This window comes from Enterococcus sp. DIV1224 (assembly GCF_050555455.1).
Lineage (GTDB): Bacteria > Bacillota > Bacilli > Lactobacillales > Enterococcaceae > Enterococcus_B > Enterococcus_B lactis.
This window is the reverse complement of record NZ_CP187860.1, coordinates 57,672-115,342: the sequence shown is the minus strand read 5'-3', so window position 1 is coordinate 115,342 and position 57,671 is coordinate 57,672. Positions and strand designations below refer to the sequence as shown.

The following is a 57,671-nucleotide window of genomic DNA, read 5'->3' as shown; positions in this document are numbered from 1 at the left end:
ATTTCATTATATCACCAAACCCCATCAGCGTGCAGGCTGATGGGGTTTTTTTTACGTTTCTATATTATAGAATTAACGGGTAGGCTTACTGTCTTTTTTGGCAATTTTGCAATCAAGCCATTTGCAGATGTAGTGTGCAGTTACCTCTGCCAAGATTGCAAAAACAAAATCAAAAAGGTATTTCATTATATCTCCTCCTCCCCTTGCCAGATTAGGCCGGGGTAGCAGACAGCAAAACTATTATAACATAACTGAAATACCTAAATGACATATACAGATATGATAATTTATGTATTGATTTTTCTAACAAAAGCACATATTTTAATATATACTACCTAAAATAGGTAGTATATATTTTTAGATACAATATCGATCAGTTTTGAGGAAATGAAATTCTAGATATTTTTTGCTACATAGAGTTACTTTCAATATTTTTTAACGTAATTAGGCAGAAGTCACTCATCCTCTATAGGTTTGTGATGAAATTGCTATTGATCCATTTAAGTAAGAGCAAAAAACTGGAGGTTTATCAGGTAATTGGTCTAATGGATTTAAGTATGCGGTCACCGTGTATAGAGTTGCTTATGAGATTCAAGAAAATAAAGTTATTCCAGTATTGCTATATGGAACACATAACAATTTTTATGAATTAGCCGAGAACACTCGCAACTTTATTCGTGTAGATTGTTAACGGAAGTGTATGGTGAGTAGTTCACTCGTATTTTGATATCGTTTGTATATGTTTTCAGCTTTCTAAGTGGCTTATTTTGTCCAATAATAATATGGAGTGGAATCCCTTAAGAAACACCGTTGGCAATTGTCGTTATAACATGTTATAATTTATTCATCAAAAACTAAAAGGAGTGTGATAACATGGGAAAAGAACTAAAGGTTAGAAAGATCGGTAATAGCGTGGGAGTGATCCTTCCAAGCTCTCTTGGATTAAAAAGCGGAGACACTATCCAAGCCAAACAAGAAGGCAACTTATTCATATTAGATACCACTCAAATAGCAAAAGAACACGATCGCAAATTGATTGAAGAAAGTTTCCAAGACTTTGAGAAAGGTTTAACAGTTTCAGAAATTGAAATGGTAAAAGCTTTCGGAAAATACGGCTGGAGTGAATAGATGAAAGAGTACACGCTAGTTTATTCTAAAAGTTTCCAGACCAGCCTTGAAACGATAATAGAAGAATGGGAAAATGAGCTTGCTCTTTCTCCAGCCAGCATAAAAAGATTTGTAGGTGCGATCCAGAAGGCTTTAGAACTAACCAAAAATTTTCCAACGATGCATGAGGAAGTTTCCGAAATCTATGGAATGGATATCCCAACATATCGGATCGTGATCGGCAAAAGCTATGCCTTATTTTATCGGATCGACCATGAAAAAAAAGAGATACTTGTAGGACGTATTTTCCAATCTAAACAAATGAAACTAGGCTTTTAACAATAATTAGGCAAAAGTCGCTCATCCTCTACAGGTGGGTGATTAATGCCGCTCGATATGGTTGTTAACCGTCGGTTACTCGAAGATTGATATATAAGACTTAGTACCTTTTTATTTTGCTCCATGTTATGGCCGAAGGTCTAAAGATACAATCATTAGTCTAGAGAAAAATTAAGAACCGTAGGAACTACGGGGATCGCTTGGTGAATAAGAGACACTGCTATTAGTGAAAAAATAAGATATCAAGTACGCTCTATTCCCAAAAATTTCGTGACTTTACTCATGAGAGGTTCAAGTAGTATATTTTTAATCAAAATTGACGTAACTTTTAATAAATACTACCTAAATAAGGTAGTATTTATTTTTGTGTTTTAAAAGAGGAAGTCCAATATATCTATGGGGGTTCTGTTGCAAAGTTTTAAATCTACTATCAAATAAGGTAGAATAATAGAAAAAGATAGCAGGAGGAATGACGATGAATCATTTTAAAGGAAAGCAATTTCAGCAGGATGTGATTATTGTAGCCGTGGGCTACTATCTTCGTTATAACCTTAGCTATCGTGAAGTTCAAGAAATCTTATATGATCGTGGCATTAACGTTTCTCATACGACGATTTATCGTTGGGTGCAAGAATATGGCAAACTACTCTATCAAATTTGGAAAAAGAAAAATAAAAAATCCTTTTATTCATGGAAAATGGATGAAACGTACATCAAAATTAAAGGAAAATGGCATTATTTGTATCGAGCCATCGATGCAGATGGTTTAACCTTGGATATTTGGTTACGTAAAAAACGGGACACACAAGCAGCCTATGCTTTTCTTAAGCGGTTAGTGAAGCAGTTTGATGAACCGAAGGTTGTAGTCACAGATAAAGCCCCCTCTATTACAAGTGCCTTTAAGAAACTAAAAGAATACGGCGGCTTTTATCAAGGGACAGAACATCGTACCATTAAATACCTGAATAATTTGATTGAACAAGACCATCGTCCAGTAAAGAGACGCAATAAATTCTATCGAAGTTTACGCACTGGCTCTACCACGATTAAAGGCATGGAAGCCATTCGAGGATTATATAAGAAAACCCGAAAAGAAGGCACTCTCTTCGGGTTTTCGGTCTGTACTGAAATCAAGGTATTATTGGGAATCCCAGCTTAAATCATAGATACCGTAAGGGATTTTATTCTTTATTTAAAACTTTGCAACAGAACCGTTGAAGCCTTTCGAGACAAAGACCTGACTTATTTTTCTCCTTATTGGCAGAACTTCCCGAAACGTTAGATGACAGCTTTCGGGAAAAGCTTCAAAACCTTCTGACCTATGAAGAAGGCATCACCAACGCAATGATCTATCCTTATTCCAATGGAAAAATAGAAGCGAAGAATACCCACATAAAGACAATGAAACGAGTATCCTACGGATTTAAATCATTTGAGAACATGAGAATTAGAATCTTTTTGATCAATCAATTAATCAATGTAAGATAACAAAAAATCTGAGCCAGAATGTGGTTCATTCTGACTCAGATTTGATTTTGCACAACTCATCAGTCCTTATTGACAAAGAGCCTACTAAGATCTTTAACTTTTACGCCATCCTAATCATTTTTTCGCCCATGAATAATTTTTTCTGTTATTAAGTTAAAACCCTTTTTTAAGATATTGTAAATTAATAAGCATGATTTTAGACTACTGGATTTTTAGAATTGCAACCTAATTTCAATCCGTAACTAGTCTATCTTTTATCAATAATACAAGATAACAAGTGTAGATTAAACGGAGCAGGGACTATAAGTTAAGCTAGATGACGTCTCCCATTAGTTTAAAACTTTATAAGGTGTGAATTGCAATAATCAAGAGGGAAAAAGTTGAGCAAATCTTAAAAAAAGATAATTGAGATTATGATGAGTTTAAAGAGAAGGCTACTAGAAAAAATTTATGACTATTTTACAGCAGAAAATTGCTGTTTTAGATAACGATGATGAAGTGGAAGAATAGGTCTACTCTCTTTTTGTTTTACAGGAAAGAATGATGAATGTGCTGACAAAACTATACTGTTGGATTTTTCTGACATACTAACAACAAGCATCATCCTTAGTAGTTAAATGCAATCAATATAAGCAGTTTAATTTTCACTTGTAACCTGTAAAAATAGGGAAGCTTATGTATATTGGGATATAAAGTATAGCTAGAAATATTGAGCGAATTTTTTATTAGTACACTAAAGATGTTAAGTTGAATCTAAATAAATCAAAGAATTACTTTAGAATTTTCAGTTTAACTTCCGGATCGCTATTCTTCAAATTTGATTTTTAGAGTATAATAGGCAAAAATTCATTTTGAAGGAATGATCAGTATGCCTAAAGTGGCTGTAATGGCGGGAACACCTATTGATACTAGGATGGGAGCTGATCTATTGAACGAAATTTCCTGTGAATTGTTAGAAGTACCTATTTCAGGAAATCCAGCTCAACAGACCTATTTCCAAACACTTCCAGTCTTCGAAAAGATGCACCAAATTGAAGTGAAAATAAAAGATCTACAGAGTAAAAAAATTGATTTACTGTTGGTTTATTGTAATTCACTGAGTGCATCGATTGATTTTGATTTTCTGGCTAAGAAATATTCAATGAAGATTATCACACCATTTCAAGTATATGCGGATTTGGCTCAAAAACACGAGCGTATTGGTGTGTTGACCGCTAATGGTCAAGGAGCGGCTGGAATAGAAAGTGTTTTAGTGCAGCACCATTCAACAATACGAGTTTATAATGTCACGAATCTGGATTGGGTACATGCGGTGGAAGCAAAGATCCACCCTAGTATTATTGTAGAACAATTTGGACTGACGGATTCAATGAGTTTTTTTATGAAAAATCAAGTCGAAGCGATTTTGATCGGTTGTACTCATTTTCCTTATTTTCTTACAGAATATCAGTCCAGAACGAGAATTCCTTGTATCAATCCAGATGATGCATTAATAGAAAAAGTCAAATCAATACTTTAATAAGCATTGGTTTGACACAGACAATAACTTAGGATTTTTTTGTTTTATTTTTTAGCCAAATAAGCATCAATGTGTGTTTTTATTTTTTCAAAGTCTCTCTCCAAAAATAAAATAGTCGGAATCTGAATGACCGGCAAATTACGCTCATTATTAAACGGTCCAAAGGGCTCTGGTAGCACCAATAGATCAATCATATCCTTATCTTTGGTATAATTTGCTGATACGTCATAATACTGAGAGAAAAAAGCTAAAAGATCATCAATGTTACGTCTAGCGCGGGTCGCAAATATTGTGGTAGAACCAACGCCACTATTAGAAGTAAGCATAAAATAGATTTTAGTCATTACGAATTCTCCTTTTTAAATAAAATATAGCGGTAGCTTTATGTTTGACTAACTATGCTTGCAAATAAAGTTAAAATTATAAGAAAAGGGGAATAAGAGCATGTTAAACAAAAGAATAGCAAATAAAAATGATTATAAATTAGTTTTAGAAATTTGGGAGAAGTCAGTAAAGCAAACCCATGATTTTCTAGCTGAAGCAGATTTTAATTTTTATAAAGCAATCATTCCTGAGAACTTAGATGAGGTTAAACTTTATTTATGGGAAGATAACGGAGAAATTGTCGGTTTTAGTGGTGTAAGTGCAGAAGAATTAGTTATGCTATTTCTTGATCCAGATTTTATTGGTAAGCGATATGGTAGTCAAATATTAATTGAGCTGATTGAAACTGAAGATATAAAAAGAATTGATGTTAATAGTCAAAATAAATATGCAAAACATTTTTATTTAAGCCATGGATTTGAAATTGAATCTGAAGAAGACTTAGATGGTTTTGGTAAACCATACCCTATAACGCATTTAGTAAAAAAATAATTCATGAATGGTTTATTAACTGATTGAACATGAATAAAAGTAATATTTTTATTTTGATGGCCTATTTCTAGGTTATGAATTATCCAGATCAAATTTGTGTATTACATTCAGTAATAAGGTGCTTATCTTAGGATCAACTTATGATACTAGCTGACCAAGGATGTACCAGTTATAGAAAATCAGTTAAAGTAAAAATGATAAAAATCTTATGTCAACACTGATTTAGGCTGACCTGTGGGTTAGGAGAAAGACAGGTCGGTAGCTTTTAATACAAAAAATGGCTTGTATGTATCTAGATAGTTAACTGAAATTAGAAATGTTCTTATTTTTAACGGAGTAAGAAAAATAGGCTGCTTTAGGTCTGAATACTTTTTCAATATAATGAAGATATCAAAGGCGACAGGAGTGTTTTTATGAATAAGAATCCTCATAATCTAAAGTTGGTAGCAGTAGATATGGATGGAACATTTGCTCGTACTGATTACACATACGATATCCCAAGGTTCAAGGCTGTTTTATCGTGAATGAAAGCTGTTGATTGTCAATTTGTTGTTGCAAGTGGAAATCAATACTACCAATTGAGATCGTTATTTCCAAATTATTATGATGAATTAAGTTTTGTTGCTGAAAATGGTGCTTTTGTTAAAGATAAAACAGAGGTACTATTTTCAGCCGATATGCCTAGAAAAGCGATCGAGGTGGTCCTTGATTTATGTAAAGACTATCCTGAAGTAAAAAATGTGATGTGTGGTCTGAATAGTGCCTACTGTGAAAGAGGAAAGGTGAGTCAAGCATTTTTTGATCTAACCAATATCTATTACCATAGATTAGAATGGGTAGCTGATTTTGCAGAAGTTCAAGATAAAATTTTAAAATTTGCTCCGACTATGCCTGTTGAAAAAACCGAATTTTACGTTGAATTGTTCCGTGAAAAATTAGCCGGGCTATTAGTACCTACCAGTAGTGGTCATGGTTCTGTAGACTTGATTCTTTCTGAGTGCCATAAAACTTTCGGCTTGAAAATGTTAGTTGAGCGCTTGGGGATTAATCCTGACCAGTGCGTTGCTTTTGGAGATGGGGGCAATGACATTGAGATGTTGGAGTATTGTGGTCTGAGTTATGCAATGGATAATGCAACGGAAGCTGTTAAGCAAGTTGCTAAGCATCAATGTCCTTCAAATGACGAAGACGGTGTTTTAGTGACGCTCGATCGATTGTTCCCTAACACGTAAACACTAGGTAATTCATCAAAAAACCTCGATATAAGAAATATTCGAGGTTTTAAAACTATATTTAGAACAGATTTACGAAGCGTCTGATGAGTCAAAATAGACTTGGACATTGCTATCTAAAATACCACTTTCATTCTTTAAACGAATTGTTTGATTTGATGGAGTTACCTCTAATACTAAATGCCCATTAATAAAGGTAGTATCGTATTCAGATGTTTTAACTGTTGCTTCTTCGCAAGGTATTGTTAAATCATATGCTGGAATATAATGTTGTGTGGAAACTAATAAAAAATGATCACCAATCATACAGCATCCCTCTGCTGAAGAAAATTGATTAGAGCCATCATTTAAAGTTAACAAGAATCCATCCTTTAAACGAGGTACTTGCTTAAATACTTCTGGTTGTACTTCTAAAAATAAATTATCGCTCATTTTCACGACCACCATCGACTTCCACAGTTGAAATTGACATTTTATTTAACACACCTATTCCCCCTTAACTATAACTCAATTCTATATAAAAAATATTCTATTCTCAAATAATTGAACTTTTCAAATCGCCAATTTACTTCGGCTTTATCAGAGCTCATTCATATCAAGAGCGATTAACGCTGTAAAAATTAAACCGAAGATCTGATAAATTTTCTCTATTTTCTACAATATTTAAAACGCTTCCTTAGTCTATTATATATCTATTTCTCTTAGGAGTATGTTTAGATGTTTGAATAATAGTTGCCCAACTTTAAAGGTTATTCTTATAATATTTTACTTCATTTTCCAATAGAAAATTCAAAGGATTACTGGTTTTTCTAAAATAGTTTAGTTTAAATACATAGGTATCCTCCGACACTGTATTAGTTCATAATCATCTAAATACAAAATTTTCAAATAAAAATATTTCAAGCTCTATCGTTGACGAATGTAAACGATACTTATAAAGTAATAGAAATTGATTACATTTGTAAACTTAAAATGGTTAATTTATCTCACATAAAACTAAGAATAAAATAATGATTAAAAGTGGTTAGTTTTTATACGATTTAGCCTATCGGTAAAAATGAATTAACTTGGTAGATAAAGGAGAAGAAAGATGAAGACGATAGCAGTAGTTGGCGGTCATGGACAGGTTGGAAAAGGTAATGTTAGAGAGTTAACAAATCATGGGTATTTCGTTGTTTTAATGGGAAGAAATTTAAAAAAAATGGAAGTATTTGCCCAAGAATTTTTACCCATTCTAGAACAGAGTGAAGTAGACTTGAATAAATTTGTTATTCCTGAAAAACTTGCTGATCTTGATATGGTAATTGTTTGTTTGGACCAAACGGATACCCAGTTTGTCGAACAATGTCAAAAATTAGGAATTGATTATTTGGATATCAGTGCCAATAGTGATTTTTTGAAAAAAGTTAATTTGCTACCCATTCCTGAAAAAAGCAAGAGAGTCATTGGTTTAGGGTTAGCACCTGGTGTTACCAACTTAGCCGCGGCCGCGTACACTAAGAAAGAGCCATCTGCTCAAATGATAGTAATTGATGTCCTTTTAGGAATAGGTGATCGTCACGGTGAAGCAGCAGTAAGATGGACCTTTGAGCAATTAAATCGTACGTATATACATCCTAAATGGGCACAACCAATTGAAAATTTTGTCTATAGTCGAAAAACGGATTTTGGACCACCATTTGGGAAGCGTCGCAGTGCTAACTTTGGCTTTGCCGATCAGCATTTACTTTTTTCTGCAGATCCTTCACGCAATTATGTAACATTTCTCGGTTTGGATCAAAATTGGTTGACTGCATTGTTAAGAACAATAAAAAAAGTTGGACTAGCAAGACTTTTTAAAAATCCAAGAGTAATAAAGAGCCCCGTATGGTTCATGAAACGAGGATTAGTCGGAGATCGTTCTTTTGTTGTAAAAGTATCAAATGGACAAGTTAAAGATCCTGAAAAAATTGTTCTCTTTGGAGAAGAAGAAGCAAAAATGACTGCAGAAATCGCGGTATTTGTTGCGAACAAAATTTTAATAGAGACATTACCAAATGGGCATTACCATTTAACAGAACTAACTACCATGTCGGAGATACTAAGTCAGCTTCCACGTTTATCAGCCACAGAATAAATTGAAAAACTTTTTACACTATGAAAAATGGAAACAAGCTTCTCTAATTTGTTAAAATTATTCTTTTATTCTATCATTTCAACAAATATGTTGTAGTATGCAATAGCTTTTTTAGATTAAATTATAGTATTTAATTTTTTCTATAGTAATAAAATTCTATATCAACCAGATTACAATAATAGTTCTTGCTGTGACAGATATCGACCTTATATTGCGAGACACTTATACTTAAAACGAATTGGATGTGAAGTTACTTGATTGAAAGAGAAGAAGCTGAGGAAATAATGAAAAAATATAATCGCAGCTATGGAGAATTTGAAGAAAAGGCTACTCGAAAAGAGTTTATGACTGTTTTACAGTGGGTAGCTGAAGAATCTAATCGGAAACAGCGAAAGATTGCGGGATTGGATAAAGAGGAAGAGCAGTAGGCAAAAGCCCACTGTTCTTCTTAGTAAAAATGCCTAAAAAGGAAGTAAATGAATTTTAAATTGTAATCCTAAAATCTGTTTTACAAGAAGCTACTGATAGTGAGTATCTAGTACAAATAATATTTAAAAAAGACCGACTACATCATAAATTGAAGTAGTCGGCTTTTGTGTGCAATACTAAGGCTATTTAAGTGTTCTTCAAATTATATAACTTTATTTTGTATCATAATGAGAATAAATCTCCCATAGAACGTCATAGGTAATTAAAAATATGAAAATGCCATATGTTAAGAATAGCTTTTTCTTTGAAGACTATCTTTTTTTATTAGATAAATAAAATTGTTGCAACAAACAGTATAGTTTTTACCGTTTGAATAATTCTCTTATCGAAAGAAAGAGTAAAAGGATAAACAAGAAGATCCCTAAACTGTTTAATAATAATTTTGGGATTGAAAGGTTTGTGCTGAAATTATGGATACCTAATAGAATAAAGCATGAAAAAATAATAGTTGATACTATAAGTCCTTTGGATTTGTTTTTAGTAGACATATCATTAGACCCTAGCAGCTTCAAAATCAATACTAGCTAGTCCTTCGCTGATAGCTCCTGCAACACAGTTAACAGCTTCGTTTCTTTCAACTTGTTTCATTTCTACTAATAGTATTTTTTTTATATTTTGCATGTTGATCACACTCCCTTTTTGATAATACTATTATATTAAACTCGATACTGATTGTGGTAAAAAAATCGTAAATCGCTATTTTTTTGTCTTATAGCAGTTTTTTTAGACTTGCTTATAGGAAAATATTTGTATTGGTGAAATAATTTTAGTGAAGTGTGATTAGTATATAAATTTCTTTTGGAATAGTTTCGGATAAACTCAATCTTGTTATAAGTAATTATTATGATCGGTAGTGGTCAGGTAATGATATTAGGCTCTATCTCGTATTTTATCAAAATAGTCTGAAAACGATTTGATTTTATGATTGTAAATATATTTTGAGCTAAGACTTTTGATGAATTATTCAAAAAATAAAAGATCTAGAAATTTTTTACTAGCTAAAGATAAATTTTTTTCTTCTTTGTATGCAATCCCTATTTTTCTATATAATGGAACATCTAAATCTAAAATTGTTAGATCATATTGTACACGTTGTAAAATTAATTCCGGAAGTATACTAACACCTAATCCTTTTTCAACCATGGCCATAATTGCATAATCATCCCAAGTAGTGAAATTAATATCAGGTGAAAAGTCCATCGTTTCAAATAATGTAGTGATATTGGAGTTTCCATTTTTATCTAAGAGAATAAAAGGTAACCCAGAGAGATCATTGAGTGAAACAGAATCTTTCTTTTCTAAAAAGTGGTTCTTCGGTACTATAACTTTGAAATCATCTTGATGTATAAATTGCGTACTTAATTTTGGCAGTGTGGGCAATCTTAGAAATCCAAAATCTACCCTACCAGTAAGAATCCAATGTTCGATTTCATCATAATCTCCAAGTAATAATTCAAATTTTATATTTGGATATTTATTTTGGAAATTTAAGATAAGTTGAGGTAGCCAATGCGTAGCCACACTTGAAAAGGTCCCAATTCTAATTACGCCAAATTTAATGCCGTTCAGTTCTTCTAGCTTTCTCTGCATAGATTCATATTCGTCAAATAAATTTTTTACATATGGATAAATGTTAATTCCGTCAGAAGTTAGACGTAGACCTGTTCGGTTCCGTTCAAGTAATGTCACACCCCATTCATCCTCCAAATCATTTATCATCCTACTTATTCCTGATTGAGAATAATTTAAAGCTTCAGCTGCTTTAGTAAAACTTTTCAATTCAACTGTTTTTAGAAAAGCAATATACTTTTGAATATTCATATCCATGCTTACACCTCATTAATATCTGGTTTTATCATACTAAAGATCTGATATATTCTCTTTTGTGATGTAATTATACATGATAAAGTTTCTTTGTAGTAAATATTAAGTGAAAGAAGGATTCAGATTGATTAATGTTAGTGAAATAAAAACCAATAAACCTCAAAAATATGAGACACTTTTACAAGAAAAAGTTTACGCTGCTTTAGAAAGTTTAGACATATCGTATGAACGTGTAGAAACAGACGAAGTGATAACTATGGAAGATTGCGAACAGGTGAATTTGAAATTAGATATGCATATGGCAAAAACACTCTTTTTGTGTAATAGACAAAAAACAAATTACTATTTATTTATTACGAGTGGCGACAAACCATTTAAATCTAAAGATTTTAGTAAAGCTTTAGGAATCTCAAGAGTGTCTTTTGCTTCCAAAGAAGATATGACAAGTATGCTACAAACCAAAATTGGAGCAGCTACAGTTTTTAGCACACTAATTGATACAAAGAATAAAATTAAAATCATATTTGATAAAGATGTAACGGATGACAGGTGGTATGGTTGTAGTGATGGGACTACTACTGGATATTTGAAGATTTCAACAAATGAAATAATAGCAAAGTTATTACCCTATACAAAACATCAAATGGAAATTGTAAAAATATCCTGATGAACATTCATAGAGACAGGATTGTAATTAAAGTTGGAAATACAACTTTAACAAATACAATTGGTAAAAATAATATCTAATCTTTCGATAAAATGGATGATGTTTTAACCGATATTCAAAATCTTGGCTATGAGATAATACTGGTTTCATTCGGAGCCATTGTGATTGGTGCAAATAAGCTAAATTTCCATAAATATCCTGAAACATTAAAAATAAAGTGGTTGGCACAACTTTCTTTACACAACAAAAATACTTTTGAAATTATTTCTAAAAAATAAAAGCTAACCGCTCAAACAATTTTGAACGCCTCTAATAAAAAAGCCTGTTCTTCTTACTTTCAATAAAAGGGTTCTGTTGCAAAGTTTTCCAAAAAATCTATTTTAGTGTAAAATTGAGAAAAAAGACAGAGAGGACAGAGTAATGAATCATTTTAAAGGCAAACAATTCAAAAAAGACGTCATTATTGTCGCTGTTGGTTACTACCTGCGTTACAATCTAAGCTATCGTGAAGTTCAGGAATTGTTAATGATCGTGGAATAAATGTTTGTCATACTACGATTTATCGTTGGGTGCAAGAGTACAGCAAAGTCCTCTATTATCTTTGGAAGAAGAAAAATAGACAATCCTTCTATTCATGGAAAATGGACGAAACCTATATCAAAATTAAGGGACGTTGGCATTATCTTTATCGTGCAATTGATGCGGACGGCTTAACCTTAGATATCTGGTTACGAAAGAAACGGGATACGCAAGCAGCCTATGCTTTCTTAAAACGACTCCATAAACAGTTTGGTGAGCCGAAAGCAATTGTGACCGATAAAGCACCTTCTCTTGGCTCCGCCTTTAGAAAGTTACAGAGTGTGGGTTTATATACTAAGACAGAGCACCGAACTGTGAAGTATCTTAACAATTTAATAGAACAAGACCATCGACCTATTAAACGACGAAATAAATTTTATCAAAGTCTCCGTACAGCCTCTTCCACGATTAAGGGCATGGAGACCATTCGAGGAATATATAAAAAGAACCGAAGAAATGGAACGCTCTTCGGCTTTTCGGTGTCTACTGAAATCAAGGTATTAATGGGAATAACAGCCTAAGATATTTGGAGTTCAGAGAGGGCGCGTTTGATTTTCAAACTTCGCAACAGAACCGGATAACTTATAATGAATAACTATTCTGTGATGATTAAAAACTCGGCTAAAGCTGATTTAAAGAAAATCAAACAGTCTAATTTGAAACCTCAATTTGAGAAGGTTATTCAGACTTTAAAGGAAGATCCCTATCTCCCTACCCAATCATTTGAGAAGTTAAAACCTACACATGAAGGTAGGTATTCTAGAAGATTGAATAGACAACACCGGGTTGTTTATAAGGTAGATGAAGATGAACACGTGGTTGAAATTTATTCAGCAAGGACGCATTACGAGTCACAGTAATTACTTGTAAATACATTATCTCGTGGTATAATGTATTTACTAAGTAATTACATACTGTTAGAAATGAGGGATTTAAATGATTACAAAAACAAGAAAACAAGGCAATTCAATCATGTTGACAGTACCTAAAGATTTTAATGTTCCTAATGGAGTCGAAGTTGAAGCAAAGTTGGTAGAGAATGGTATTCTTTATGAATTTGTTGAACCACAAAAAGAATTTTATGATTTTAGCGAAGATATTTTGTCTGATATAATTGCAGAAGGCTACGATAAAGATGAGATTCTTGTAGAATTTAAGAATAGAAAAAACAAAATGCATTCTTCCTTTAGAGATATTGCTGAAGATACACTTACTAATTCTAAAGTAATGACTAAAGAGGAGTTGGCAACAGAAATTGGCTTATGAAATCGTTCCTTCAAAACATGTCATTAAGTATTTAAAAAAGCTAAAAGAGAAGACATTGAAAGAAAAATTTTTGAATTTAATTTATGATGAAATTGCGATTGATCCATATAAGGGTGAACAAAAAACTGGGGATTTATCAGGTATTTGGTCTAGTGGGTTCAAATATGCGGGCACAACATATAGAGTAGCTTACGAGATTATAGAAAACAAGGTTATTCCAGTATTGTTATGTGGAACGCATGAAAACTTTTATGAACAGTTGAAAAAATTAATCTAGTGATTTGTTGTCGTTCTTAAGAAGGACGGCTTCTTTTTTATCGAAGATCTGATTCATCCACATGACTAAAGTCGCGAGTATTCTCTGCTTCTCGATAAATTAAATAACGTCATTACTTTGAGGAAAGCTATAAATCAATATATTTCAGCTTTTCCTTATTTATGTACTACCTTTTACTTATTAATTATAAGGTAGTACATATATATCTTTTTTTTGGTAGTAACTAAAAATAAATATGTTATAATAGTATCAAATGAATATTGCTAAAAGAAAAGAGGTAGGAACGTGGTAGCGAAGAAATATGTAATCGGTAATTTTAAAGGTGGCGTAGGTAAAAGTACGTGCGCGCAAATGTTAGGGTTTGAATCAGCAGTTAATGAAGGAAAAAGAACCTTGATAATTGACTTGGATATGCAAGGAAATACTTCTGATGTGATGAACTTAACGCATATGAACTTCACTAACGAAGAAGGAGGCGGAGAAGGTGAACCGATTGTTTACGAAAATACTGTGACTGACGTGTTGATAAACAATCTTCCACCTAAAGAGGCTGTCTATAAAGTAATCAATAACCTCTATATACTTCCAGCAGACATGTCCTTTGAAATGTATGATGATTGGATCAAAGACCAATATAATGATTCATTATCCCAATTCAAATATATGAAAGAAAAGCTAGAACCATTATTTGATGAGTTTGACGTCATCTATTTAGATGTCCCACCTTCTATTTCTGTATATAGTAAATCCGCGATGTACATTGCGGACTGGGCAATCGTCGTCTTACAGACCCAAGTAAAATCGATGAGAAATGCGATGCAATATCTTGAGTATATGGACTTTTTTGTGAAAGAATTTGATACAAATTTATATGTTGCTGGTGTTATTCCTTTCATGTTGGAAAGCGGTGACGCAGTAGATCAGGAAATGTATAAACAAGCCCAAGAGATTTATGGGGAACATTTGATTAAAAATGTTGTACTCAAAAATGCGCGCTTAAAACGATACGACGGATCAGGTATTACGATGGAGAAGACAAAGAAAGGTCTCTTAAAACAATGGGATCGCAAAAGCCACGAATTATTTATCAGTATTTTGAAAGAATTGGAAGAACACGAGAATTGGTATGCGGAGGTGGAGTAATTGGCTGACATCAAAGGACTTGATATTTTTGGGAACAACAAAGGACTCGCCAAAATAAAAAAAGAAGCAGAAGCAAAGAAAAAGCAGCAAGCAATTACACCATCTGAAAATAAGCAATTAGAAGTGCACCAAGTTCAAGAAATAAAAACTTCCTCCAATGTTGAAAGACAGAGTAGAGGAAGAACAAAAAAAGTTGGCGCACCAATCAGAAAGTTTGATAAGGTTTATTCCACCAAGCATCCTTTAAAACTGTCGACTTTGTTAAATGCGACTTCCAGAGTTTTAGTAGAAAAGTATGAGACTAATATGACAAGAGATGAATTGCTTAGAAAAGCTTTAGATGAGTATATTAAACAGAATCTTACGCAAGAAGATAAGCAAGATTTGTTTAATGACGTGGTGAAAGAACTAGACTTGTTCAGAGAAAAATATCCAATTGTTCCAGAATTAGATGATCGTGGAGAAATAATAAGAACTACCAGTCAGATAAAACAAGATACCGAAGACTCACTGCGCAAAGGGTGGGGAATGAATAATAAAGTTAGATAATAATCAAAGAAGAACTAAGTAACTACCTTTAAACGGTAGTTACTTAGTTCTTCTTTGATTTGCGTGAAATAGAGGGGATTTATTTTTCTGGTTACGTGATTAAAAAATCCAAAAAATGAGCATAGGAACGGTTATGATTTTAGGGTGTGTTTTAATGAGATATTGTGATTTCATTAACAAGTGTATGATAATCTGTTGTTGAGTTAGTAAATAAGTAATAGAGCTAACTCTAAAATAAAACTATTAGGAGGAGATGTAGGTGAAAAAGTTTAAAAAGAAAATATATTTAGGATTGGTTGTTGGGGTGAGTATGTTTGGGTTCATGGCTCATACTAAACAAGTAACTGCAGATACTAACCAAAAAGAAAGGATTATGAGCCAATTAGATGACTCTCAAATAGAGTATGTACCCAATGAGCTAATTGTCAGTTTAAAGGCTACACAAAGAATTTCAACAGAGAAAAATAAACCGCAAAATTTATTGGGTGTAAAAGTTATGGTGGAAAAAGATTTGACTCTTAGGACAAATGAAAGCGATTATAATAAGCGAGATCAAGTATTATTAGTGAAATTGAACGAAGAAATTAGTGTGGAAGAGGCAGTAAGAACATTTAATGCTTCTGATATGGTCAATTATGCAGAGCCAAACTATGTGGTTGAACTAGAGCCGTTGAATGATGTTGAGGAGCCAAATACAACTGATTCTTTAGGAAATCGATCAATTATTCTTAACGATCCTAATTGGAGTAAACAAGCTAATTTAAGAGAGATTAGCATGCCATCAGCTTGGGAAGAAACCAAGGGTTCTAAGGATGTGAAGGTAGCGGTCATTGATTCAGGAATTGATTATCAACATGAAGATCTTTCTGGAAATGTAGATGAAAGTTTGAGATACGATTTTTTTGACGATGATACAGATCCTATGGATACTATGGGACATGGACACATATTGCCGGGATTATTGGTGCTCAAACAAACAACGAATTAGGTGTTGCTGGAATAAATTGGGATGTTACGATGGTACCTATACGTGTATTTGGTAGTAGTGGAGGTACCAGTTTGGCAATCTTAACTGAAGCTATTAATTATGCATCCCAAAAAGGGTTTCCAATTATCAATTTTAGTATAGGTAGTGTTGTTTATAGCAGTACAGAAGAAGCAATTAAAAACTATCCTGGATTATTCGTAGCAGCAGCTGGAAATAATGGGATAGATATGACTGATAAACCTTTTTACCCAGCTTCTTTGGATATACCTAATATTATTACTGTAGGAAATTCTAGTGGTTATGAACGAAGTTCTGATTCAAATTATAGTAAAACAGGTGTTGATTTATTCGCTAGAGGGTTTCGTGTTTTTAGTACATTTCTAGGAAGTAAATACACGTATATGTCAGGTACCTCGATGGCAACACCTCATGTCACTGGTAGTGCTGCATTAGCGTTGTCACTAGATCCTGATCTATCTACTGATGAATTAAAAAAAATCATTTTAAATAGTGTTGATTCATTTTATGAACTATCTGATTTATGTCTTACAGGGGGAAGACTAAATACGAATAATGTCGTACGACAAGTAACGGGTAAACTTACTGCATCTAATATCACATTAAGATTAAATAGTGAATGGTCAGATGAAATTGCTAAAGAGATGTGTCACGTTCACTGGATTGACCAGTCAGGAAATGATTTGACGGATCAAGTGGTTGTTCTAAAAAACGAAGTGGATACATCTAACTTTGGCGATTACGAAGTAGTATTTGCATCACCTGATTTAACAGATCAAATCTCAGTTACAGTGACCGTACCTCGATTACGTAAACTTACGCTAGGAAAAGAAACAGCAACCATTGATATTGGTTCCGCATGGGATAGTGTCATAGCCATTGATACTTTTCAAGTGAAAGCTATAGATGATTTTGGGAATGATGTTACAAATCAAGTACAGGTTACTATTAATGCTGATATAGATACAATTAATTCAATTCAAGCAGTGATTAAGTTTGAAGTTCCAGAATTAGGCTTAGCCCAAATTGGTAGACTGAATATTACTGCAAAAAATAGTACAATCAATGGATTGAATGAAGTTAGCATCGAGCACGTAAAAAAGATTATGTCGTTTTCGAAGAAGAATTTGGACATTTAGAGGGTGATACGATTGTCGGCATCCACCATAAAAGTGTCGTCATCACACTCGTTGAGCGACTTTCAAAAGCCATTATCGCCTTGAAACCAGAAGGCCGTAAGGCAGTTGATATTGAAAATTCGATTAATGAATGGCTTCAATCCGTACCCAAAAATCTTTTCAAATCAATTACCTTTGATTGTGGAAAAGAATTCTCTAATTGGAAAAGTATTAGTAATACGAATGATATTGATATTTATTTCGCAGACCCAGGAACGCCTTCCCAACGGGGATTAAATGAACATTCAAACGGACTCCTCCGAAAAGATGGACTACCAAAAGAAATGGACTTCAACCAAGTCAATCAAGGATTCATCTCATCCGTTGCGTCCAAAAGAAACCATATCCCTAGAAAATCACTAAATTACCAAACACCATTAGAAGTTTTTTTGAGTTACGTAAATGGAAAGTTTTGTCTCGCTTAATTTGACAAATAATAACCATTTGGTTTTCGTTTTCCTTGCATCGGTAAATGTAAAACATTGAATTCTCCCGTCTTAAACCGGCGATAGAGGGTACTTACTGAACAAGAGAAGGTTCGCTCTGCACGGCCAATAATGACGTCTGGGGTCCAACCTTCAGTTGATCTTTTTGCAATGTATTCTTTTTCCTCAGCAGGAAAAATGATTTCGGTTCTCCCACAACGTCGCTTATTTTCTTTGTATTGTTCAAGGTATTCAAGTGCTGTTCCACCACATTTGAGAAAGTTATAGACATTGTAAATTGTTTGGCGTCCACGTTTAAGCTGCTTCGCAACGATAGCAACCGGAGTTTCTTGATGAAAATATGCTTCTATCATTACAAGCTCGTTTGGTGTAAGATGGGTATAAGTCATTTATGTTCACTCTCCTTGTATGCTTTAGCGGGTATTACAATTTGAGTGTAACATAAATGGCTTTTTTATTTGTCTCGCTTAATTATACAAACGGCGAGAATATCGACAAGACTAGGATATTTTTTTATATATGCATATCCTTGTGGTGCAGTAACTCCTAAATTTTTTAAATTAGACAGACTTATTGGTAAAAGTATTTCTTCTAGGTGGATAATTTCGTAAGCATATTTTCCCTTTTAAACTAATTGTTCAAACTCATCGTCTCCTAAAAAGTAGTGTTGATTTTTCTTAAGTTTAGTAATTGGATTTTTTACAATCAATTTATACTTTAAAGCTTTGGTGGGGATTGTTTCGTAAATCCAAAAGATATTATAAGGATCTGAGGTAAGATAGAAATTTCTAAATTCAAAGTTTTTTTGTTTGTTTATAATTTTTTCCATGTATCGTGGATAGATACTAATAAGGATATTGTTAGTCATCGAGTGTCCATAATTATCGTGTGGATTTTTCATTAATATAAGCTAAATAACTATTTTCAGTTAACTTAGCTGCCAGTTCCTTACTAGCTTCAGTCATTTCTATTAATGCTTTCCAATTGGGGATAGGGCTATCCAAACCAGAAATTTTTGTCGACTTATTTAAACGATTCCATTTTCTAATTGTTGTTCCTACTCTTATAGCTGAACTCGAACTGCTTTCTGTATTGTATTTATTTTTCACTTGTAAAAGAATTGGTGAGGTTCCTAAATAACAGAAATCAACAGCTCGATATACAGAGCCGGCGCACCAAATCCAACCTTCAGGTTCTAACACTTCGGCTAAATATTCCTCTAAAATACTTCCGTTCATGTTCTCAGCGCTCATATATAAAAAATGTCCACGCAAGTAGTCATTCAATACTTTTTGATCATCAATATTAGCATTTGCTGCTACTCTAGTAGTTAAAGCAGCATCTTTTTCGCCAAATGTTTTAAGAGGTTTTTTTAATGCTGGGTTATTCCTATCCCTGATGTATTTATTACACCATTTTGTTAAGTAAATTTTTGCCATAATTAATGGATTATCACTATCAGGTACTGATATACCAGTGGTCCATTGTTGAGTGCAAAATAAAAAAGTTCTTTTAAATTTTTATGATACTTACTATCTTCAACGTCATCGATAACTTCATCAAAAATAATGGATGCCGGTTCTGTGGTTAAACCTTCATTTAAGATTGATTCAAAAGTTCTATTTTTGTTAGGCATATACGTCACGTAGCTTGTTATCAAGAATAAGATTCTTTCTTTTTTTTTTGCTTTTTCTAAAAGGGAGTATGCTAAAATAAGAGGGTATATAGCAACTTTAAATAAGAGATAGGAGTGTATCTTTTTGGGTGCAGAATTAAATCAAAAATTATTTAGTGCGGCAGATAATCTCCGTAGCAAAATGGATGCGTCAGAATATAAAAATTATTTGTTGGGGTTGATTTTCTATAAATATTTATCCGACCGTTTGTTGGAACAAGTGGTTCTTTTAGCAGATGAATCCTTAGAGGAATATGATACGGTAAGCAAACAAACGATGTTGTATCGCGAATTACTTTCAGATGAAGAATCAAAAGAAGATCTGATTGCAACAATCGTTGATATTTTGGGGTATGCGATTTCGCCAGAGTATCTTTTCAACGTCTTAGCGGATCAAGCAAAACAAGCAACGTTCCAATTGAATGATCTAAACAAAGCCTTTGTGCAATTGGCATCTACCTACAATCAATTTAATGGGTTATTTGATGATGTGGATCTCCAATCAAAAAAACTAGGAACAGATGAGCAACAACGAAATGTGACGATTACCGAAGTCATTAAGAAATTGAATGACGTGGAAGTTTTAGGTCACGATGGGGACGTGATCGGGGATGCTTATGAATTTCTGATCAGTCAATTTGCTTCAGAAGCAGGGAAGAAAGCCGGAGAATTTTACACGCCTCATATGGTTTCTGATATGATGGCACAAATCGTGACGTTGGATCAAAAAGAACGACGATTCTTTAGTGTTTTTGATCCAACCATGGGTTCAGGTTCCTTGATGTTAAATGTGCGTAACTACTTAACTCACCCAGATAACGTTAAATATCATGGGCAAGAATTAAATACAACGACATACAATCTAGCAAAAATGAACTTGATTTTACATGGGGTAGATGCCGAAGAAATGAATCTCCGCAATGGGGATACGTTGAATAAGGACTGGCCAACAGATGAACCTTACACATTTGATGCAGTAGTAATGAACCCACCTTATTCGGCTAATTGGTCAGCAGATACGACCTTCTTAGATGATTCTCGGTTTAATCGTTATGGGAAATTAGCGCCAAAATCCAAAGCAGATTTTGCGTTTCTTCTTCATGGTTTCTATCATTTGAAGGAAACAGGTACCATGGCCATCGTCTTACCACACGGAGTTTTATTCCGTGGCGCTGCAGAAGGGGTCATTCGTCAAAAATTATTAGAAGACGGCAGTATTTATGCTGTGATCGGTATGCCTGCGAACTTGTTCTTTGGTACATCGATTCCAACGACGGTGATTGTATTGAAGAAGAATCGTCAAACTCGAGATGTATTATTCATTGACGCTAGTCGAGAATTTGTCAAAGGAAAAAATCAGAATAAATTATCGGAAGAAAACATTCAAAAAATCCTCGAAACCTACGCTGAAAGAAAAGATGTCGAGAAATACGCTCATTTGGCAACCTTTGATGAAATCAAAGAAAATGACTATAACTTAAATATCCCACGCTATGTCGATACGTTTGAAGAAGAAGAACCAATTGATATGGTTCATGTCGGAAATGACATCAAGAAGATACGACAAGAACAGCATGTGCTAGAAAAAGAACTTTTAGAAGCTATCTCTTCCCTGCAAACAACACCTGAAAATGAAGCGTGGTTGCAAGGTGCGCTGGAGGTGTTCAAACATGAGCAATGATACACGACCAGAAATCCGGTTTCCTGGTTTTACGGAAGATTGGGAAGAGCGTAAGTTAGGAGATATGATGGATGTTACTTCTGTGAAGCGAATTCATCAATCAGATTGGACTAACTCAGGTATTAGATTTTTACGTGCTCGTGATATTGTCTCAGCTGCAAAAAATGAGGAACCATCCGATTATCTTTACATTTCAGAAGAAAAATATAATGAATATTCGAAAATTTCAGGTAAAGTTTCTCAAGGAGACTTGCTTGTAACTGGTGTCGGATCAATAGGTGTCCCCTTATTAATCACTGATGATAACCCAATTTACTTTAAGGATGGAAACATCATTTGGTTCAAGAATGAGCATAAAATTGACGGAAACTTCTTTTACTACTCGTTCATAAATAATAAAATTCAGAAGTATATCCGTGACGTTGCAGGCATTGGAACCGTCGGAACCTATACAATTGATAGTGGTAAAAAGACACCTATCTCACTTCCAACTTATGACGAACAGATCAAGATCGGTTCATTTTTCAAACAACTTGATCACACTATCGCTCTTCATCAACGTAAGTTAGATTTGCTGAAGGAAACGAAAAAAGGATTCTTACAAAAAATGTTCCCTAAAAACGGAGCAAAAGTGCCAGAAATTCGGTTTCCTGGTTTTACGGGAGATTGGGAACAGCGTAAGTTGGGGGGGATTGGTAAAACATACACAGGTTTAACAGGAAAAAGTAAAGAAGATTTCGGACATGGTGATGCTAAGTTTGTCACTTATATGAACGTTTTCCAAAATCCAAAAGCTACACTTGAACAACTAGAAAACGTGGAGATTGACCCTAGACAAAATGAAGTGAAAAAAGGGGATGTTTTCTTTACAACCTCTTCTGAAACACCTGAAGAGGTTGGGATGTCGTCAGTATGGACTCATGATATCAATAATATATATTTAAATAGTTTTACTTTTGCATATCGTCCAACAATAAAGTTTGATTTGGATTACTTAGCATTTATGTTAAGATCGCAATCTGTGAGAAAGAAAATTATATTCTTGGCACAAGGTATTTCGAGATATAATATCTCAAAAACAAAAATGATGGATATTTCTGTTCCTATACCAGTTAACTTTGAAGAACAACAAAAAATTGGTGCCTTCTTCAAGCAGCTAGATGATACGATCGCTCTTCATCAACGTAAGTTAGATTTACTAAAAGAAACGAAAAAAGGATTCTTACAAAAAATGTTTGTCTAGGAGGGAAGAAAAATGAAAATTAGTCACCGTGAGGAAGCGAAAGTCGAAGAGCAGTTGATCCGTGTATTGGGGGAAGGGCATAATCAGTGGACGTATCGTCCGGATCTAAAATCAGAAGAAGATCTTTGGGTCAATTTACGTCAAAAAATCATCTCAAATAATCAAGCAGAACTGAATGATTCTCCTTTGACCGATAAAGAATTTGAAACGATCAAAACGGAATTATTGCTACGAACGAAAACCCCCTTTGATGCTGCGAAATGGTTAAAAGGTGAAAATGGAATGGCTCGGATCACAATTGAACGAGAAGATCCACAATTGGGTTCTGTCTCACTTATCCTTTATTCCAATCAAGACATTGGTGGAGGAATCTCTACTTATGAAGTGGTCCATCAAATTGCAAAACGTGGAAGTAACATAGAAGCACGGGATCGACGTTTTGACGTCACCTTATTGATCAATGGCTTACCGATTGTCCAAATCGAATTGAAACAAGTAACTGCAAAAGATGGTGTTTATCAGGCATTTAACCAAATCAAAAAATATGCAGAAGAAGGCATATTTCGGAACAATATCTTTTCGACCTTACAGTTGTTTGTGGTTTCCAATGAACAAACGACTCGGTATTTTGCAAATGCCTTACCGAAGGATTTGCATCCTAAGTTTTTATTTAGTTGGCGAACGAAAGATAATAAAAAGGTAGAAAACTTATATGAGTTTTGCAAACAAGTGCTAAATATCCCGGATGCCCATCGCTTGATTGCGGATTATACGATTGTCAGTGAAGATCAAGACAATAAAACCCTCATGGTGTTACATCCTTATCAAGTGCATGCGATTCAAGCCTTGTTTATTGCCGCAAATAAACATCAATCAGGGTATGTGTGGCATGCGACTGGTTCAGGAAAGACGTTGACTAGTTTTGTATCTACTAAGCTTTTAGCACGAAAATCGGGGATCGATCGAACGATCATGTTAGTGGACCGCAAAGATTTAGATAATCAGACCACTACAGAGTTTACGAAATTTGCTTCGGAATTTAATACTGGGATTTCTTCCGGGAACGCCAAAGCGAATAGCTTGATCGTGGGAACAGGAAGTGCCAAAGAATTAAGTGAAACCCTGTTGGCAGATGCCAATGCAAATGTTGTGATCATTACAACCCGTCAAAAGCTAGATGCGGCGTTGAAATATGCAAAGAAACAAGAAGAGAAAAAAGGAACCAATCGCTTCCAAAAATTAATGGGGCAACATATCGTGTTTGTAGTAGATGAGTGTCATCGAGCGTTAAGTGCTGAAAATATGGAAGAAATCAAAAAAATGTTTCCGAAGTCCACTTGGTTTGGCTTTACAGGTACACCGATTTTCCCTGAGAATCGGAAACAAGCCAAAGGGCAATTGGCACGTACGACCCATGATCAGTATGGAGAGGTTTTGCATACCTATACCATCAAGAATGCGCTAGAAGATGGCTCTGTTTTGGGATTTCAAGTAGAGCATGAAAACACCGTGGAGCCGACTTCACTAGAGAATAAAATCTATCGGAAATTAAAAGAAGTAGAAACATACGCAGATTATTCATCGGAACAAATCAATCGTATGATCGATCAAATGGAGTCAATCAAAAAAGAAAGTTATTTGGACCCTGCTGTTTTTGAAGCAGATGAACATATCCAAAAAGTCATCCATAAAATGTTTCGTCCAGATAATGCCTATACAAAATTTGATTTTCGAAATGGCCGTCCAACGAAATCTGCAATCTTAACCACGAGTTCCATTGACATGGCTAAAAAGTATTATCGAGCCATCAAAGAGATGACGAAAGAGCCTGATTGGTTAACAAGAGAGTTTTCAGATCAACCCATTCGTGAAGGACGAACGATGGAGGATCCTGATTTTCCACGAATCGCTATTACCTATTCATTAGAAGAAAATAGCCGAGATTCAAGCGCCCAACAAGGAGAAATGCAAAACATTATTGATGAATACAATCAGTATTATGATACTGCCTGGTCACTAGCAGACATTGAGCGTTATAACGGAGACATCAATAATCGTTTGGCACGAAAAAGAGCGGAATTCAAACAATTTGGGAAACAAATCGATTTAGTAATCGTAGTGGATCGTCTATTGACAGGTTTTGACGCCCCTACGATTCAAACCCTATTTGTGGATCGTAATCTAGAGTATGCAGGATTGATCCAAGCCTTTTCACGTACGAACCGTACGTATCCTGAAAAAACAAAAGGACTAATTGTTACTTTCCGAAAGCCAGCGACAATGGAGAAGAATGTCGAGGATGCGACAAAACTGTATTCAGAAGCTAAAGAAGAATCGGGTTTGATTTATCCAAGTTACCAAGAATCCAAAAAAAGATTCAAGCAAGCATATGGTAAGTTAAAAGAGGTTTCATCCATGGAATCCATTGATGAACATACGCCACTTGAAATCCGTATCGAGTACGTCAAAGCATTTCAAGAATTGAATCGTGCGTATGAATCGTTAGTGACTTATGATGATTACAATGATGACATGGTGCAATCTTCAACTTTGAACAATCAAATTCAACTTTTGGAAGAACAAATTGGCGTGTACGAGACCGTGAAGGGTTCATTGATGGAGGAAGAACCAGAAAAAGAGGGAGAAGATTTTTCAACGATCGAATTTTATAGTGAAAATACCACTAAGTTGTATGATATTGATTCTACTTATATTGATCAATTACTAGGAACTTATGCTGCGAATAGTTCAGATGCACGAGAAGAAATTGAAAAAGCTTTGGCTAAATTGAATAAAACAGAAGGAGTCAAAGAAATTTACCGACAAATCTTAAATGCATTTGATATGGGGACTTTAGATAGTAATGAAGATATCTTTGTCATTAAACGTCGCTATTTTACACAAGCAAGTGATGATTTGATTCATGCCTTTTCCAATGAGTGGTTTGTTTCTGAGAAAGAATTACATGCTTCTAATCTGCAATATATGCCAGGTGAAGATCCAATTCCTAATATGAAAGCAATTATCAACAGTAAGGATTACGAAGGATATAAAGCCAAACATCCAGAAGCCAAGCCATTTAAATACCCACAAGAAATGAAGCGAGCATGGCGTAAAATGTTAGATGATGAGTTGATTCCACTTGAGAATGAATTGAGGTAAACGAGAAGAGTTAAGAAAATTGTATGATAAACATGTTAATAAATGATGCTCGAAATAAAATTTGGTTTTATTTTTACGTTGATACGATAAATAAAATTTGAAAGTAGAAGAAAATATGCACAACAATGAAACAAAAAAAACATATGAACTAAGAATAACTGCTGATGAGATTAAATCAACAGACCCAACATTTACTATGAAGAATCTAAGCTTAGGGGATAATTATCAACCAAAAGATGCTTACTTCCGTACGGCAGAAGGCGAAATAACTAGAAGAAACTACGGTAAAAATGAACGGAAAATTTAAAATCAAACATTACCGCGATTAGCTATTCAAATGTTTGAACGATCGATTGTTTCTCTACCAGAAAGCGAAAGAGCAACATTTCCTGTGTGTCGATATCACTCAGGAGATGAGATAATACGAGGGATTTTTCCAGATGTTGACAGTTTCAAAAAAAAAAGGAAGTCCATTGAATTTTTGATTTATAAATATAATGAAGACAAGCAGATAGTCATCTATTGTTGGAGTATTTTTTCAACTTTATTATTTGTACAAGAATGTTTGAAACGTTTTGGAACATCTGGGGATGAATTTATTCTTGTTTATAAAGAGAAAGAGAAAAAGGAAATACGAGTAGGAGAGACTCAGACTATGACCAATCATTTGCTGAAATCATATGTTTCACATTTACTCAAATCTAAAAACCTTATTCTACGTGGCGCTCCTGGAACAGGGAAAACATTCCTTGCAAATGAAATGGCAGCTGATGTCGTTTCAAATGGAAGAACTACACAAATCAATGAATTGAGCGAAGATGAAAAGAGCCGAATTGGATTTGTCCAGTTTCATCCTAGCTATGATTATACTGATTTTGTCGAAGGTTTACGTCCAACTACATCCGATGATGGCGTTGTTAGTTTCACCTTGAAAGATGGAAGCTTTAAGAGCTTTGTTGAAAAAGCAAAGAAGACAAAGAAAGTAAATGGACAAGATAATTTTGAAGAAGCTTGGGCTAAATTTTTTGATGCGGTAACGGAAGCTAGTATAGAGGGAGAAGGCTACAACAAACTTAAAACATTGACAGGTAAACCAGTACGCAATCTTCTAGCTTATGAAAGAAATGAAATTCAAGGTGTTTATCCTGCTAAAACCAATACTTATCTAAACCACGACCAAATTTATAATGTCTATCGTGGATTACCTGGTACGCCAAAAGGTGGATTTGATGCTTATCGAAAAGCGATTGTAAAACACTTAAAAGAAGAATTCGGCTTAAAAAACTATACGGCATCAACGGTAGATTCTACGAATAACCAAAACTATGTGTTTATCATTGATGAAATTAATCGGGGCGAAATTTCCAAAATTTTTGGCGAATTATTTTTCTCAATTGATCCAGGGTATCGCGGGCATAAAGAAGGTGTTTATACACAATATGCGAACCTCCATGAAAATCCAGAAGAAAAATTCTATATTCCTAATAATGTTTATATTATTGGGACGATGAACGACATTGACCGTTCTGTTGATACTTTTGATTTTGCTATGCGCCGGCGATTTACTTTCTTAGAAATAAAGGCAGAAGATTCAGCACAAAAAATGCTGAAACAAGAGAAAACAAAAAAACTTATGATGCGCTTAAATGAGGCGATCGTTGCCAAAGAAAAAGGTGGACTGTCAACGGATTATCAAATTGGCGCTAGTTACTTTTTAGGTATTGATAATGGCGAGGAGACAATGGAACAATTATGGGATACTAAGTTATATCCATTATTGAAAGACTATTTTCGTGGTGAACATAAGGCGAAAGAAAAATTAGAAATACTAGAAAAGGTATACTCTAATGACGGTGATTTAGATGAAGCTGAAACCTCTACACGATAATCAAGAAATCAATGACTCAGTTGTGCAACATCCAATCATTACGAACTTAGTTAATCGTGACTTAAGTAGTTTAGAGAAAGAAAATTTTATTATCTTTCCGCAACAGTTAAATCAATCCAAGGATCTAAGTGAAGATAACTTGATATTTCAATCAAGAAATGGAAAAATTTGGACTTGTAATGTCGTAGGTATCCTTAGCGATTCAACAGATGAATTAAGAATTCATTCTAGATTCGCTAATCAAATGAAGCATGAAGATTTCTTTTTACGTTATATGCTTCAGCGTGTTTTGAATTACAACGTGATTAATGATCATTTTAGTGCATCTAAAAAGATGACATACTACGATTTGTTGGTATTTCTCTTTCCTTATTATCTGAATGAAGCAATGCGTAAAGGGATATACAAAGAATATGTCAAACGAGAATACAATAATGCCAATATCAAGGGAGCTATTGATGTTGCAAAACACATCCGTTCGAATGTTCCTTTCGTTGGAAAAGTTGCTTATCGAACACGAGAGTTCAGCTATAATAATCATCTGACGCAACTTATTCGTCATACTATTGAAAAAATCCAAAATGAGTATGATTTCTTACTTAGTGGAGATGAGGATACGAAAGAAAACGTGGTTCTAATCAAACAAACAACACCTGATTATGCTAGATTAAACTAATTTAATATCCTTCAAGAGAATATCCTTCATCCAGTCAAACATAGTTATTACGAGGAGTATTCGGCTCTTCAACAAATCTGTATCCAAATTTTATCGGAAGAAAAATCAGGATTTGGAAATGATAAAAATCAAATACATGGAATCATTATCGATGTGTCTTGGCTATGGGAAGAATACATTGGAAAAGTCACTGGTTGGAAACATTATGGCAGAGATAAAGGGTTAGCAACAATGCATTTATTTCAAGAGCCCAACCGGTCCCCACGATATCCAGATTTTACATTTAATAATATACCAATTGATACAAAATACAAAAAACATCTTGATACTAGAAATGACTATAATCAGTTAGTCACATATATTCATATAATGAATTTAGACCAAGCAGATACAATGAAAGGCGGCTTTCTGCAACCTACTTCCGATCCCCTTCCTGCAAATCATGGGTATAAAAAAATAGGCATATTAAGCGGGCTAGGAGGAGAAATATTCACATATCATTTTTTCATTCCGCAAGCTGCGTCAAGTTATTTGGAATTTGTAGAACAGATGAGAGAGGTAGAAGCAGCACTACAAACTACTTTTCAATAAGTAGGAATTATAGAAATTTTACTCAAAAAATCTTCATTAAAAAATCTGACTAAATAAGTTGAGAAAACAGAATATACTTCAATATCCAGTGATTTATAAATATCATTCACTCATGATACCCAGCTCCGTATCACAAATAATGATATTTTTTAAGAGAAAAAATTATCCCTATTTTAAATAATAGCAATAGGTAGTGGTAGAGAGAAATTTATAAATAACTTTGTTATTTGCTTTGGTAGCCAAGTAAGTTGCAAAAGAAAAATAGATACTGTTAAAAAGATAATGTAGACATAGAAACAAATACGTAAAATTTTAGTTAGAATGATGGCAAGGAGAAAAAACATGATAGATGAAAAAAAGTGTTTAAAAAATCTATTGGAGGATATGGATGATATTGAAGAAAAACTATCTAAATGGACTGGGAAAACAAATATATTTCAGAACCCGTGGTGCTAGTTAATTTTAATATCCTAAAGAATATCTCAAAGTTCCTTCAAAACGTCGTTGTGCTCGACTTAATAGAACACTGTAAGCCAGTAATATGCTTTCAAATCTACTCTCTAGCCCTTTAACAGAACGTGAGTTGAAATTTTGACAACCTAATTTTTCTAAGGAAGAAAAAACAGTCTCAACTGTTTTTCTTTGTTTTCCAAGTAAGCTGTGGTCTAGTTTTTCTGATTTATCCATGTTTTTACGTGGCGGAACGGATATAGTAATGCCCTTAAGGGCAAGCTTTTCATGGATTTTATGGCTAATATATCCTTTGTCCCCTAGGATATTGGGAAGATTCGCTTCTTCCGATAAAGTCTCTAACACTTTCACGTCATGGACACCTGGATTCGTGATTGAGTAAGTAATCGGAAAGCCAGTCTTAGTAACGATCATATGAATTTTAAGACCATAAAAATAAGATTTTTTTGTTGAGTTATAGCCAACTTTGGCTATTTGATTCAATAGTTTTGCTTGTCTATTTCTAACTGGTTTACATAATGGACTAGGAAAACTATCTATAATTCCGACTAGTTCACCTTTGGTGAGCTTCTTGATGAAAAAGTATCGAATAATCTTGATAGTGTAAGCTAAGTTTGAACTTAAGCGAGTGAATCGACTCCTACTAGGAAAGTCACCATTAGGAAATAAGACGGAACAAACCGCTCTATACGTGGCTCTTTGGCTAGTATAGCCATTAATTATGCCCCATATAATACAAGCAATAATCACTGTATCGCGTTGCTTCAGTTGATCAGTATTTCTTCGGTTTTTAATCTTATCTGGTACACAATTGTGGTATATGTTAGAAACAGTTCTCATAATTTCCTTGAATGTTATAAAAGTATCTGTATAATGTTCAGTATATTTTGATGAACGCATATGTAGTCCTCATTTCTTGGGAGTTTTGAGACTACTATATGCGTTTTTTTGTTGATTTACCAACATGTTTAGACATTTTCCTCTAGGAAAAAATTAACTAGCACCAGGGGTTTATTTTAGTTTTTCTTGGAAATAAAAACAGCGAAAATCCGAACATTTTCACCTCTCTCACTTTATAACTTTTACAAAATAGTACTTCTCATAAAAAGCGCTCTAGTTAAAGAAAATAAGAGAAAAATCAAAAAAAACAAAAGTTTCTTTTACACTTGTTTCTATATTCGTTACAATGGTTATGGGAAGTTTTTCAAAAGGTTAAGAAAAGCTTACGGAGGTTTTTGAAATCAAAAAGTAGTAGGGGACAATAAAATGAAACATACACACAAAATCATATTGGCTGTCACTTCTGTATGCACTGTTATTATTCTAGGTGTAAGTATCTTTTTTGTTACACAAGCAGCAACAAACAATAAATTAGAAAACACTAGTCAAACAACTCAACACTCAAGCAGCAGCTCAAAACCTGTTGAAGATAAACAAACGACGAAACAGCTTGATCAAGCAAAACAGCTTGCTGCAAGTTATCATTATGATGAAGCCATCGCCTTACTTGAAAAAGACGACGCCAAAGAAGCGCAACAATTGTTAGCAACTTTGAAAAAAGAAAAAGAATCCTTGGTAAAATGGGAAGACCCGACCAAAATCTCACACGTCTTCTTTCATAGTCTGATCGTTGATCCAGCTAAGGCTTTTCATACCCAGCAAGCACAAGGGTATAAAGATTATATGGTCACTATTTCCGAATTCAATAAAACCATTGATCAGTTATATAAAAATAACTATGTTCTTGTTAATCTAAATGGATTAGTCAAAAAAGGAACAGATGGAAAACTGACCTTTACAGGTGTTTCTCTTCCAGAAGGAAAGAAACCGTTAATTCTTTCGCAAGACGATGTCAGCTATTATGAATACATGGACAATTCAGGATTTCCAAGTAAGTTGATTGTCGATAAACAGAACCAAATCAAGAATATTTATATCGACAATAAGAAGGAAACTGTTGGTGACTATGATATGGTTCCATTGATCGATTCATTCATTAAAAAACATCCCGATTTTTCTTATCAAGGCGCCAAAGGAACATTAGCTTTAACAGGCTATAATGGTGTATTAGGTTACCGTACATCAAAATCAGAATATGGTGATAACGAAAAAACAAACAAAGAAATCGAAGCAGCCAAAAAAGTTGCTGATCAATTAAAGAAAGATGGTTGGAGTTTTGCTTCTCATACTTGGGGACACTTGAATATGACACAAGCTTCTTTAGCCGATATCCAACAAGATAATGAACGTTGGCAAAATGAAGTTGCACCTATTTTAGGCAAAACAAATATTTTGATCTACCCATTTGGCGCTGACATCAGCGATTGGCAACCTTATTCTGAAGCAAATCAAAAATTTGCTTACTTGAAACAACAAGGATTTGATATCTTCTGCAATGTCGATGCCTCAACTCCTGCATGGGGACAACTAGGAACTGACTACTACCGTAACGCCAGAATCAATATTGACGGTATCCGTTTCGAAGCTGACCTAAAAGGAGAAAATCCAATACTTGATCAATTTATCAACGTCAAAGAAGTGTATGACCAAAAAGATCGAGGATAGAGGTTGTGAAAGAAGCGTCCAGCTCCGCCGACAATAAGAATGAATTTTTCTAAACAGCTTCTCATGTTTTGAAAAATCCAGACTTATTTCAAGGAGTTGGGCTTTGAACACCGTGAATAGAGGTTGTAAAAAGAGCGTTTTGACTTATTGTTGAAGGTCAGCTCTTTGAACACCGCGTGTTAGGTTGTGAAAAGGCTGGTCTGCATCAAGCAATAAGAATGAACAGAGAAAAACAGCTTCTTGAATACCGCAGATAGGTTGTAAAAAAACCGTTTTGACCTGACGATAACCAGTAAAACAGAGGTGAGACCATTGCTAAAAGTAGCAGTGGTCTCATCTCTTTTTTTGCACAAGTCATATTTGATTGTTTCGTTATTTTAATCAGGATAAAGTTCTTTTTTTTCATGCTAAAGAGTGATTCTTTCTTCTCGATTTTCACTTTCTTCGTTTAACTTTTGGTAAATACTTCTGTCAGAAAAAGCTCTAGGTAGACACACGAAAGCAGATAAAAAGCCTAACTTTTGCAACAGTTTATGCTGTCGTTCAAAGTTAGGCTTCTACAGTTTATAAATAGCCCTTTCTATCCATGAATCACATCAAGTAATGTCTGGAATAAGATTGCACTAGAAGCTGCTCCTGGATCAATGTGTCCAATCGCCCGCTCCCCTAAATAAGAAGCACGTCCTTTTTTTTCGACCAAATTTTTAGTATGTTCTTTGGCATTTTCGATGACGTCTGCGGTTAGCTGATTGTTTTTTAATGCTTCCGTAACAGGCAACCAAACATCTAGCATTGTTTTATCCTCTGCTTCAGCTTTTCCTCTTGCTTGTATCCCATTTGTACCTTCTTCGATGATTTTCCCTAATTGCTCTTGTGAATTGATGACGTCAACATCCTTTGTCGCTTTCATCATGTTCATGAATGCTGAACCATATAGCGGACCTGAAGCTCCTCCAACTTTGGAGATCATTGCCATCGAAAGAACTTTAAAGGTATCACTGATTGTTGTCGGTTCCTCTTTCTTAAAGGCGTCTTCAAATGCGGAAACACCTCGCCCCATATTATTTCCATGGTCACCGTCACCGATCGGCGTATCTAGATCACTAAGATAACTTTTGTGGTTCTGTTGCAAAGTTTTCCAAAAAATCTATTTTAGTGTAAAATTGAGAAAAAAGACAGAGAGGACAGAGTAATGAATCATTTTAAAGGCAAACAATTCAAAAAAGACGTCATTATTGTCACTGTTGGTTACTACCTGCGTTACAATCTAAGCTATCGTGAAGTTCAGGAATTGTTATATGATCGTGGAATAAATGTTTGTCATACTACGATTTATCGTTGGGTACAAGAGTACAGCAAAGTCCTCTATTATCTTTGGAAGAAGAAAAATAGACAATCCTTCTATTCATGGAAAATGGACGAAACCTATATCAAAATTAAGGGACGTTGGCATTATCTTTATCGTGCAATTGATGCGGACGGCTTAACCTTAGATATCTGGTTACGAAAGAAACGGGATACGCAAGCAGCCTATGCTTTCTTAAAACGACTCCATAAACAGTTTGGTGAGCCGAAAGCAATTGTGACCGATAAAGCACCTTCTCTTGGCTCCGCCTTTAGAAAGTTACAGAGTGTGGGTTTATATACTAAGACAGAGCACCGAACTGTGAAGTATCTTAACAATTTAATAGAACAAGACCATCGACCTATTAAACGACGAAATAAATTTTATCAAAGTCTCCGTACAGCCTCTTCCACGATTAAGGGCATGGAGACCATTCGAGGAATATATAAAAAGAACCGAAGAAATGGAACGCTCTTCGGCTTTTCGGTGTCTACTGAAATCAAGGTATTAATGGGAATAACAGCCTAAGATATTTGGAGTTCAGAGAGGGCGCGTTTGATTTTCAAACTTCGCAACAGAACCGACTGAACGAAGTGAGGGAAAGGCAACTAAAACGTCGATGGGCAGTGGGAGCGAAGCGCACACTTGATCTTTTGAACTTTTTTCTAATACTTGACTTTTTTCATGTATACAGTTATTTCGTTTTTCTTTATGGTTTGGTATTGTGTGAAGGGTTACAACTTGATGGTTGGTTTAGCGATCATGGCAATGGTTTGGATGAGTTTGGCGTTAGTAGGTAATTACTTTTCTCCTAATCCAGCAATGGAAGGTCAAGGATTGATCGATGTATTGACACATATCTATGCAATGGGCCCCGCAGAATATGCGAAGTCGATTTTAGTAAATGTATTCTTTGGTGCTTTCTTTGGTCGAGTGTTGGTGGATAGTGGTATAGCAGCTACATTGATTCGAAAAGTAGTGGAACTTGGTGGAGATAAACCACGGATCACGATGAGTTTGCTTTGCATCGTAACTGCTATTATCTTTATGTCTATGACAGGGATCGGACCAGTTATCTCGATCGCAGTGATTGTTTTACCTATCATGATGTCATTAGGGATTTCGGCTCCGATTGCATTGTTTTCATTCATGGGTTCGATCATGGCAGGGATTTTTGCGAACGTTGTGAACTTCAAGCAATATCAAACGATCTACGCTGGATTCAATCCGGCAGCAGAAAGCTATACGTATAACGATTATTTCCAAATCGGAATGATTGGTATGATTGTAAGTTTGGTTGTTGTTTTAGTTGTAGCTAATATATCAATGAATAAAAAGAAACATTACGCAATGGCTGCTGAAGTGCAAAGTGATAGCGGTGATGCACCGATGATTTCTTGGTTAGCAGTACTTATCCCAGTTTTAGATGTCGTGTTATTAGATATTCCGATCATTTTAGGATTCATGATTGCTGGAATCTGGGCATTATTATTTACTGGAAAATTACGTGGAGGATATAAAGAAATCTGCCGTCAATTCGCTAAATTATTTACAGATGGAGCGACAGATGTTGCGCCGATGGTTGGCTTTTTAATGACTTTAGCGATGTTCAATAATTCTGCTGCGTATGCGTCTTCTTATTTCTCAGCAATTTTTGGGGACTTTATTCCAAAAACGCCTTTAGTTTTGGCTATAGCATTTGCTATATTGACACCACTTGGGTTTTTCCGTGGTCCTTTAAGTTTAGTTGGTTCTGGTTCAGCCATTCTGGCAGTTGTTTTAGCAGTGAATCCAACAATGCCTGTTGCCTTCTTATTCCCGCTATTTGCAACAACAACGATTGCGCCGCAGCATTTAGATATTACGCAATCATGGGTAGCTTGGGGCTTAGGCTATACAAAAGTATCTTCAAGAGAGTATATGAAAAAATCAATTCCAACTGGTTGGATAATTGGAGCAATTGTCTGTATGATCACGTTCTTATTGTATGGTAACTTCTAACGGATTGTGACAATAGAAATGAAATGGAGGAATGACGGATGAAACGGTTTGTACGAATGGGGATCGACGTTGGCGGGACACATACAAAAGCGGTAGCGATCGACAATGCCACACATGAAATTATTGGGAAGTCTTCAGTGAAGACGACACATGATCATTTGAATGGGGTGGCAGCAGGAGTGGTGCAGTCTTTTCAAAACTGTTTACAAGAGAATCAAATCAGTCCAGATGATGTGGTTTTCGTGGCTCACTCGACAACGCAAGCAACGAATGCATTGATTGAAGGAGATGTAGCTAAAGTTGGAGTAATCGGCATGTCGAAAGGCGGTCTTGAAGGATTTTTAGCCAAAAGATAAACACGATTGAACGATATTGATCTAGGGAACAAGAAAAAAATCGAAATCGTCAATGCTTTTTTACCAGTAAAACATTTGAATGTGGATCGAGTGGCTGAAACGATCTCTAATTTAGAAAAAGAAAAAGCGGAGGTACTAGTATCTTCGATGGCCTTTGGGGTAGATAATGGTGAGCCAGAACGTGTTGTTTATGAAGCTGCTTCTTGTAAAGCTGCTTCTTGTAAAGCCATTCCAACAACGATGGCATCTGATATTACTAAATTATATGGATTGACAGACATCGGTACGCCAATCGTCAAACAGCATAATGGTATCAATGAGATCACCTTATATTATGACTTGCCGCTCTTCTTTTATTTCATCATCGGGTTGACCTTCATTGGTTGGCTGATTTTATTCATCATGTTTATTAGAAGTCGGATACATTCATAAAAAAATGAGGTCGAGACAAATCTAAAAATCAGTCTTTCTACAGACGCTCGAATAAACGGCGAGAGCAGAAGCAACTCCTTCGGAAATAAGCCGAAATTCACAAAAATTTGAAAAGCAATTTTCGTTCATTTCTTCTTATTTCTCGGAGTTAAACACTTCTGTCCCAGCTTCTCTCAAATAAACGGTGTCCAAAAGTCAGGCTTTTCGGGAATTTCAAAAAAGAGGTTGAGACAGAAGTAAGAAACACTTTTGTCTCAATCTCATCTTTTGGTTATTCTATCTCTTCATTTCAATTCCTACCAGTTATTGCTTGGGGTTCAGTGGCACAACTGTTTCTCTCTTGATCAAGTGATGAGGGATGACTAGGCGCACGCCGCTACTGATCTCGTTATGGATCAATTCTTGTAATTTTTGCATGGCTACTCGCCCTAATTCGGAAATATCGATATCGATACTTGTGAGATAAGGATGAGTCAGTGTAGAAAAAATCGAATTATTGAAACTGATGATCGATAAGGTTTCTGGAATAAGATAACCGTACATTTGCGCTAATTGCATCGTGCGAAGTGCAAAAATATCATCGATTACCACAAGTGCTGTAGCACCGGCGTTTTTTAAGATAGTGTCAAAGGATAGATAGTCTTCTGCCTTTTCGATCACAACGCTAGGGTGAACATCTAGTCCAGCCATCATCATCGCTTTTTGATACCCGAAATAGCGTTCGAAATAGAGGCTTTCGTGGGTCGTGTTCGTAACGAAAAGAATCTGTTCATGCCCATTTTGGATAAGAAAATCAGTTGCCTGTTTTCCCAATAGCTGGTTGTCGTTATCAACGTAGATGATCTCATTTTCATGCTGATAAGGTTGACCGATCAGAGTGAAGGGAATCTCGTTTTGATACAAATAATCGATGACTGGGTCTTCGCTATCAGAGTACACTAAGATAAAGCCATCGACTTGTTTTTGTAAGTGCATTCTTTGGACATTTTCTAATAAGACATCAAAATTTTTCGCTGTTGCAATGGCTATTGTCATGTCGTGGTGACGTGCTTCTTCATTGATTGCATCCATGATCTCTAAGTAGAAGGGATTACCGATTCGTTCTTTAGAATCAAGTGGCGGCAATATCACGCCGATGGCACTAGAAACCCGTTTACCTAAATTTCTAGCAGTGATATTCGGTACATAGCCAAGTTCATCCATGATTTTTCGGACTTTCTTTTTGGTTGCTTCGGAAATACTTGGATGGTCATTGATGACGCGTGAGACAGTAGAGGTAGCTACTCCCGCTTTTTTTGCAACATCTTTTACCGTAATTGCCATAATTTAAACACCTTTCTTCTAAATAAAAATCTCTTCTTTTCTGAGCTATTCGTAATCAAAACAAGCAACTATTGAGTATTTGCTATCTGTTCATTCGGTAAAATAGTAAACTGATAGGTCGTATGGTTGACCTTTTCTTGACCAGGGTACAAAGCGATCGAACCGAGTTCAGGTAAATGGACTAGATCCGGAAATTCTTGTGGCTCGATGGCTAAACCATAGTTTGAATGCATATGTTTCCCGTTGATCATAAAATCAGCTTCAAAACCAGTCGTAGAAAATAATACCACACTTCTATTTGTTGTTGCTATAGACAACTGGCGTCCAGATTGTTTTTCTGAAAGACACAGCACCTTTTTTGAACGTTTCGGTGTAGTAAGAACAAAAACGTCATCAAGTCCTTCTGGATAAGCGTTGAGAATTTCTTCGATTGTATGTGGTTTCTTGAAATTGATCGGTAAATCCGCTTGAGTGATTTGTTCGCCTGTTGGTAGTTTATCTTCATCTAATACCAATAGACTTTCTGCTTGGACAGCCAGTTCATGTGTATCAATGTCGCGTTTACCATTCCCAGAAAGGTTGAAATAGGCATGATTGGTTGGATTGCAGATCGTCTCGACGGGACTGTTCGTTTTTGTAATCATTTCCAGGCTATTCGCAGTTAGCTGATACGTGATCGTTGCTGTGATAGGACCAGGATAATCGGAAAAAGTGTCTTGTAAATAAAAGACAACGCCGATCGACTGTGGATTTTTGAACACTTCGACATCCCAATATTGGAAAGACCATCCATTTGTTCCTCCGTGGATATGGTGGTTGCCAGCGTTTTTTTCAAGTTGATGATTTCCCCATGTAGCATTTCGGATTCTGCCTGCTACGGGACCGACTGTGGCTCCAAAGAAACTTTCATCGGTTAAAACATCTGAAAGTTCATCATAAGAAAGTAAGACGTTTTCTAAATGTCCTTTGTTATCTGGAGCAAAGATTTGGTGAAGTCTAGCGCCATAATTTAGAAGAACGACGGTCAATTCGTCGTTCTTCAATGTGATTTTTTTTAATTCAGTGTTGGGGATAGGAGTCACTGAAATAGAAGGTTCAGGCATTTGGCTGCCACGTTTTTTTCAAGTAATCGAAAGTCAATGAAGCTGTATCAGGTACGATTGGAATATCCTCCCCAAGATCTTCTGAACGTCCTACGCCGATAGGTTGCGCACCACTAGCAATGATCGCAGCGATTCCAGCTTTTGCATCCTCGATTCCGATGCAGTCACGAGGGGTCAAACCGATTTCTTTCGCAGCAAGTAGAAAAATATCTGGTGCAGGCTTTCCATTAGCGACTTTTGCCGGATCAGCAATCGCATCAAAGTAGCTTTCTAGACCCATCTTGGCAAGTAGGAAAGGGCCATTTTTGCTTGCAGATGCTAGTGAAATCTTGATATTGTTTGCCCGTAAGTCTTTTAATAATTCTAAAATCCCTGGAAAAACATCTTTTGGTGTGATCGATTGGATCATTTCAAGATAATAATCATTTTTTCTTTTCGCTAATTCGAGAAATTCTGTTTTTGAGAATTGCTCTTCTTTTTTTCCGTGAGCAAGAAGGAGAGTCAGAGAATCTTCTCTGCTTACACCCTTCAATTGTTCGTTGAATGACCGATCTAAGGGAATACCGATCTCATCACCTAGCTTTTTCCAAGCACGGTAATGGAATTCAGCGGTATCTGTAATGACCCCATCTAAGTCGAATAATACACCTTTAAACATTCGCTTCACCTTCTCGTAATGGAATAGTCAAATGATCAGTAAGGACATACGCTTTTTCGTAGACTTCTAGCGGTAATGCTTCGCCAGATAAGAGGTTCAATGTTACCTGTTCATTTGAAACGGCGACAAATAACAAGCGGTCGCGATAATTGATATGGAATGAATAAGCAGACCATGTTTTAGGCAAGAATGGTGCAAATCTTAATTGTTCATGATCTGTCTTCATTTGCGCGAATCCTTGTACGATAGCAAGCCAACTTCCGGTCATTGAAGTGATGTGTAAGCCATCCTCTGTATCATTGTTATAGTTATCTAAATCTAAACGAGCAGTGCGTTGATACATTTCAACGGCTTTATCTTCCATGCCTAGTTCAGCAGCTAAAATAGCATGGATACTAGGAGATAGGGAAGACTCATGGACAGTCATTGGCTCGTAAAAATCAAAGTTGCGTTGTTTTTCTTCTTTTGTAAATGAATCATTGAAGAAGTAGATACCTTGTAAAACGTCTGCTTGTTTAATGAAGCAAGAACGAAGGATCTTGTCCCATGACCAATGCTGATTCAATGGCAATTCACTTGCGGATAGTTCCGCTACTGGTTTGAGATCTTTGTCTAAGAAAGTATCGTGTTGAACAAAAATCCCTAATTCTTCATCTACTGGGAAGTACATATTTTCAGCAATTTCTTGCCAATGTGCCAATTCATCGTCGCTGATTTTAGCAGTGCTCTCTTCTTTGAACTTCAAATAATTTTCTCGTGTGTAACGTAGTACCCAACAAGCAATCGTATTCGTGTACCAATTGTTGTTGATATTATTCTCATATTCGTTCGGTCCTGTAACCCCGTGGATCATATATTGATTGTTTCGTTTAGAAAAATGGACTCGGTCTGCCCAAAAGCGAGCGATTTCTGCTAAGACTTCTAAACCTTCATTTTTTAAATAGTCGATGTCGCCAGTGTAGTTAGTATAATTATAAATAGCGTAGGCAATTGCGCCATTTCGATGGATTTCTTCAAAGGTGATTTCCCATTCATTGTGGCATTCGACACCTGTGAAAGTGACCATTGGATATAACGCGCCCTTTAGCCCTTGCTGTTGTGCATTATGGATTGCTTGTGGCAATTGGTTATGGCGGTACTTCAAGAGATTCTTAGTGACTTCAGGTTTCGCTAAAGCGAGGTACAGAGGCACTGCATAGGCTTCAGTATCCCAGTAAGTTGCACCACCATATTTTTCGCCAGTGAAGCCTTTTGGTCCAATATTCAAACGTTCATCTTCGCCATAATAAGTAGAAAATAGCTGGAAGAGGTTGAAACGGATTCCTTGTTGTGCTTCATCGTCTCCTTCAATGACTACATCTGCCAATTCCCATCGTTTAGACCAAGCGGCTGTTTGCTCCTCTTTTGCTTGGGGATAGTGAACGTTCAATTCGTTGAATTCTTTAAAGAGATGTGTCGCTTGTTGCGCTTCAGGGATATCTCGGCTTGTGAAAATCAATACTTCTTTGTCGATAAGAAGTGTTTCATTTTCATTTAAGTCAAAGGTGAATGAACCTTCGATTGCTAAGGTGCCCTCTTGGTAGCTTGGCGTATATAATTTTCCATCAACGTAGTGGCGCATCCCAGCGGTCACTGTAAATTGTTCGATCTCAAAATTATTCGGGATCGTTTTAGTCGTTAAGTACGCTATTTCTTCCTTGACGCCATGATCGATGTCATTCCAAAAGTGTTCATCGTAATTGCTGTCTTCGTTTTGGACATTGCCATCTAGCTTAGAAATAACTTTTACAGTTCCATTTCCTTCCAACATTTCAATGGTTAAGCGAATATAAGCGGCTTCATTTTTGACAATACTTAAAAAGCGCTCGAATGAAAGACGAACTTTGTTTGATGGGGTAGTGACTGTATAACTACGTGTCAAAACACCGTTTTTCATGTTTAATTCCCAATAAAAATCTTCAGTAGTAAGTGTAGCTAGATCAATCAGCTGATCATCGATAAAAAGATCCATAGCGATAAAATCGACTGCATTGATTACTTTTCCAAAATATTCAGGATAGCCGTTTTTCCACCAGCCAACACGTGTTTTGTCAGGGTACCAAACACCTGCTAAATAGGTTCCTTGGTGATGATCACCAGAATATGCTTCTTCAAAATTTCCGCGCATACCCATATATCCGTTACCGATACTGGTCAATGATTCTTGCAAGCGTAAATTTTCTTTATCTAATTTATTCGTGCTGATTTTCCAAGGGTCGATCTGAAATAACCGTTTAATTTGTTTCATTGTTCTCCTCCTAGACGTTGTCGTTTATACGTCCATAATAAACGCAACCGATTGCGTAAGTCAACTAGAAAAGTGAAATTAAATTTTGAAGTGGATGAAAAAACAAAACAAAAGCGATTGTATCAATATTTACTACTATAATATGAACAGAAATAATGTATAAAGAACGATTGGGTACTTACAGAAAAAGCATAAAAATACGAAATAAAGCATTTACAAAAAAAGAAACACACGCTATAATAACTAACAACGAAACCGATTGCACAAAGGAGACGAGGAAATGAAAAAAATATTTAGCTTTGAGTTTTGGCAAAAATTTGGAAAGGCTTTAATGGTCGTTGTGGCAGTTATGCCAGCGGCAGGTTTGATGATCAGTATCGGTAAATCGATTCCGTTGATCAATCCTGATCTTGCACCTTTAGTTACAACGGGTGGCGTGATCGAAAATATTGGTTGGGCAATTATCGGAAATTTACATCTTTTATTTGCACTAGCGATAGGTGGTAGTTGGGCAAAAGAACGAGCAGGGGGAGCATTCGCTGCGGGGATCTCATTTATATTGATCAATCGGATCACAGGAGCAATTTTTGGTGTGACTAATGAGATGTTGGCAAATGAAGACGCATTTACGCATACCTTGTTTGGCACGAAAATCATGGTTAAAGGGTTCTTTACCAGTGTATTAGAAGCACCAGCACTAAATATGGGGGTATTTGTTGGGATTATTGCAGGGTTCGTTGGGGCGATGGCCTATAATAAATATTACAATTATCGTAAATTACCTGACGCATTATCGTTCTTTAATGGAAAAAGATTTGTTCCTTTTGTAGTTATTTTGTGGTCAACGATTGTTGCATTGATTCTTGCTATTGTATGGCCGAATGTCCAAGCAGGGATCAATAACTTTGGATTGTGGATTGCAGAGTCAAAAGAAAGCGCTCCGATTTTAGCACCATTCCTATATGGTACATTGGAACGTCTATTGTTACCATTTGGCTTACATCACATGTTGACGATCCCAATCAATTATACGCAGCTGGGTGGTACCTATGAGATATTATCTGGTGCGCAAGCGGGAACACAAGTATTTGGACAAGATCCTTTATGGTTGGCGTGGGCGACTGATTTGGTCAACTTGAAAGGCGCCGGCGACATGTCGCAATATGAATTCGTATTGACGAACTGGACACCTGCTCGTTTTAAAGTGGGACAAATGATTGGTTCTTCCGGTATCTTGATGGGATTAGCACTAGCGATGTACCGTAATGTTGATCCAGACAAAAAGTCTAAATATAAATCAATGTATTTTTCAGCAGCACTTGCAGTTTTCTTAACAGGTGTAACCGAACCATTAGAGTTCATGTTCATGTTTGCAGCTGTACCTCTTTACATTGTTTATTCTGTGATCCAAGGGGCAGCTTTTGCAATGGCAGATATTCTACCTTTACGTGTCCATTCATTTGGGAACATTGAACTATTGACACGTACACCATTAGCGATCAAAGCAGGATTAGGTATCGACTTGCTCAATTTTGTTATCTGTGTCATATTATTTGGAGTATTGACGTATTTTGTGGCAAACTTTTTGATCAAAAAATTCAATTATGCTACACCAGGACGTAATGGGAACTATGATAACGACAGTGAAGAAACGCCGTCAGGTTCTGCAACTAATGCAGATCAACAAATCATTAAGATCATCCATTTGTTAGGCGGAAAAGAAAACATCAAGGATGTAGATGCTTGTATGACTCGTTTACGTGTCAGCGTCGAGGATCCTGGGAAAGTCGGTTCAGAAGAAGAATGGAAACGTGCTGGAGCGATGGGCTTGATCGTTAAGGACAAAGGTGTGCAAGCCGTGTATGGACCAAAAGCGGATGTGTTGAAATCGGATATTGAAGATTTACTACAATCAGGCGCTGATATTCCAGAGCCAACAGTTGAGGCAACAAATAAAAATGAGAAGAATGAAGAGAAACATGTTTTAGGTATCGAAAAAGAATTATTCACTGTAGCAACTGGTGAGGTAATTGCTTTAACAGATGTGAATGATCCAGTCTTTTCACAAAAGATGATGGGTGATGGCTTTGCTGTCATTCCTGCCACCGGAGAAGTGACGGCACCACTTTCTGGTAAAATCGTGAGTGTCTTCCCAACCAAGCATGCAATTGGCATGCAAACAGCAGAAGGAGCAGATGTTTTGATCCATATGGGACTGGATACTGTTCATATGAGCCAGCCAGCGTTTGAGATCTTAGTTTCTGAAGGCCAAGAAGTAGTAGCAGGAACAACGATTGCTCAGATGAATCTAGATGCAATCAAGAACGAAGGGAAAGAAACGACGATCATAGTAGTCTTTACAGATGACAAAGTCAATGGGCTGACCATCAATAAATTAGGAGACACTGAACGAGGAACAGTGATCGGGAAAATAAACTTGTAAAGAATCACAGAAGTTCATGTGTGTATTTCATATCGAAAGAATGTGTTCGATGTGTGTAACTCCTAGAAGTAAGCCGATAATCCCGAAATTGCTTTTCCTATTTCAGGGATTATTGGCTTATTTTTTGAATAAACTACTTTGGGATCTTTACCTATATGGATCCAGAAGGTGGGAGCAATGTTTCGACCCATCCCATTAAGAAGGAGAATTATATGAAAATAATGACGTTGAATACGCATAGTTGGTTAGAAGAGGAACCACAAGAAAAATTAAAACAGATCGCTCAAAAAATCTGTCATGAACAATATGATGTGATCGCATTGCAAGAAGTCAATCAAACGATGGACGCAAAACGACTAACCAGTGAGCAGCTGAAGAATTTTAGTCAGGTGCAGGAACAAACGCCTGTCCGCTCGGATAACTTTGCCTATTGCTTGATCCAGCTCTTAGCAGAACAAGGTGAAACTTACTATTGGAGTTGGGAAATGAGTCATATCGGCTATGCTATCTATGAGGAAGGCAATGCGCTTCTTTCCAAACAACCACTAACTAGTCAAACGCACCTAGTCTCCGAAACAAAAGAAAAAGAGGATTACCATACTCGAAAAATATTAGTAGGTCAAACCTCTGTCAAAACACAATGTATTACTGTAGCAAGTTGTCATTTTTCTTGGTGGGTAGATGAAAAAAGCGGATTTGCATTTGAGTGGAAAGAATTAGAAGCAAGTTTAGCGCCTCTTACAACACCACTGTATCTATTAGGGGATTTCAACAATCCTGCTGAAGGCAGCGGGTACGATTTAGTGGCAAAAAGTCAGTTGCCTATTCGTGATGCTTATACAATCGCGCAAAAAAAACAAGCTGAAGCAACGATCGAAAAGAGAATCGATGGCTGGGAAAACAATAAAGAGGGGCTACGTGTCGACTATATTTATGTACCACAAGATTGCTTTGTTACAAGTTATCAACGTATTTTTGACGGGGAAAATGGCCCGATTGTCAGTGATCATTATGGGGTAGCAGTCACGTTGGAGTGAAGAGAAACGAAGGAATATTGTCACAATAAGAATATGGGACAAATCTAAAAATCAGGTTTGCTACAGACTCTCGAATAAACGACGGGAGCAGAAGCAACTCCTTCTTAAATAAGCCGAAATGAACAAAAATTTGAAAAGCAATTTTCGTTCATTTCTTCTTATTTCTCAGAGTTAAACACTTCTGTCCTAACCTCTCTCAAATAAACGACGTCCGAAAGGCAGGTTTTTCGGAAATTTAAAAAAAACGAGCAATACAAAAAATGTATTGTTCGTTTTTTCTCTAATTTCTCATAAACGATTTTTGTCTCGACCTCATTTTTTTATGAATGTATCCGACTTCTAATAAACATGATGAATAAAATCAGCCAACCAATGAAGGTCAACCCGATGATGAAATAAAAGAAGAGCGGCAAGTCATAATATAAGGTGATCTCATTGATACCATTATGCTGTTTGACGATTGGCGTACCGATGTCTGTCAATTCATATACTATGTATATAGTTAAGCTTTATATAATGGAACTGTATATTAAGAGGAGTGTCTTTATATGATTAGAAATCCATATTTACCTTTAACTGAAACAACTTTTTATATTCTGCTAGTTTTAACTACACCTGCTCATGGATATGCTATTATTCAAGAAATTGATAAGTTAAGCGAGGGATCAGTTAAGGTAGCTGCTGGAACTATGTACGGAGCGATTGAAAATTTACTTAAACTTAATTGGATAGAAGAAATTCCAAGTAGGGAAAAAAGAAGAAGAGTTTACAAAATTACTGATCTGGGAGAAGAAGTCTTAAGACTAGAAATAGAACGTCTAGGAAGTTTGATTAAGCTATCTTCTGATTTTGGATATTAGGAGGAGATAACATGAAAAAATTTAGAATTTTCTTATCCTTAAAAAAAAAAAGAAGAATGGATTAATTCTATACAAGAAGAAGGTTATAGGTTAGTTTCTGTTAGTTCAGTGGTGCCTATATATACTTTTGAAAAATTGGCTAGTAAAGAAAAGTTTATTCCTTATGTGCGCCTTGATTTTAGAGAAAAAAGTATGGGAAAAATAAAATATGAAGATTATGTAACATTGTTTTCTGATAGTGGTTGGAAACTAATAAAGGGAAGTCGTTCTGGTGGCGCTCAGTATTTTCAGCAAGAATATCCTGATGTAACAAGGGACATATTTTCTGACACTGATTCTCAAGAAAGTGTAAAGAAAAGATATGTAAAATATGGTTATACTTATGGAACTCTATTTTTATTGTATTTCTTTATTTTTTTTAGTAGTAATTCTTGGAATTTGGATAAGATATTGAACTTTAAATCATGGTATTTTACCCAAGGTTTATGGGAAATGGAGGGTATGTGGTTTTGGAAAGCGTTCATTTTTGAAACTCCGTTTGTTTTACTCCGTGTATTACCGTTATTTTTCTTTCTGTTTTTGGGTATCTATTATCTTTTACGTTCACTTATAAATGATGATTCAACAGTGATAACAAAATATTTTGTGTAAATAGAAAAAAGGAAGTCCCTTGTGTAGAATAGAGTTACCACAACACATTCACAGAAAAGAGGACTTCCATATGAACGATTTTACTACAGAAATTCTAAAGACTCTAGCGAACAAAGGCGATTTGAATGAATTATTCCGTGTCCATTTGGAAAAAGCTGTCAATACGCTTCTCAAAACGGAGTTAACGGCTTTCCTCGATTACGAAAAGTACGATCGCATTGGTTTTAACACGGGTAATTCTCGTAACGGCTCCTATGACCGTACAGTCAAGACCGAGTACGGGGAACTTCATCTCCAGATTCCGCGCGACCGCAATGGTGAGTTCAAGCAACAGACTGTTCCTGCTTATAGACGGACGAATGACACGTTAGAGGAGACCGTCATTCACCTCTTCCGAAAAGGTATTACCATGTCGGAAATCGCAGACTTGATTGAGAAAATGTATGGGCATCACTACACGCCCCAAACCATGTCCAATATAACAAAATCATTTACAGAAGAGGTAACGGCGTTTAAAGGGCGGGAGCTTCATGACAGTTATGCTGCTATTTATATGGACGCAACGTATATTCCGTTAAAGCGGAAAACCGTCGCCAAGGAAGCTATTCATATCGCAGTTGGCATTCGCCCGGACGGATCAAAGGAAGTATTGAGCTATGCGATTGCACCGACTGAATCCATCACGATTTGGGAGGAAATTTTATTGGACCTTCAAGAGCGCGGTTTGAAAAATGTCCTCCTGTTCATCACGGATGGCTTAAAGGGGATGGTAGGAGCGATTAGTCGGTTCTACCCCAAAGCCCGTTTTCAACATTGCTGTGTGCACGTTTCCCGTAATATTGTTCACAAAGTATGTGTCAAAGATCGAAAAGAAATCTGTGATGATTTTAAGGCTGTTTATCAAGCTAGCTCAAAGGAAGAGGCAAATACCTTTTTAGGGAGTATGATTGAGAAGTGGCAGAAAACTTATCCTAAAGTGACGCAGTCACTGATAAAAAATCAAGATTTATTGACTTTTTATGAGTTTCCGCCTGGTATCCGCCGAAGCATTTACTCAACTAATTTAATCGAATCTTTCAATAAACAAATCAAGAAATACAGCCACCGCAAGGAACAGTTCCAAAATGAAGAGTCGATGGAACGTTTCTTAGTCTCGTCTTTTGATACTTACAACCAAAAATTCCTAGGTCGCAGTCATAAAGGTTTCCAACAGGCCGAAGGCGAGCTCGAACAAATGCTGAGTCAACCGATGGAGAATTAGAAACAATCTACAGTAGGGAAGAACCATTTACACAAAATTATTGACGCTCCCAAGCTAAAACTCCTATTAATCGATCTACTAAAAATAAATAAAAAAATTCTTTTCAATTTTTATTTATGGTGTGACATAAATAAAGTAAAGTTATTCTTCTAGGTTAATCTTATTAATGCTCTTTCTCACTAGTGTTGCATGCAACACTAGTGAGAAAGAGTATTAAATATACTGCAAGGTAAGACATTTGGTAATTGAAGAATAACAAGCAAAAAAATAGCAGTCAGGTCTCTTGACAAAGTATAGTTGCTATTCTTTTTTTAGGCCCTACTTTAATGAAATTTTTGTTTGGAGGGGACGACTTCATTCCTTTGATTATTTCAGTTGAATTTAATAGAGAAGCCTGGCGTCTATTAAGAAATACTTTTCTTGATGAGCGTCAATTTTTTTAACGGAAATCTATCCTATACTAAATTCAGTAAAGAAAAAGGAGGAATCAAAGAAAGCTATTTTAAACAAACCAAAATTATAGGAGGAATAAATCATGACTGAAAATAAAGCTACTCAAGAAAGAACACCCCAAGAAAGATTGCAAGAAGAACAAGAACACAAGGAACATGTTCATCATACGAAAATTAATGCAGCGGCCATTGCGGATCATCTTTTAGGCAACATGCATACATTACATGTGAAACTGCACCAATATCACTGGTATGTAAAAGGAGCCAATTTCTTTACGTTGCATGAAAAATTTGAAGAGTTGTATAACGAAAATGAAAAATGGTTCGACAAACTTGCGGAGCGTCTAATTACTTCTGGGCATAAACCTGCTTCGACAACGGTTGAATTTGAAAAATATTCGATGCTTTCGGAAGATGCAGTTAATAAATACGCTAAAGCAGAAGACATGGTTGAAAATATTATCGAGGACTTCAGAAGCACTCGTGACCTAACTATTCGCGCGATTCGTTTAGCTCAAGACGAGGGTGACGATGCTTTAGAAGATACATTGATTGCTTTTAAAAATGACTTAGACAAGAACATTTGGATGCTGCAAGCGTTCATTGGTAAAGAAGCATTAGAAGATGATGACGCTCTTGATGAGGATGAAGATTAAGGTAAAGGTAGAAGCTGATTTAGGGATTGGAATTCTTTCCAGTCCTTTTTCCATTTTCTTGATGTGCATCAATTTTTTTGTAGTAAGAGACTTATATAATAAAAGCAGCGAATATAAACAAAATAAATAAAGGGGGAGAATGAATTGACTAAACATACCCATCATGAAATTGGCGACCACGCAGCCTGTATCCGCTTGGTTCCAATATTCAATCACTTAGAGGATAGCGCGATGAATTACATTGCTGAAAAAGCCCACACGAAACAGTATCAAAAAGGAGAGTTTCTGTTTCGTTCACAAGAAAAAGAGGATACTTTATATATTATCAATCGTGGGAAAATCCGTATTTATCGATTGGCAGACTCTGGCAAAGAGCAGCTAGTGCGGATCTTGAGCCCTGGTGATTTCACCGGAGAATGGACCTTGTTCAACCCGGATGCAGTACACGAGGAATATGCCGAAGCAACCCGAGATACCGTTGTCTGTATGATTCAGCAAAAAGATGTCCAAGATTTTCTGGAACAATACCCAGCTATTTCTTTAAAACTATTGGCGGAAATGTCTAAACGGTTAGAAAGTTCAGAACGTCAAACGACACAAGTAGCCGTGGAGAGTGTCATTACCCGTTTAGTTTTGTTTTTGGCAGAAAATGTGGAACCTGAAATGGGCAACTCTCCCACCATCACCCTGCCGATGGCAAAAAAGGACATTGCTTCCTATTTAGGAACGACACCTGAGACCATCAGTCGCAAATTTGGAGAATTGGAGGACGAGGGATTGATTCAACAGCTGTCTGGGAAAAGGATCAAGATTCAGGATTTAGATGATTTATTGCTTTACAGCGAATAATCGGACACACTTTTTTCTACACGTTGGTGTTCTGTCGCTCTTCATTAACAACGGGACAGAACTCAGTGCTTTTGCTTCCATCTGTCCGTTTTTGGCTTTTTTAAGACAGAACGACCTTCATTCATTGGAAAAATAAAAGCACAAACATGATAACCCTCAAGTTTTTTTGTTTTATTTTTCTTTAAGATAGGGTTGTCGAACAAAACGTAAAAATAAGTAGGGTGAATGTGCATTGTTTTTGGGTGATAGTTGCCATCACGTTGTCAGCAGCGGGTGCATTCTTTGTCGTCCCTTTCACCAAGAACACGATTGGCGGCGAAGCAAAAACGTCTAACGTTGTTGAGGCAGATAGGTTAGCTATGGAAAAAGAAGAGGAAGTTGTAAAAGGAGCCGGCGTAATCGGACACGGAAAAGTGGCGTATTACGAAGCGAGTGACCAGGGAGATAAAAGTGTATTCACTGTTTGGTTTCCATGGAGCTTAGCCGGAATCTTGTTCAACATCACCATGACTAGAATGACGCGAAAAATTGAAGAAATGGAGCAAATAGAATGGGATTCGTATTAGGCGTTTTGAATCCCCATGTGGTGGAGATTGGTTCTGTTGTGATTCATTGGTATGGAGTCATTATTGCAGCGGGCATATTAGCGGCTCTCCAGTTGAGCACCAAGGAAGCAAAGAAAAAAGGACTGGAAGAGGATACCATTATCGATATGGCCTTATGGGCAATTCCGATTGGACTCCTCGGCGCTCGGCTTTATTATGTGTTATTTGAACTTGGTTATTATCTGCAAAATCCAGGACAAATCCTTGCGATTTGGAATGGCGGTATTGCGATTTATGGGGGATTGATTGCAGGAGGGGGTACGCTATATTGGTATGCAAAGAAAAAAGGTACTTCTTTGGCACTCGTTCTTGATATTTTAGCGCCCAATGTATTGTTAGCCCAGTCCATTGGTCGTTGGGTCAATTTTATGAATCAGGAAGCTCATGGTGGGCCGGTTACTCGTCAATTCTTGGAAAATCTTTATTTACCTGAATTTATCATTTGAACAAATGAATATCAATGGTACCTACTACCATCCGACTTTTTTATACGAGTCATTGTGGAGTTTGTTGGGCTTTGTCCTCATCGTCACTATACGGAACCGAAAACAGCTTTTGCGTCAAGGAGAAGTCGCTTTGAGTTACGTTTTGTGGTACTCAGTGGGTCGGTTCTTCATTGAAGGTATGCGAACGGACAGTTTATGGATTGGCGAGTGGATCCGCGTTTCGCAAGCCTTGTCTCTGGCCCTGTTTATTGGCGCAATTGTAGTATAGTTTATACGCAGACAAGATTATCCACCAATTTCTTATTATTCTGATGGCAATAAGGGGCAGAAAAAGACTATTAAGATGGTGAATTGAGCAAAAAGATAAAAAGAAGTGCAAAACTTGATATGCGTCAATTTTCGTTTGCTAAAAGTGAGCTATATTACAGTTGTAAAGAGGAAAAGGCAGTGTTCATTAATCTGCTGCCTATAAAATAAAAACACATAAAGGAGATAGGAATTATGGAAAAAGCTATATTGCAATTAGAAACGTTGTCTTGTCCAAGTTGTATGCAAAAAATTGAAGGTGCTGTAAAATCAGTTAACGGTGTTGATAAAGACAGCCTTAAAGTATTATTCAACTCCAGCAAAGTCAAAGTCAATTTTGATTCAGCTGTCACTTCGATTGAAGAGATTCAAAAAGCTATCGAAAACGTAGGCTATCCGGTCCTTAAAGCAAAAGTCAAGGCCGCTTAACAGATTAAATGAACTAGGCAATTCTGGAAGAAAAGCTATTTTTTCAGGATTGCTTTTTTTGTTGCAATCCGATTCGAGGTGCTTAGAAACGATAAAAGAGAACTTTCTAAACTTGATGTCAGTCAATTAATTACTTAGGCAATTATTTTATATTATGTTTATCAATAAAAGAGAAATTAAATTTGGAGGGAAAAAGCATGCAACAATATATATTAAGCAAGAAAAATGTTATCACCGTCATCAGTGGATTGTTAATCGTACTCGGTTTCTTCAGTCACTTTGTTTTAGAAAACGTAGGACTTTCAGAGTGGTCTTTGATCATCGCCTCTGTCTTTGGGATTACGCCAATTGCCATTCAAGCGTTTCAAGCAATGAAAGTCAAAGTCATCAGTATTGATGTCTTAGTCAGTATTGCAGCGATTGGTGCGCTTTTTATTCAAAATTATGAAGAATCGGCTATTGTCACGTTCTTATTCTTATTCGGACACTACTTGGAACAACGAACATTGAACCAAACGCGATCTGCTATCAAAGAATTGACTGAAATGGCACCCGAAAGCGCCTTGAAACAAATGGATAATGGCGAATTTGAAGAAGTAGACGTGGATGATATAGATGAAGGGGATATCTTACTCGTTAAAACGGGTGCGAAAGTTCCAGTAGATGGCATAGTCCTTACGGGTGAAGGGCATATCAATGAAGCTAGCATTACAGGGGAAGCTGTTCCGGTCAATAAGCAAGCTGATGCAGAAGTTTTTGCAGGAACCATTTTAGAAAACGGAACGATTCAAATCAGAGCTGACCGAGTTGGTGAGGACACCACATTTGGTAAAATTATTGAACTCGTGGAAGAAGCACAAGATTCTAAATCCGAAGCAGAACGGTTCATTGATCGCTTTTCTAAATACTACACACCAGCTGTCTTGGTTCTGGCAATTGTTGTATGGGCGTTCAGTCAAAATATTGAGTTAGCAATCACCATCTTGGTTCTAGGTTGCCCAGGCGCATTAGTTATCGGAGTGCCTGTCTCAAACGTTGCCGGTATTGGGAATGGTGCTCGTAACGGTGTTCTTTTAAAAGGGAGTGAAGTCATTCAAGACTTCAGCAATGTGGATACAATTGTATTTGATAAGACAGGTACTTTAACTGTCGGAAACCCAACCGTTGCAGCGACTGAACTGTATGAAAAAGATTCTGCTGAAACGCTTGGCTATCTGGCCAGTGTGGAACGGGAATCAGATCATCCATTAGCAAAAGCGATCTTAAATCAAATTGGAGAAACAAACTTTTATCCTGTTGAAGAAACTGAAGTCGTGAAAGGCGGCGGAATCGTTTCAAGTGTAGCTGGACATAGAGTGGCTGTTGGGAATGTGGCCTTGATGGAAAAAGAAAATGTCACTCTTAGCAAAAAAGTGCAAAAAGATGTCAAACGGTTTGAACAACAAGGGAACTCTCTCGTTTTGACAGCGGTCGACGGTGAATTAAAAGTACTGATGGGCATTCGCGATCAAGTCCGTCCGGGTGTGAAAGCTAATTTGCAGGAATTAAAAGACTTGGGCGTGAAAAATCTAGTCGTTCTTTCAGGAGATAACCAAGGAACCGTTGATGTGGTCGCCGGCGAACTTGGTTTGACCGAAGCTCACGGCCACATGTTGCCGGAAGACAAATCGGCTTATATCGGAAAACTTCAACAACGTGGTCAAATTGTAGCCTTTGTTGGAGATGGCGTTAACGATAGTCCGTCCTTAGCTTTAGCAGACATTGGAATCGCAATGGGAAGCGGAACGGACGTAGCGATTGAAACATCCGATGTCGTTTTAATGAACTCGAACTTCAGCAACTTGCCTCACGCATTAGGATTAGTAAAAGCCACCGCAAATAATATGAAACAAAATATCGTGATTTCAATTGGAGTAGTGTTGGTCTTGTTGACCAGCGTCTTCTTCAGCGAATGGATGAATATGTCTATCGGAATGTTGGTTCATGAAGGTAGTATCTTGGTGGTAATTTTCAATGGCATGAGATTAATGAAGTATAAGTTGAAAGGTCGAAAAGAACAAAAAGAAGTATCAGCACCTGCAGAGAAAGTAAAAATATCTTAAGAATAAATTAGAAGAGGCTGAGACAATAGTCCATCCTTGAAATGACAAAAGCGGAAACTCAGATTTTTAAATCTGGGATTTTCCGCTTTTTTGAGTTCTTGAAAAAAAATAAGAGTATAGAGTATGCTCTTTATAAAATTAATTTTCGTGTAAATGATTAAAAAATCTAATAATAAAATTTAAATTCCTATTAAGTTGTAACACATGAAATTACATAGAATCGTGTATCTAGAAATTTGTATTAACAAGGTTCTTTAATTTTTTTATATTTAATCAAAGTAGAACAACTCTTCAAATTTTTTATCTAAAGCGATACATAATATCAATGCTAATTTTGCTGTAGGAACAAACACACATCTCTCTATTGAACCAATCGTATTTCTAGAAACACCGATCATATCTGCGAGTTGTTGTTGAGAAAGCCCTAATTCTCTACGGGTGTCCTTTAAATGATTTTTCAGTACTAAATCTGTCTCTTCTGAATAATTTTTATCTTGTTTACTCATATTGTTTCGATCACATACCAAACTAAGAACGCAATTCCAATAAAACCAGTAACAATACCATATACCAAGGTATCTTTTTCTTTCGTTTGCTTATAACGATTAAAGCTATGAAAAGATAAAAAAGATAATGGGATTGCACCAGTATCTCCAAACGGCAAATTCATATATATTTTATAGATAGTTATAAGCATGATTAACATAGCCATAGCAAAGAAACCTTTCTCATCACTCATATTATTGATATGGTCGTTGCCTTCATCTTTTTTTTCATTTCGGTAACTGTTTAATATCTTTTCTTTTTTCATAATTATCCTCCTTTTATAATGACAAGTTTATTTGTCTGAATAAAGAATAACTCAGACAAGTACGCTTGTCAATGCTGCTCTTTATTTGAACAATCTTTTGATACATGAAATTGCTTATAATAGTGTATTGGAATTAAGGTAGATTGACAAACGAGTGATCAAATAGATATACTTCATTCAAACAATCGTTTGAATGTGAGGTGAGATGAATGGAAAAAGTTTGCCAAGTGACTATCGTACATAAAGAAAAAGTAAATGTAATAAAAAATAAATTGGATCAAAAAGATTTTTCAAACTTACTTGTGTTAGGGAAATGTTTCAGCGATTCTTCTAGAATTAAAATTTTCTATGCTTTAGAAACCTATAAGGAAATGTGTGTATGTGATTTAGCAGAAATACTTACTGCTAGTGTCGCTACAACGTCACACCATTTACGTTTTTTAAAAAAACATGGAATGGCAAAATCACGTCAAGATGGAAAAGTAGTTTATTACTCTTTAGCGAATGAAGACATCCTTTCCGCTATTCGTGTTTTTTTTAAGTTATCAGAAAATCTATCTATGAAATCTTAGTTTGGAGGAAGTTATTTTGTTACAAAGTATTTTTTCAGCTATCGCTGTTTATATTTCTACCAGTATTGATTATTTGTTTATCTTGCTCATTATCTTTTCTCAAAGCCACACACAAAAAGGTATTCGTCACATTTTTTGGGGTCAATATCTTGGAACAGGTATTTTGGTAGCCGTAAGTTTGTTTGCTGCTTATGTGCTAAATTTTATTCCGCAAGATTGGATCATTGGACTTCTTGGATTAATTCCAATTTATTTAGGTATTCGTGTCGCTGTGATAGGTGAAGAGGAGGAAGAAGAAGAGGAAGTCGTTGAAAAGTTAGAATCTAGAGGAACCAGTTGGTTATTTTGGACTGTCGCCTTAATAACCATTGCGTCAGGTGGCGATAATTTAGGCATTTATATTCCTTACTTTACTTCGTTAGCCTTTTCAGAAATTGTTATTACTTTAATCGTATTTGCTTTCTCTGTTGCAATTCTTTGCTATGTCAGTTATAAATTAGCAAAAATTTCCTTTGTTTCCGAAACATTAGAAAAATATGAACGAATCATTGTTCCTATAGTGTTTATTGGTTTAGGAATTTATATATTGATCGAAAATGGTACGATTCAAACTTTATTAAGTTTATTTAATTAATAAGTAGTTTGACTGTTAGCACAAAAAAAGACAACGAGATTTAATCGATGTCTTTTTTTGTGCTAACAGATTGGCGCATTATCCAAATAGTATCATGCGATACATGAAATTGTATAAAATCATGTATCAAGAATCCTATCCCTATAGGGTTCTTTTTTTTTACCCCCCCTAAACACACGATTTCGTGTTATAATAACTGTAATCATGTATTCGAACAGACTAAAAAGGAGGGATTGTCATGGGCTATAATGTTCAGCCACTACGGTCGCAACAGGAGATTAATGATTTTTTATTTTGCCTGCGACGGAATAAAAATGCGGAACGTGACGTTTTCTTGTTTCTAATTGGAATTAACAGCGGTCTGCGCATGTCCGACATCGTCAAACTCAAGAAAAAAGACGTGATTACCTCAAAAAACCCGCGCATCGTGGAGCAAAAGACAGGGAAAACACGCATTTTATACTTAAGCAGCTTACAGGACTTGATTCACGGCTATACCGCACCCTTAGATCCGGAGGCTTACTTGTTTCCCACTACTAAGGGCGGCCATTTAGAAATCAATACAGTCTACCAGATGTTTCAAAAGGTCGCGAAGCTGTTAGGAAGGGACGATATCGGCACCCACACCCTACGAAAAACCTTTGGTTACCACTGTTACAAGAAAACCAAAGACGTGGCCACCTTAATGGAAATCTTTGGTCACAGCAGCGAGAAGATTACCAAACGCTACATCGGAATTAATGAAGATGAAATCAGTGAAACGTTATTAAATTTTCGGTTAGGTTTTTGATTGTACTAAGGTTCTGTTGCAAAGTTTTAAATAAAGAATAAAATCCCTTACGGTATCTATGATTTAAGCTGGGATTCCCAATAATACCTTGATTTCAGTACAGACCGAAAACCCGAAGAGAGTGCCTTCTTTTCGGGTTTTCTTATATAATCCTCGAATGGCTTCCATGCCTTTAATCGTGGTAGAGGCAGTGCGTAAACTTCGATAGAATTTATTGCGTCTCTTTACTGGACGATGGTCTTGTTCAATCAAATTATTCAGGTATTTAATGGTACGATGTTCTGTCCCTTGATAAAAGCCGTATTCTTTTAGTTTCTTAAAGGCACTTGTAATAGAGGGGGCTTTATCTGTGACTACAACCTTCGGTTCATCAAACTGCTTCACTAACCGCTTAAGAAAAGCATAGGCTGCTTGTGTGTCCCGTTTTTTACGTAACCAAATATCCAAGGTTAAACCATCTGCATCGATGGCTCGATACAAATAATGCCATTTTCCTTTAATTTTGATGTACGTTTCATCCATTTTCCATGAATAAAAGGATTTTTTATTTTTCTTTTTCCAAATTTGATAGAGTAGTTTGCCATATTCTTGCACCCAACGATAAATCGTCGTATGAGAAACGTTAATGCCACGATCATATAAGATTTCTTGAACTTCATGATAGCTAAGGTTATAACGAAGATAGTAGCCCACGGCTACAATAATCACATCCTGCTGAAATTGCTTTCCTTTAAAATGATTCATCGTCATTCCTCCTGCTATCTTTTTCTATTATTCTACCTTATTTGATAGTAGATTTAAAACTTTGCAACAGAACCAACGACAGAATACCAAATTTCAGAGATTAACAACTTACTGGAGAAAAAGCAAAAAGAACTCATCAAGCTGGCTAATAAGGGTCAAGATTATGAACATCTAGCAGATGAGATTGATGAGCTGAGAGACAAGCGACAGCTCCTTTTAGTAGAAGATGCCTCCCTCAGTGGCGAGAACGAGCGAATCAATGAGCTGATTGAATTTATCCGCAAGAACAAATTCCGTACCTTAGAGTACGATGATAAGCTTGTAAGGAAGATAATCCAGAGCGTTACAGTCTATGAAGAACACTTCGTCATATCCTTCAAATCTGGCATCGAAATGGAAATATGAAAACCAGAAGTAAATAGCCCATGACTCTACAGTAGAGTCGTGGGTTTTCTTTTGCTTGCT

General features: G+C 36.0%; 48 protein-coding genes and 14 pseudogenes. 44 read left to right on the top strand and 18 right to left on the bottom strand.

Features of this window, described 5'->3' with window-relative positions; translation table 11 throughout:
- Positions 1 to 484: 484 nt before the first annotated feature.
- The 6 genes and pseudogenes from IGK53_RS13325 to IGK53_RS13300 all read left to right on the top strand — a co-directional run bounded on the left by IGK53_RS13325 (position 485) and on the right by IGK53_RS13300 (position 4,453).
- A pseudogene (locus IGK53_RS13325) lies at positions 485 to 691 on the top strand (type II toxin-antitoxin system RelE/ParE family toxin).
- A gap of 182 nt (positions 692 to 873) precedes the next feature.
- Positions 874 to 1,128 carry an AbrB/MazE/SpoVT family DNA-binding domain-containing protein gene (locus tag IGK53_RS13320; protein WP_002290397.1) on the top strand — a complete coding sequence of 85 codons (255 nt, stop codon included), beginning with the start codon at positions 874 to 876 and terminating at the stop codon, positions 1,126 to 1,128.
- The gene (locus IGK53_RS13315; RefSeq protein ID WP_002290394.1) at positions 1,129 to 1,446 is read left to right on the top strand and encodes a type II toxin-antitoxin system RelE/ParE family toxin; all 318 of its coding nucleotides are present in this window, start codon (positions 1,129 to 1,131) and stop codon (positions 1,444 to 1,446) included.
- A 475-nt stretch (positions 1,447 to 1,921) separates the two neighbouring features.
- Positions 1,922 to 2,605 carry an IS6-like element IS1216 family transposase gene (locus IGK53_RS13310; protein ID WP_002329840.1) on the top strand — a complete coding sequence of 228 codons (684 nt, stop codon included), beginning with the start codon at positions 1,922 to 1,924 and terminating at the stop codon, positions 2,603 to 2,605.
- A gap of 51 nt (positions 2,606 to 2,656) precedes the next feature.
- Positions 2,657 to 2,934: pseudogene (locus IGK53_RS13305) on the top strand (transposase); the annotation flags it as partial.
- An 868-nt stretch (positions 2,935 to 3,802) separates the two neighbouring features.
- Complete coding sequence (locus IGK53_RS13300) at positions 3,803 to 4,453, top strand: aspartate/glutamate racemase family protein (RefSeq protein ID WP_002293554.1); 651 nt, start codon at positions 3,803 to 3,805, stop codon at positions 4,451 to 4,453.
- Positions 4,454 to 4,497: 44 nt separating this feature from the next.
- Here IGK53_RS13300 and IGK53_RS13295 read toward each other — a convergent pair whose 3' ends face one another.
- On the bottom strand, positions 4,498 to 4,797 hold the full coding sequence (locus IGK53_RS13295; RefSeq protein WP_002293555.1) for a hypothetical protein: 300 nt from the start codon (positions 4,795 to 4,797) through the stop codon (positions 4,498 to 4,500).
- A 100-nt stretch (positions 4,798 to 4,897) separates the two neighbouring features.
- Between IGK53_RS13295 and IGK53_RS13290 the strand changes: the two genes are divergently transcribed.
- Both IGK53_RS13290 and IGK53_RS13285 read left to right on the top strand, forming a co-directional pair.
- The gene (locus IGK53_RS13290) at positions 4,898 to 5,329 is read left to right on the top strand and encodes a GNAT family N-acetyltransferase (RefSeq protein ID WP_002293556.1); all 432 of its coding nucleotides are present in this window, start codon (positions 4,898 to 4,900) and stop codon (positions 5,327 to 5,329) included.
- A gap of 413 nt (positions 5,330 to 5,742) precedes the next feature.
- Positions 5,743 to 6,561 (top strand): annotated as a pseudogene (locus IGK53_RS13285) (Cof-type HAD-IIB family hydrolase).
- A gap of 72 nt (positions 6,562 to 6,633) precedes the next feature.
- Here the strand turns inward: IGK53_RS13285 and IGK53_RS13280 are convergent.
- Positions 6,634 to 6,993, bottom strand: coding sequence for an iron-sulfur cluster biosynthesis family protein (locus IGK53_RS13280; protein ID WP_002303333.1), 360 nt, complete (start codon positions 6,991 to 6,993; stop codon positions 6,634 to 6,636).
- Between the two features lie 658 nt (positions 6,994 to 7,651).
- On the opposite strand from IGK53_RS13280, the gene IGK53_RS13275 reads away from it, so the two are divergent.
- Together IGK53_RS13275 and IGK53_RS13270 are read left to right on the top strand one after the other, a co-directional pair.
- Positions 7,652 to 8,677 carry a saccharopine dehydrogenase NADP-binding domain-containing protein gene (locus IGK53_RS13275; protein WP_002293560.1) on the top strand — a complete coding sequence of 342 codons (1,026 nt, stop codon included), beginning with the start codon at positions 7,652 to 7,654 and terminating at the stop codon, positions 8,675 to 8,677.
- Positions 8,678 to 8,961: 284 nt separating this feature from the next.
- Entirely contained in the window at positions 8,962 to 9,105 is a 144-nt protein-coding gene (locus IGK53_RS13270) for a hypothetical protein (RefSeq protein ID WP_002329838.1), read from the top strand.
- A 553-nt stretch (positions 9,106 to 9,658) separates the two neighbouring features.
- Here the strand turns inward: IGK53_RS13270 and IGK53_RS13265 are convergent.
- Both IGK53_RS13265 and IGK53_RS13260 read right to left on the bottom strand, forming a co-directional pair.
- Positions 9,659 to 9,787 (bottom strand): hypothetical protein, encoded by a 129-nt coding sequence (locus IGK53_RS13265; protein ID WP_002316733.1) that lies wholly within the window; start codon positions 9,785 to 9,787, stop codon positions 9,659 to 9,661.
- Between the two features lie 339 nt (positions 9,788 to 10,126).
- Positions 10,127 to 10,993, bottom strand: a complete 867-nt coding sequence (locus IGK53_RS13260) for a LysR family transcriptional regulator (protein ID WP_002314371.1) — start codon at positions 10,991 to 10,993, stop codon at positions 10,127 to 10,129.
- Positions 10,994 to 11,114: 121 nt separating this feature from the next.
- On the opposite strand from IGK53_RS13260, the gene IGK53_RS13255 reads away from it, so the two are divergent.
- From IGK53_RS13255 to IGK53_RS13210, 10 genes and pseudogenes are all read left to right on the top strand, one after another.
- Positions 11,115 to 11,657, top strand: a complete 543-nt coding sequence (locus tag IGK53_RS13255; RefSeq protein ID WP_002329837.1) for a prolyl-tRNA synthetase associated domain-containing protein — start codon at positions 11,115 to 11,117, stop codon at positions 11,655 to 11,657.
- 420 nt (positions 11,658 to 12,077) lie between these two features.
- Positions 12,078 to 12,757 (top strand): IS6-like element ISS1N family transposase gene (locus IGK53_RS13250; RefSeq protein ID WP_100067467.1). Its coding sequence is split into 2 segments (ribosomal slippage): positions 12,078 to 12,183 and positions 12,183 to 12,757, totalling 681 coding nucleotides; the frame shifts between segments, so codons are not numbered across the junction.
- Between the two features lie 66 nt (positions 12,758 to 12,823).
- Positions 12,824 to 13,096 carry a Txe/YoeB family addiction module toxin gene (locus IGK53_RS13245; protein WP_002314366.1) on the top strand — a complete coding sequence of 91 codons (273 nt, stop codon included), beginning with the start codon at positions 12,824 to 12,826 and terminating at the stop codon, positions 13,094 to 13,096.
- Positions 13,097 to 13,172: 76 nt separating this feature from the next.
- Entirely contained in the window at positions 13,173 to 13,502 is a 330-nt protein-coding gene (locus IGK53_RS13240) for an AbrB/MazE/SpoVT family DNA-binding domain-containing protein (RefSeq protein ID WP_002292678.1), read from the top strand.
- The gene (locus tag IGK53_RS13235) at positions 13,492 to 13,779 is read left to right on the top strand and encodes a type II toxin-antitoxin system mRNA interferase toxin, RelE/StbE family (protein ID WP_002292679.1); all 288 of its coding nucleotides are present in this window, start codon (positions 13,492 to 13,494) and stop codon (positions 13,777 to 13,779) included. Before IGK53_RS13240 ends, IGK53_RS13235 begins: the two co-directional genes overlap by 11 nt.
- A gap of 285 nt (positions 13,780 to 14,064) precedes the next feature.
- A complete protein-coding gene (locus tag IGK53_RS13230) occupies positions 14,065 to 14,922 on the top strand; it encodes a ParA family protein (protein WP_002292680.1) in 858 nt (285 codons plus the stop codon).
- A complete protein-coding gene (locus IGK53_RS13225; protein WP_002292681.1) occupies positions 14,923 to 15,471 on the top strand; it encodes a hypothetical protein in 549 nt (182 codons plus the stop codon).
- A gap of 310 nt (positions 15,472 to 15,781) precedes the next feature.
- Positions 15,782 to 16,060, top strand: a pseudogene (locus IGK53_RS13220) (thermophilic serine proteinase); the annotation flags it as partial.
- Between the two features lie 36 nt (positions 16,061 to 16,096).
- Positions 16,097 to 17,616, top strand: a pseudogene (locus tag IGK53_RS13215) (S8 family serine peptidase).
- Positions 17,571 to 18,080: pseudogene (locus IGK53_RS13210) on the top strand (IS30 family transposase); the annotation flags it as partial. The pseudogenes IGK53_RS13215 and IGK53_RS13210, both read left to right, overlap by 46 nt.
- Positions 18,081 to 18,091: 11 nt before the next feature.
- Here IGK53_RS13210 and IGK53_RS13205 read toward each other — a convergent pair.
- The 3 genes and pseudogenes from IGK53_RS13205 to IGK53_RS13195 form a co-directional block, all read right to left on the bottom strand.
- Positions 18,092 to 18,490: pseudogene (locus IGK53_RS13205) on the bottom strand (transposase); the annotation flags it as partial.
- 236 nt (positions 18,491 to 18,726) lie between these two features.
- Entirely contained in the window at positions 18,727 to 18,969 is a 243-nt protein-coding gene (locus IGK53_RS13200) for a hypothetical protein (protein WP_002324480.1), read from the bottom strand.
- A gap of 13 nt (positions 18,970 to 18,982) precedes the next feature.
- Entirely contained in the window at positions 18,983 to 19,540 is a 558-nt protein-coding gene (locus IGK53_RS13195) for a SinI family restriction endonuclease (protein ID WP_195364569.1), read from the bottom strand.
- A gap of 321 nt (positions 19,541 to 19,861) precedes the next feature.
- Here IGK53_RS13195 and IGK53_RS13190 point away from each other — a divergent pair, with 321 nt between their 5' ends.
- The 5 genes and pseudogenes from IGK53_RS13190 to IGK53_RS13170 all read left to right on the top strand — a co-directional run bounded on the left by IGK53_RS13190 (position 19,862) and on the right by IGK53_RS13170 (position 29,017).
- On the top strand, positions 19,862 to 21,457 hold the full coding sequence (locus IGK53_RS13190; RefSeq protein ID WP_195364570.1) for a type I restriction-modification system subunit M: 1,596 nt from the start codon (positions 19,862 to 19,864) through the stop codon (positions 21,455 to 21,457).
- Positions 21,447 to 22,700 (top strand): restriction endonuclease subunit S, encoded by a 1,254-nt coding sequence (locus IGK53_RS13185; RefSeq protein ID WP_195364571.1) that lies wholly within the window; start codon positions 21,447 to 21,449, stop codon positions 22,698 to 22,700. Before IGK53_RS13190 ends, IGK53_RS13185 begins: the two co-directional genes overlap by 11 nt.
- A 12-nt stretch (positions 22,701 to 22,712) precedes the next feature.
- Positions 22,713 to 25,862 (top strand): type I restriction endonuclease subunit R, encoded by a 3,150-nt coding sequence (locus tag IGK53_RS13180; protein WP_430605046.1) that lies wholly within the window; start codon positions 22,713 to 22,715, stop codon positions 25,860 to 25,862.
- Between the two features lie 115 nt (positions 25,863 to 25,977).
- Positions 25,978 to 27,750 (top strand): annotated as a pseudogene (locus IGK53_RS13175) (McrB family protein).
- Positions 27,725 to 29,017: pseudogene (locus IGK53_RS13170) on the top strand (5-methylcytosine restriction system specificity protein McrC). Before IGK53_RS13175 ends, IGK53_RS13170 begins: the two co-directional pseudogenes overlap by 26 nt.
- A gap of 462 nt (positions 29,018 to 29,479) precedes the next feature.
- Here the strand turns inward: IGK53_RS13170 and IGK53_RS13165 are convergent.
- Positions 29,480 to 30,388 (bottom strand): IS982-like element ISEfm1 family transposase, encoded by a 909-nt coding sequence (locus tag IGK53_RS13165; RefSeq protein WP_010777190.1) that lies wholly within the window; start codon positions 30,386 to 30,388, stop codon positions 29,480 to 29,482.
- 366 nt (positions 30,389 to 30,754) lie between these two features.
- Here IGK53_RS13165 and IGK53_RS13160 point away from each other — a divergent pair, with 366 nt between their 5' ends.
- Positions 30,755 to 32,053, top strand: a complete 1,299-nt coding sequence (locus IGK53_RS13160) for a polysaccharide deacetylase family protein (protein ID WP_002290399.1) — start codon at positions 30,755 to 30,757, stop codon at positions 32,051 to 32,053.
- Positions 32,054 to 32,633: 580 nt separating this feature from the next.
- On the opposite strand, the gene dhaL is transcribed toward IGK53_RS13160, so the two are convergent.
- The gene (gene dhaL, locus IGK53_RS13155; protein WP_002333399.1) at positions 32,634 to 33,185 is read right to left on the bottom strand and encodes a dihydroxyacetone kinase subunit DhaL; all 552 of its coding nucleotides are present in this window, start codon (positions 33,183 to 33,185) and stop codon (positions 32,634 to 32,636) included.
- Positions 33,186 to 33,245: 60 nt separating this feature from the next.
- Here dhaL and IGK53_RS13150 point away from each other — a divergent pair, with 60 nt between their 5' ends.
- The 3 genes and pseudogenes from IGK53_RS13150 to IGK53_RS13140 form a co-directional block, all read left to right on the top strand.
- The gene (locus tag IGK53_RS13150; RefSeq protein WP_002333339.1) at positions 33,246 to 33,926 is read left to right on the top strand and encodes an IS6-like element ISS1N family transposase; all 681 of its coding nucleotides are present in this window, start codon (positions 33,246 to 33,248) and stop codon (positions 33,924 to 33,926) included.
- Between the two features lie 156 nt (positions 33,927 to 34,082).
- Entirely contained in the window at positions 34,083 to 35,399 is a 1,317-nt protein-coding gene (locus IGK53_RS13145) for a citrate transporter (RefSeq protein WP_430605045.1), read from the top strand.
- A gap of 38 nt (positions 35,400 to 35,437) precedes the next feature.
- A pseudogene (locus tag IGK53_RS13140) lies at positions 35,438 to 36,031 on the top strand (hydantoinase/oxoprolinase N-terminal domain-containing protein); the annotation flags it as partial.
- A 203-nt stretch (positions 36,032 to 36,234) separates the two neighbouring features.
- Here IGK53_RS13140 and IGK53_RS13135 read toward each other — a convergent pair.
- From IGK53_RS13135 to IGK53_RS13115, 5 genes and pseudogenes are all read right to left on the bottom strand, one after another.
- A pseudogene (locus tag IGK53_RS13135) lies at positions 36,235 to 36,354 on the bottom strand (DUF3788 family protein); the annotation flags it as partial.
- 136 nt (positions 36,355 to 36,490) lie between these two features.
- Positions 36,491 to 37,510 carry a LacI family DNA-binding transcriptional regulator gene (locus IGK53_RS13130; RefSeq protein ID WP_002316718.1) on the bottom strand — a complete coding sequence of 340 codons (1,020 nt, stop codon included), beginning with the start codon at positions 37,508 to 37,510 and terminating at the stop codon, positions 36,491 to 36,493.
- 68 nt (positions 37,511 to 37,578) lie between these two features.
- The gene (locus IGK53_RS13125) at positions 37,579 to 38,613 is read right to left on the bottom strand and encodes an aldose epimerase family protein (RefSeq protein WP_002316717.1); all 1,035 of its coding nucleotides are present in this window, start codon (positions 38,611 to 38,613) and stop codon (positions 37,579 to 37,581) included.
- On the bottom strand, positions 38,606 to 39,271 hold the full coding sequence (gene pgmB / locus IGK53_RS13120) for a beta-phosphoglucomutase (protein ID WP_002291307.1): 666 nt from the start codon (positions 39,269 to 39,271) through the stop codon (positions 38,606 to 38,608). Before pgmB ends, IGK53_RS13125 begins: the two co-directional genes overlap by 8 nt.
- Entirely contained in the window at positions 39,264 to 41,558 is a 2,295-nt protein-coding gene (locus tag IGK53_RS13115; RefSeq protein ID WP_002291308.1) for a glycoside hydrolase family 65 protein, read from the bottom strand. The genes pgmB and IGK53_RS13115 overlap by 8 nt, the downstream gene beginning before the upstream one ends.
- A gap of 280 nt (positions 41,559 to 41,838) precedes the next feature.
- On the opposite strand from IGK53_RS13115, the gene IGK53_RS13110 reads away from it, so the two are divergent.
- Both IGK53_RS13110 and IGK53_RS13105 read left to right on the top strand, forming a co-directional pair.
- The gene (locus IGK53_RS13110; RefSeq protein WP_002342392.1) at positions 41,839 to 44,001 is read left to right on the top strand and encodes a PTS transporter subunit IIBC; all 2,163 of its coding nucleotides are present in this window, start codon (positions 41,839 to 41,841) and stop codon (positions 43,999 to 44,001) included.
- 212 nt (positions 44,002 to 44,213) lie between these two features.
- Complete coding sequence (locus tag IGK53_RS13105) at positions 44,214 to 45,038, top strand: endonuclease/exonuclease/phosphatase family protein (protein ID WP_002342391.1); 825 nt, start codon at positions 44,214 to 44,216, stop codon at positions 45,036 to 45,038.
- Between the two features lie 320 nt (positions 45,039 to 45,358).
- On the opposite strand, the gene IGK53_RS13100 is transcribed toward IGK53_RS13105, so the two are convergent.
- Positions 45,359 to 45,520 carry a hypothetical protein gene (locus tag IGK53_RS13100; RefSeq protein WP_002291320.1) on the bottom strand — a complete coding sequence of 54 codons (162 nt, stop codon included), beginning with the start codon at positions 45,518 to 45,520 and terminating at the stop codon, positions 45,359 to 45,361.
- 66 nt (positions 45,521 to 45,586) lie between these two features.
- On the opposite strand from IGK53_RS13100, the gene IGK53_RS13095 reads away from it, so the two are divergent.
- The 9 genes and pseudogenes from IGK53_RS13095 to IGK53_RS13055 all read left to right on the top strand — a co-directional run bounded on the left by IGK53_RS13095 (position 45,587) and on the right by IGK53_RS13055 (position 53,655).
- Positions 45,587 to 45,898, top strand: a complete 312-nt coding sequence (locus IGK53_RS13095) for a PadR family transcriptional regulator (protein ID WP_002291321.1) — start codon at positions 45,587 to 45,589, stop codon at positions 45,896 to 45,898.
- Between the two features lie 11 nt (positions 45,899 to 45,909).
- Positions 45,910 to 46,549: pseudogene (locus tag IGK53_RS13090) on the top strand (DUF2812 domain-containing protein).
- A gap of 70 nt (positions 46,550 to 46,619) precedes the next feature.
- Positions 46,620 to 47,810 carry an IS256 family transposase gene (locus tag IGK53_RS13085; RefSeq protein WP_252705701.1) on the top strand — a complete coding sequence of 397 codons (1,191 nt, stop codon included), beginning with the start codon at positions 46,620 to 46,622 and terminating at the stop codon, positions 47,808 to 47,810.
- A 535-nt stretch (positions 47,811 to 48,345) separates the two neighbouring features.
- The gene (locus tag IGK53_RS13080; RefSeq protein WP_002292150.1) at positions 48,346 to 48,918 is read left to right on the top strand and encodes a Dps family protein; all 573 of its coding nucleotides are present in this window, start codon (positions 48,346 to 48,348) and stop codon (positions 48,916 to 48,918) included.
- A gap of 144 nt (positions 48,919 to 49,062) precedes the next feature.
- Entirely contained in the window at positions 49,063 to 49,767 is a 705-nt protein-coding gene (locus tag IGK53_RS13075) for a Crp/Fnr family transcriptional regulator (protein WP_002320186.1), read from the top strand.
- Between the two features lie 227 nt (positions 49,768 to 49,994).
- Entirely contained in the window at positions 49,995 to 50,333 is a 339-nt protein-coding gene (locus tag IGK53_RS13070; RefSeq protein WP_002320187.1) for a hypothetical protein, read from the top strand.
- A pseudogene (gene lgt / locus IGK53_RS13065) lies at positions 50,318 to 51,173 on the top strand (prolipoprotein diacylglyceryl transferase). The gene IGK53_RS13070 and the pseudogene lgt overlap by 16 nt, the downstream one beginning before the upstream one ends.
- Before the next feature lie 146 nt (positions 51,174 to 51,319).
- Complete coding sequence (locus IGK53_RS13060) at positions 51,320 to 51,553, top strand: heavy-metal-associated domain-containing protein (RefSeq protein WP_002342389.1); 234 nt, start codon at positions 51,320 to 51,322, stop codon at positions 51,551 to 51,553.
- A 197-nt stretch (positions 51,554 to 51,750) separates the two neighbouring features.
- Positions 51,751 to 53,655 (top strand): heavy metal translocating P-type ATPase, encoded by a 1,905-nt coding sequence (locus IGK53_RS13055; RefSeq protein ID WP_264453293.1) that lies wholly within the window; start codon positions 51,751 to 51,753, stop codon positions 53,653 to 53,655.
- A 269-nt stretch (positions 53,656 to 53,924) separates the two neighbouring features.
- On the opposite strand, the gene IGK53_RS13050 is transcribed toward IGK53_RS13055, so the two are convergent.
- Together IGK53_RS13050 and IGK53_RS13045 are read right to left on the bottom strand one after the other, a co-directional pair.
- The gene (locus IGK53_RS13050) at positions 53,925 to 54,161 is read right to left on the bottom strand and encodes a helix-turn-helix transcriptional regulator (protein WP_002329962.1); all 237 of its coding nucleotides are present in this window, start codon (positions 54,159 to 54,161) and stop codon (positions 53,925 to 53,927) included.
- Complete coding sequence (locus IGK53_RS13045) at positions 54,158 to 54,466, bottom strand: DUF6442 family protein (protein WP_010728593.1); 309 nt, start codon at positions 54,464 to 54,466, stop codon at positions 54,158 to 54,160. The genes IGK53_RS13050 and IGK53_RS13045 overlap by 4 nt, the downstream gene beginning before the upstream one ends.
- Before the next feature lie 209 nt (positions 54,467 to 54,675).
- On the opposite strand from IGK53_RS13045, the gene IGK53_RS13040 reads away from it, so the two are divergent.
- The 3 genes from IGK53_RS13040 (at position 54,676) to IGK53_RS13030 (ending at position 56,462) form a co-directional block, all read left to right on the top strand.
- Positions 54,676 to 55,038 carry an ArsR/SmtB family transcription factor gene (locus IGK53_RS13040; RefSeq protein WP_002341318.1) on the top strand — a complete coding sequence of 121 codons (363 nt, stop codon included), beginning with the start codon at positions 54,676 to 54,678 and terminating at the stop codon, positions 55,036 to 55,038.
- 16 nt (positions 55,039 to 55,054) lie between these two features.
- Complete coding sequence (locus tag IGK53_RS13035) at positions 55,055 to 55,672, top strand: CadD family cadmium resistance transporter (RefSeq protein ID WP_002341317.1); 618 nt, start codon at positions 55,055 to 55,057, stop codon at positions 55,670 to 55,672.
- 238 nt (positions 55,673 to 55,910) lie between these two features.
- Positions 55,911 to 56,462, top strand: coding sequence for a tyrosine-type recombinase/integrase (locus tag IGK53_RS13030; RefSeq protein WP_047927362.1), 552 nt, complete (start codon positions 55,911 to 55,913; stop codon positions 56,460 to 56,462).
- A 63-nt stretch (positions 56,463 to 56,525) separates the two neighbouring features.
- Here the strand turns inward: IGK53_RS13030 and IGK53_RS13025 are convergent, their stop codons facing one another.
- The gene (locus IGK53_RS13025; protein WP_185952816.1) at positions 56,526 to 57,206 is read right to left on the bottom strand and encodes an IS6-like element IS1216 family transposase; all 681 of its coding nucleotides are present in this window, start codon (positions 57,204 to 57,206) and stop codon (positions 56,526 to 56,528) included.
- Positions 57,207 to 57,281: 75 nt separating this feature from the next.
- Between IGK53_RS13025 and IGK53_RS13020 the strand changes: the two are divergent.
- Positions 57,282 to 57,611, top strand: a pseudogene (locus IGK53_RS13020) (recombinase family protein); the annotation flags it as partial.
- Positions 57,612 to 57,671: the final 60 nt, after the last annotated feature.

Excerpts from the sequence above, each read along its gene's own strand:
- IGK53_RS13320 (WP_002290397.1), top strand. The coding sequence starts at position 874 with ATGGGAAAAGAACTAAAGGTTAGAAAGATCGGTAATAGCGTGGGAGTG.
- IGK53_RS13315 (WP_002290394.1), top strand. The coding sequence starts at position 1,129 with ATGAAAGAGTACACGCTAGTTTATTCTAAAAGTTTCCAGACCAGCCTT.
- IGK53_RS13310 (WP_002329840.1), top strand. The coding sequence starts at position 1,922 with ATGAATCATTTTAAAGGAAAGCAATTTCAGCAGGATGTGATTATTGTA.
- IGK53_RS13300 (WP_002293554.1), top strand. The coding sequence starts at position 3,803 with ATGCCTAAAGTGGCTGTAATGGCGGGAACACCTATTGATACTAGGATG.
- IGK53_RS13295 (WP_002293555.1), bottom strand. The coding sequence starts at position 4,797 with ATGACTAAAATCTATTTTATGCTTACTTCTAATAGTGGCGTTGGTTCT.
- IGK53_RS13290 (WP_002293556.1), top strand. The coding sequence starts at position 4,898 with ATGTTAAACAAAAGAATAGCAAATAAAAATGATTATAAATTAGTTTTA.
- IGK53_RS13280 (WP_002303333.1), bottom strand. The coding sequence starts at position 6,993 with ATGAGCGATAATTTATTTTTAGAAGTACAACCAGAAGTATTTAAGCAA.
- IGK53_RS13275 (WP_002293560.1), top strand. The coding sequence starts at position 7,652 with ATGAAGACGATAGCAGTAGTTGGCGGTCATGGACAGGTTGGAAAAGGT.
- IGK53_RS13270 (WP_002329838.1), top strand. The coding sequence starts at position 8,962 with ATGAAAAAATATAATCGCAGCTATGGAGAATTTGAAGAAAAGGCTACT.
- IGK53_RS13265 (WP_002316733.1), bottom strand. The coding sequence starts at position 9,787 with ATGCAAAATATAAAAAAAATACTATTAGTAGAAATGAAACAAGTTGAA.
- IGK53_RS13260 (WP_002314371.1), bottom strand. The coding sequence starts at position 10,993 with ATGGATATGAATATTCAAAAGTATATTGCTTTTCTAAAAACAGTTGAA.
- IGK53_RS13245 (WP_002314366.1), top strand. The coding sequence starts at position 12,824 with ATGAATAACTATTCTGTGATGATTAAAAACTCGGCTAAAGCTGATTTA.
- IGK53_RS13240 (WP_002292678.1), top strand. The coding sequence starts at position 13,173 with ATGATTACAAAAACAAGAAAACAAGGCAATTCAATCATGTTGACAGTA.
- IGK53_RS13200 (WP_002324480.1), bottom strand. The coding sequence starts at position 18,969 with ATGACTAACAATATCCTTATTAGTATCTATCCACGATACATGGAAAAA.
- IGK53_RS13195 (WP_195364569.1), bottom strand. The coding sequence starts at position 19,540 with ATGGCAAAAATTTACTTAACAAAATGGTGTAATAAATACATCAGGGAT.
- IGK53_RS13185 (WP_195364571.1), top strand. The coding sequence starts at position 21,447 with ATGAGCAATGATACACGACCAGAAATCCGGTTTCCTGGTTTTACGGAA.
- IGK53_RS13180 (WP_430605046.1), top strand. The coding sequence starts at position 22,713 with ATGAAAATTAGTCACCGTGAGGAAGCGAAAGTCGAAGAGCAGTTGATC.
- IGK53_RS13165 (WP_010777190.1), bottom strand. The coding sequence starts at position 30,388 with ATGCGTTCATCAAAATATACTGAACATTATACAGATACTTTTATAACA.
- IGK53_RS13160 (WP_002290399.1), top strand. The coding sequence starts at position 30,755 with ATGAAACATACACACAAAATCATATTGGCTGTCACTTCTGTATGCACT.
- IGK53_RS13150 (WP_002333339.1), top strand. The coding sequence starts at position 33,246 with ATGAATCATTTTAAAGGCAAACAATTCAAAAAAGACGTCATTATTGTC.
- IGK53_RS13145 (WP_430605045.1), top strand. The coding sequence starts at position 34,083 with ATGTATACAGTTATTTCGTTTTTCTTTATGGTTTGGTATTGTGTGAAG.
- IGK53_RS13130 (WP_002316718.1), bottom strand. The coding sequence starts at position 37,510 with ATGGCAATTACGGTAAAAGATGTTGCAAAAAAAGCGGGAGTAGCTACC.
- IGK53_RS13125 (WP_002316717.1), bottom strand. The coding sequence starts at position 38,613 with ATGCCTGAACCTTCTATTTCAGTGACTCCTATCCCCAACACTGAATTA.
- pgmB (WP_002291307.1), bottom strand. The coding sequence starts at position 39,271 with ATGTTTAAAGGTGTATTATTCGACTTAGATGGGGTCATTACAGATACC.
- IGK53_RS13115 (WP_002291308.1), bottom strand. The coding sequence starts at position 41,558 with ATGAAACAAATTAAACGGTTATTTCAGATCGACCCTTGGAAAATCAGC.
- IGK53_RS13110 (WP_002342392.1), top strand. The coding sequence starts at position 41,839 with ATGAAAAAAATATTTAGCTTTGAGTTTTGGCAAAAATTTGGAAAGGCT.
- IGK53_RS13105 (WP_002342391.1), top strand. The coding sequence starts at position 44,214 with ATGAAAATAATGACGTTGAATACGCATAGTTGGTTAGAAGAGGAACCA.
- IGK53_RS13095 (WP_002291321.1), top strand. The coding sequence starts at position 45,587 with ATGATTAGAAATCCATATTTACCTTTAACTGAAACAACTTTTTATATT.
- IGK53_RS13085 (WP_252705701.1), top strand. The coding sequence starts at position 46,620 with ATGAACGATTTTACTACAGAAATTCTAAAGACTCTAGCGAACAAAGGC.
- IGK53_RS13080 (WP_002292150.1), top strand. The coding sequence starts at position 48,346 with ATGACTGAAAATAAAGCTACTCAAGAAAGAACACCCCAAGAAAGATTG.
- IGK53_RS13060 (WP_002342389.1), top strand. The coding sequence starts at position 51,320 with ATGGAAAAAGCTATATTGCAATTAGAAACGTTGTCTTGTCCAAGTTGT.
- IGK53_RS13055 (WP_264453293.1), top strand. The coding sequence starts at position 51,751 with ATGCAACAATATATATTAAGCAAGAAAAATGTTATCACCGTCATCAGT.
- IGK53_RS13050 (WP_002329962.1), bottom strand. The coding sequence starts at position 54,161 with ATGAGTAAACAAGATAAAAATTATTCAGAAGAGACAGATTTAGTACTG.
- IGK53_RS13045 (WP_010728593.1), bottom strand. The coding sequence starts at position 54,466 with ATGAAAAAAGAAAAGATATTAAACAGTTACCGAAATGAAAAAAAAGAT.
- IGK53_RS13040 (WP_002341318.1), top strand. The coding sequence starts at position 54,676 with ATGGAAAAAGTTTGCCAAGTGACTATCGTACATAAAGAAAAAGTAAAT.
- IGK53_RS13030 (WP_047927362.1), top strand. The coding sequence starts at position 55,911 with ATGGGCTATAATGTTCAGCCACTACGGTCGCAACAGGAGATTAATGAT.
- IGK53_RS13025 (WP_185952816.1), bottom strand. The coding sequence starts at position 57,206 with ATGAATCATTTTAAAGGAAAGCAATTTCAGCAGGATGTGATTATTGTA.